Below are 57671 nucleotides of genomic sequence, written 5' to 3'. Positions count from 1 at the left end.
TCTCGACCCGGAGGACGACAGAAATGCCGCAAATAACCAGCTGAACACAAATACCCTCCGTTTCTGGAAGATTTATCCCGAATATATCCGCGACCTGTTTATCGAGTCCTTCGGAAAAAAATCGGTACAGCCGCCCTATGACCGTGTTATCGAAATGACATGGCTGGACGCTTTCGTTAAGCTTAGAAGCGAGACTGTTCCCTGCCCTCACTGCGGCAAGGAAACATTCATTACTCCGAAATATTCCGTTAGCTGTATGTATTGCGGCGGTCAGCTCACCTGTACGGAAAGTATCAAGTTCAAGCGTTTTGAACTGCCTTCATTCGGCGGTGCTAAGCTCTATGAGGGTATGACAGGAGAAACTGACGGAGATTTCCACAAGGTCATCGGCGAGGTAGTCCGCAATAAAAAGGACCCAAGCAAGCACGCTCTCCGCAATCTTACAAACGATACATGGAGCGTAAAGCTGCCCGATAATACTGTTAAAACTGTTGATCCTAACGGCATTATGCCTATAAATAAGGGCTTCGTCCTCACCATCGGAAGAAACGAAGGTACTGTGGAATAAATTCCGCCTTCTATAATAGGGCAAAAAAAGTGCAAAAATCAATGGGAAACCATTGATTATCAAAAAAATAATTTTCAGCTTTGTAGGAATACACAAATCAAGCTGCATTTAATTGTTAATATCGACTATAAAACAAGCCCGAAGCAATGCTTCGGGCTTTGTTGTTACTCTTTGTTATGTTTGTTGATAATGCATTTTATGATACCTATTATAATAAGTACAAGTGCAATAATTATCAGAAGAAGTCCTGCTTTTTCGATGATATTCATATCCCGAAAAATGCTTTCAATCAGAAAACGTGCGGTAGGTTCGTCCGCACCGCCTATAATGCCTATTTTATCGAGCTCGGGAGCTGTTATTGCTTTCAACAGCCGTAATATCACCCGTATATCGGTAAGAAGTCCCGCAAAAAGTAATATTAAACCCGAAAGTATGAATGTCTTTCCGCTTTTCTTTTTCATAGCTTCACCCCTGATAATCGCATGGGCGGATATTATCCGCCCATACAATGCTATTCATCGTCCTCGTCATCATCTTCATCATCATCGGTTGGGAGAACCTCGATTATGACCTTTTCTACGGTCTGCTCGTTCATCTCTGCAACAGTGATGCGGAATATGCCGCTTTCGGCTGTTTCGCCTGCTTCGGGGATATGCTCCATGACATCTGTGACCCAGCCGCCGACCGATGTATAATCCGTGGTTATCATATCATCGTCAAGGTCGAGCATTTCCAGCATATCACTTATGCTCATATCACCTGCCACCTCGTACTTATCGGGCGCTATCATCAATATATTGGTCTCTATCTCGTCGTCCTCGTCGTATATCTCGCCCACAAGTTCCTCGATGATATCCTCAAGGGTAACTATGCCCTTTGTTCCGCCGTACTGGTCGATAACTACTGCAAGATGCACCTTTGAACGCTGCATATCACGCATAGCCTCGCTTATCAGCTTAGAGTCGGCTATGTGCGGTACTTCCTGTATGATAGACTTTATGTCGTTTCCGCCCTCCACAAGCATCTTGAAGAACGCCTTATTTGTGATGATACCGATAACGTTATCAAGACTCTTCTCGTAAACAGGGAGTCGTGAGTACATTTCCCTGCTGAAAAGCTCCTTTATTTCGTCAATAGTCGCACCGAGTTCAACTCCCACTACCTTTACACGGGGAATGAGTATCTCGTTTACGTTGATCTCATCAAATTCAAGCGCACTCTTTACAAGCTCGCTCTCCTGCTCCTCAATAACGCCCTGTTCTTCGATCTCGTCGATCATGTACTTCAGCTCGTCCTCGGTAACGCTCGGAGCTTCATCACCCTTTGATACCATTGACGATAGCTTATTCAGCAGCAATACAAACGGCTTGAAAAGCATTACAAGGAACGAAAGCGCCGGTGCAAAGGCAAGTGCAAGCTTTTCCGCATTCTTCTTTGCGTAGGATTTAGGCAGTACCTCGCAGAATACCAGTACAAGCACAGTTATTACGATAGTTGATATAACTGCGCCCTTGCTTCCGAAAATTTTTATAAATATGATAGTACTTACCGATGAAGTGGCGATATTGACAATATTGTTGCCGATAAGCACCGCCGTAAGTACTTCATCAAAACGATTTGCCAGTCTCAGGGCTTTTTTTGCTTTTTTGCTGCCCTGCGCCTCGTAGTTTTTCAGCCTGAGCTTGTTTACACTCGAAAATGCAGTCTCAGTGCCGGAAAACAGCGCTGAAAAAATCATCATCGCTATGACAAGTACTATCTTCCATATATCTGAACTGTCCATAATTTTCCTTTCCTTATATATAATGTTTTTATTATATCATATATATTAAAATAATGCAAGGGCAATGTTTTAAAAATTTGAAGGGATCAGTAGGGCCGGCGTCCTCGACAGCCCGCAAAACGAATTTTAATTCGTAATTAACGTATCGCCTTGCGGCAATGGATCTGAAGAATATCATTTCATTTTATCGGCGAAGCCGATACCATTAATTCCGAATTCCTAATTACGCATTCCGAATTAATCTAAGTGCTGACCAAATGTCACACTGTTTTCACATAAGACAGATGAATGTGAAAAAAATTACACATAAACTTCTTAAAAAAAATACAATTACCGCATTTTTATTTCACATAGGCTGAATATAATATAATCACAGGCTGAGGGAGAACCTCAGAAAAATAAATGAAAAGGAACGTGAATAATATGAGTGAATACAACTATAATTATAATAACAACGGTACAGAGGAGAACGGAAACAATTACAACGGCTTCAGTACAGACGGCGGCAATAACAACAAGCCTCCGAAAAAGCGTACAGGTCTGAAAGCAGCTGCTTTCATAATGGCTATGGCGATCGTTTCAGGCGGTTCTATACAGGCTTACCGCTATTTCTCAGATGACAGCGTTTCAACAGTTTCTGTAGTTGAGGATAACGACAAAGATGAAAAGACTGACAGCAGCAACACTGCCAAGACAAAGCTTGCTGCACAGAATATCAGCATTATCGAGCCTGTTGAGTCAGACGGCAAGGCACTTTCAACTGAGGAGATCGTAAAGAAGGTACTTCCTTCGGTAGTTGGTATCGAGTCTTCATTTGAATTGGAAACACAGGTACAGTCCTCTATCCCTAATGAATTCTTCGATTTCGGATTTGGCGGTTTCGGCGGCTTCGACGGATTTGACTACGGCGGCGGTCAGTCTGAACCACAGACAAGAGAATACAAGGGAACAGGTACAGGCGTTGTTGTATCAGAAAACGGATATATCGTTACAAATGCTCATGTTATCTATGACAGCGAATACGGCGCAGGTTGTGCAAAGGGAATAAAAATTCTTCTCGACGACGACGAAACATACGATGCAGAGGTCATTGGCTACGATGTTGCCCTTGATCTCGCAGTTCTCAAGATCGACGCAACAGGTCTTACACCTGCTGAATTCGGCAACAGCGATGAGCTCCAGCTTGGCGAATCTGTAATTGCTATCGGTAATCCTCTTGGCTTCGAGCTTAAAAATACTGTTACAGGCGGTATGATCTCAGGTCTTGACCGTGATATCACTATCAATGATAAGGCAATGAACCTTATCCAGACTGATGCGGCTATAAACTCAGGAAACTCAGGCGGTCCTCTTATCAATAAGTATGGTCAGGTAATCGGTATCAACTCTTCAAAAATGTCATCTTCTTACTCTTCATCAGGTGCATCTATCGAGGGTATCGGATTTGCTATCCCTTCAAATGCAACTGCTTCTATCATTGACGATCTAATGAAGTTCGGCTATGTTACCGGTAAGCCACAGCTCGGTATAAGCTGTAGAGGTATTGATGAAACAGCAGCCGATATGTACAATCTTCCTGTAGGTGTACTCGTAAAGGAAGTAAACGAAGGCAGTGCCGCTGATAAGGCAGGCATCAAGGTCGGCGATATAATCATTAAGGCTGACGGCGAAAAGGTAACTACATCAGACGAACTCGTTGCAAAGAAGAACAAGCACTCAGCAGGCGATGAATTCGAGCTCACACTTCTCAGAAACGGCGTTGAAAAGACTATAGTCGTTACTCTCGACGAACAGGTACAGGAGACTCCTGCCGAAGAAAAGGATAATGACGAAAAAGAAGAAAAGAATTCAAAGAAGAACGATGAAGCTGAGGACGAGGACGAAGAGCCTGCAACAAAGAGCAAAAAGTCAGAAAGAACACATAAGGCTCCTGAAGATGAAGAAATCTTTGATTAAGAGTTTTTCATAATATTCTTCCTTCATTATACATTAAAAATAAGCTCCCCGAAACGTTCGGGGAGCTTATTGCGTTACTTATTACTTTTTGAAGGCTGCGATAGACTGCTCTATCTTTGCCATTTTTTCCTCTGCCTTTGCGAGCTTTGCCTTCTCGGCATCTATGAGCTGTGCAGGAGCCTTTGCGATAAAGCCCTGATTATTGAGCTTTCCGCTGAGGAAGTCGATATCCTTCTGTACCTTTGCCTTTTCCTTTTCAAGACGTGCTATTTCCTTCTCCTTGTCAACAAGCTCGTCCATAGGAATGAATATACGAGCGGAATCGGTAACAGCGTTTGCGGAATCGGGGATATCGAATTTGTCACCTGTCTCAACTGCGGAAGCAGATGCAAGCTTCTCGAAGAATACTGCACAGGATTTGAAGAGCTCCTTATCAGCTGTCTCGATGAAGAGCTTAGCCTTTACCGACGGAGGTACGTTCATTTCTGTACGTGTATTTCTTATAGCCTTGATAGCTGAGATTATCTTCTCAAATGCCTTCTCCTCGGCGCTGAAGTCGATAGAAGCATCGTAAGTCGGGTATGTTTCGAGGATTATCATGGACTTCTCATTTGTGAGTACCTGCCATATCTCCTCAGTGATGAACGGCATGAATGGGTGAAGGAGCTTCAGCATACCCTGCATTGCCCATACAAGTACTGCCTGAGCCTTTGCCATTGTCTCGCCGCCTGCCTGTATTCTTGGCTTTGTGAGCTCGATGTACCAGTCGCAGTAAACATCCCAGATAAAGTCGTATATCTTCTGTGAAGCAACACCAAGCTCGTATCTGTCAAGGTTCTCGCCGACCTCCTTAGCAAGCTGATTGAACTTGTTAACGAGCCACTTGTCCTCCAGCTCAAGCTCGGAAGGAAGTCCCTTGAACTCGAAGTCCTCGGGGAGGTTCATCATAATGAAACGTGAAGCGTTCCAGAGCTTGTTTGCGAAGTTACGTGCTGCCTTTACCTTATCGTCGATATAACGCATATCGTTTCCGGGTGAGTTACCTGTAGCAAGCATAAATCTGAGTGCATCGGCACCATACTCGTTGATAACTTCGAGCGGATCGATACCGTTGCCGAGAGACTTGGACATCTTGCGTCCCTGCGCATCACGTACAAGACCGTGGATAAGAACTGTATCAAATGGTACCTTGCCCATGTTCTCCAGACCGCTGAACATCATTCTGATTACCCAGAAGAAGATGATGTCATAGCCTGTTACGAGAGTATTTGTTGGGTAGAAGTACTTTAAGTCCTCTGTATTCTCAGGCCAGCCAAGTGTTGAGAACGGCCAGAGTGCAGAGCTGAACCATGTATCGAGAGTATCGGGATCCTGTCTCATTGGCTTGCCGCACTTAGGACAAACTGCGCTGCTCTCCTTTGTTACAACCATTTCACCGCAGGCATCGCAGTAGAATGCAGGTATCTGATGTCCCCACCATATCTGACGGGAGATACACCAGTCCTTGATATTTTCCAGCCAGTGGAAATATATCTTGTCAAAACGCTCTGGAACGAACTTTGTATCGCCGTTCTTTACAGCTGCTATAGCAGGCTCTGCAAGAGGCTTCATCTTTACGAACCACTGTGTTGAAACCTTTGGCTCAACTGTAGTTCCGCAGCGGTAGCAGGTACCTACGTTATGGCTGTATTCCTCTATCTTAACGAGTGCGCCTTCCTTTTCAAGGTCCTCTACTATCTTCTTTCTTGCCTCATATCTGTCCATACCTGCATACTCGGGGTAATCGTCAACGATAGTTGCATCGTCGTTCATTACGTTGATAACAGGAAGATTATGACGGAGACCTACCTCGAAGTCGTTAGGGTCGTGTGCAGGAGTTATCTTAACTACACCTGTACCGAAGTCCATTTCAACATAGTCATCGGCAACAATAGGTATCTCGCGGTGAACAAGAGGAAGTATAACTGTCTTGCCTACAAGGTCAGTGTAACGCTCGTCCTTTGGATTTACAGCAACAGCTGTATCACCGAGGAGAGTTTCGGGACGTGTTGTAGCAAGCTCTAAATATCCGTCGCTGTCTTTGATCTTGTAGCGGAGATGCCAGAAATGACCTGCCTGATCCTCATAAGTTACCTCAGCATCGGAAAGCGAAGTGCGGCACTTTGGGCACCAGTTGATTATACGCTCGCCTCTGTAAATGAGACCTTTTTCGTAGTACTTGATGAAAACTTCCTTTACAGCCTTTGAGCAGCCCTCGTCCATTGTGAAACGCTCTCTTGACCAGTCACAGGAAGAACCCAGCTTTTTGAGCTGTTCAACGATACGTCCGCCGTACTGCTTCTTCCATTCCCAAGCGCGTTTCATAAAGCCCTCGCGTCCGAGATCTTCCTTAGTAACGCCTTCCTTGCGCATAGCCTCAACGATCTTAGCCTCTGTAGCTATAGCAGCATGGTCTGTACCCGGGAGCCACAGTGCGCTGTAGCCGCTCATTCTCTTCCAGCGGATAAGGATATCCTGTAATGTCTCATCAAGGGCGTGTCCCATGTGGAGCTGTCCTGTGATGTTCGGAGGTGGGATAACTATAGTATAGGGCGTTTTCTTCGGATCAGCCTCTGCACGGAAGCAGCCCTTGTCATTCCATGCCGCATAGATACGATCCTCAAAGTCCTTGGGGTTATAAGCCTTTGCAAGTTCCTTTGCCATTCAAATCTTCCTTTCAGTCAGTTAAATCAGGAATTCGGAGTGCAGAATCCGGAATTATGTATTCCGAATTAAAAAAGCCCTGAACCGTTAAGGTTCAGGGCGAACTAAGTCCGTGTTACCACCTGAATTCGGGAGTTTTCTCCCGCACTCTGCGAGGTCGCAAAACCTCTTCCCCTGTAACGTGAGGACCACGCCGCATACTACTGAGCATAAGCCGTTGGCACGCGAAGCTCCGAAGCTACTTCCACAAGCCCCTCATACTGCCTTTCACCTCACGGCAGCTCTCTGAAAATCGGGTATCTTACGTACTCCTCTTCATCATCGCCTTTGAATACTTTTTTATTATACACGATAAAATCCCGTTTGTCAAGACCAATTTAGCCGTTAGCCATTAGCCTTTAGCCCTTAGCCGTAAGAAAAGTCAGGCGCGGGCGGATAATATCCGCCCCTACATTCTCAATTCAGCTAACGGCTCGGGACATCGAGGACTTCCAACAGAAGCCGCGACCCTCTGTCAGCTTTGCTGACATCTCCCTACACTGTAGGGAGTCACCGTCCCCTACAAAAAAAACGCGAAATTTTCTCATTTCCTACTTGCAGTCTGCGCAAATCTGTGCTATAATATATGTATCTATGTTTGAAAGGAATTACAGCTATGATAATACTTGATGAACTCAGAGTCGAAATGACGGGCTACCGCGATGAAATGAAGGAGCTTGCAGACGTTCTGAATATAGAAAAAGCCAAAAAAAGAGTAGCAGAACTCGGAGAAGAAACTGCCAAAGAAGGCTTCTGGGACGACCTCGAAAATTCTCAGAAGGTCCTTAAAGAACAGAAGTCTCTCGAAAGAAAGATCGAGCATTACAATCAACTCAACGAAAATCTTGAAGATATCATCGCTCTTATCGAGCTTTCTATCGAGGCTGACGACGAGAGCGATATCGAAGAAATAAAGAAGGAGTCCGAATCTTTCAAGACAAAGCTTGAGGACGAAAAGCTTGCAACTCTGCTCACAGGCGAGTACGACAACGCAAACGCTATCCTTACCTTCCATGCAGGTGCAGGCGGTACAGAGGCTCAGGACTGGGCAGAAATGCTCTACCGTATGTACAACCGCTGGGCTGAACGCCACGAATTCAAGGTTGAACTGCTGGATTATCTTGACGGTGATGAAGCAGGAATGAAGTCAGCTTCTATCCTTATCGAGGGCGAAAACGCATACGGCTATATGAAATCGGAGTCAGGCGTTCACAGACTTGTCCGTGTATCTCCTTTCGACGCACAGGGACGCAGACATACTTCATTTGCTGCACTTGAAGTTATGCCCGAGCTTGACGACTCTATCGAAGTTGATATCCGTCCTGAGGATATCGAAATGGAAGTTTACCGTTCAAGCGGCGCAGGCGGTCAGAAGGTAAACAAGACCAGCTCTGCTGTACGTCTTATCCACAAGCCTACAGGTATCGTTGTATCCTGTCAGACTCAGCGAAGCCAGTACCAGAACAAGGACTACGCTATGAAGATGCTCCGTTCAAAGCTCATTGAGATCAAGGAGCGTGAGCACCTCGAAAAGATCGAGGATATCAAGGGCGTTCAGAACCAGATCGCATGGGGCTCACAGATACGTTCCTATGTATTCATGCCGTACACTCTTGTAAAGGACACACGTACAGGCTTTGAAAACGGTAATATCCAGGCAGTTATGGACGGAGATATCGACGGTTTTATCAACGCATACCTGAAGTCTCTCTCTCACGGAACACTCGAAAAGTAATCAAGAAAATAAATTGATACCATTATTTTAAACTATAAAAGCTCCCCGAAGCGGTTCTGAACTGCCATTCGGGGAGCTTTTTATCAATAACAGGAGTTTTCACCGTAGCCCTGCCCATATGTACGAAAAAGGCGCACATTGTGCGCCTTTTTTCTTATAAACCGGGGTAGTCATACGGATTTTCTTCATACATCTCAGCTTTAATATTCTTATCAGCATATAATGTTTCAGCGTCCATCCATTCTCCCGGGAGATCACCAAGTTTTCCGCTTTTGTACACAGGATTTCCAACACCGATGTAATCATCGCCTTTTTTTATCAGCTCTCCGTTTACATAATATCCCGTATAATTGAACATTTCAACAAGGGCAAATGAATTATCGCTGTCGAATTTTATTTTACGTGTAAAGTTGTAACCTGACTTGTCCTCAAGATAAAGGCATTTATCCTCCTGATTGTAAGTCATCCACGCAGCGTCGATGTTAAGGAGCATTTCATAGTCATCTGTTTTGAATCCTTTCACTGTTGGAGCTATGAAATCATTACCGTCATAGATAAACATTATTGTTCTTTGTCCGCTTTCGCATCTCATATCATAAGAGATGAAAAGTTCGGGTACATTATCACCGTTTATGTCTCGCATATCAGCCTTTATGTCCCATGCAGGAACTAAAGATATATCAACTTCATATGGGTTGGTTGTTTTACCGTAACCATAGAAGTTTTTTCCGAACATGAACTTATCCATAGCTCTCTGAAAAGCTGCATCGAGCTTTTCCTGTGTAGCTTCGGCAGGGTCAATCGAGTCATATTTGGTTATCCATTTCGGGTCGATCTCTGTTTCGGAAACAGCATTATTATTTGTAACTGCTTCTGTTTCTATAGTAGTAATATCTGTTGTAACAGCAGAAGTATCGGCAGTAGTTTCAGTTTTTTCTGTCTTTGAAGCCGAAACTGTGGATTTAGTTGCTGACGCAGTGACCGTAGTATCAGATACTATGGGTGTACTTGCCTTTTCAAGGGGCTCAGGAGGAGTATCGACAACACCGTTTTTTCTGCTTAACATATATATGCTTCCGCAGACAAGTGCCAGTGCGGCAGCGGAGCAGAGAGTAGTATATATTATTCTCGAAATTCCTCTGCGTCTGTAGGTTTCAACGCCTGTAACAGCGTCCTCATTTTCTGATATATTTTCATTTCTTTGTTCTTTGTTCATAATTTCTTTCTCCACTTTATATTTTTGATTTGTTATCTTCAGCATACGGTCTCTTGCAGACTTATCTATCATCATACTATCAGCGCCTATTTCTTCAAGCTTGTTAATATCGGAGTTTTCAAGTATATCGAAGCTTATTTCCTTATTATCCTTCATATATTTCCCTCCTTCAGGTCATATCCTTCCTTTAAAAGCAGCTCTTTCAGCTTTTTCAGTGCTCTGCTGCATTTTACTCTTACTACAGCAGGCGACATACTGTGCTTCTGTGCGATCTCCGTGGAATTCATGTTGTAATAGTATTTTTGTATCACCATTGTGGACTCGGGTTCGCCGAGACTTTTGATAAGCTTTAACAGCAGACTGCGTATCTCCAAGCGTTCAGCGTTTTCCTCTATACGCTGGCTGTCTGCAAATTCTGTAGTCTCGTCCTCGATATAAACTGTGGAATTGCTTTTTGCCGAAAGCCTTCTGAACATCTGTACAGCCTTTCTGCTTGCAACAGTTCCTATAAATCCCTTGAGATCACCGTTGAATTTGCCTTCCCTGTCATAGCTTATAAATACCGCAGAAAATGTATCTCCCACACATTCCTCTATATCCTCGCGGTTTCCGCAGCTTCTGAGTTTATTGTAAACTATAGCATAAACATAGTTCAGATACTCGTCGAAAAGTGCTGTCTGTGCCTTCTGCGGTGATATTTCGTACATAGTACGGTACTCATTATCTGTCATATAACCACCTCTTTTGAGTTATTAATATTTATTAAAAGCTTTTGATCGATCTTGTTGTGTGCTTTCATAACACTTACTTGCAAAAAACATCTTAAGTGTAACACAAATTCAGAATTTTTTTTTCAAATCAAAAACAGTCCGCATTTTTGCAGACTGTAAAATCTATTATTCTTCCAGATATTTCAGGGCTTTTCTGTATTTTTCAAGCCTTGCAAAGTCCTTTTCCGAAGGACATGGGATACGTGATATGTCCATATTATGTCTTATATCAGCCATTTTCACATTTCTCGCACAGTCATCGGACTTTATTTTTTCAAGATATTCCTCATATGAGATATCCTCAGCTTTTGTAAGAAGCCTTATGGACTCTACTATCCTCGGAGCAAAACCCATTTCAAGCAGATCTTCAAAGGTAGTGGGAGTATCCTCGCATACATCATGGAGATATGCTGCTATTTTATATTCGGTATTTTCAAGCTGTGCTGCAACTGCCTGAGGGTGGTTAAAGTATGGATTGCCGCCTTTGTCAAGCTGTCCTGAGTGCTTTTCGGCAGCAGTTTTCTCTGCAAGCTTTAACATATCGTTCAGGCTTTGGCGCTGTTCATCAAGGACATTGTGTGCTTCTGTTTCTGTTATCTCATCACCGTTACAAATGACATCCTGCTTTTTCCATTTTTCTTCGCCGAAGCAGTAGAAAAAAGCTTCGTTATCGTCATTCACCATTATGACCTCATCTGCAAGCCTGAAATACTTCATATGCGCTCCCTCCACATTAAATATTACAGCTTAGTATAACATATTATTTGAAATTAATCAACGAATACAGTGAAAAAATGCTGTTGACACGATAAAGAGTTCATGTTATAATTGTAACCTATCCTATATCAAATGATAAGCATACTAATGAAGAAAAGGGAGGATAATTATGAAGATCGCAGTATTCTCAGATGTTCACGGAAACCTTAAAGCTTTAAAGACAGTGCTCGCACAGATAAGAGAAAAGAACGCAGACCTGACAGTGTTTTTAGGAGATATTTTTCAGCGCGGAAACGAAGAATTTGAATGTCTCGAACTGTTAAAAAACAGCGGCATAATATGTCTCAAGGGTAATTGTGAGCTTTACACCGAACACGGAGTTGACGTTGATCCTGATGTGGAACACCTCAGAGCTTATTATGACGGGATAAGAGATCGTATCACAGCCGAACAAATGGATTTCATAAAGCAGATGCCTCTTTTCCATGAAATAGAAGCTCATGGACATAAGCTGCATTTTTCTCATTTTCTGTTTTCGGATATTAATAAGCCCTATCCCTTTTTACAGCTTTCAAGCCTAAAAGACGGCGTGTTCGACAAGACCTGCGAAAGCGAATATGTAAAGAAATATGATCTTGCAGTAGTCGGTCATTGCCATCAGAATTTCGTAAAGGGGAATGTAGTTTCTGTTTCGGTTTCGGGTCTGGAAGGAGCCGCATACCTTATGATCGAAGTTAACGACGACTCTGTTGACTTTGAGCATATAAGCCTTGATTGATATAGATTTACTGCCCCGAAGTGATTTTTGCTTCGGGTCAGGGCTTTTTACTGCGTTTATTGTTCATTTTATGTGCTTGACTGGGAAAAAGCTATGCTGTATAATAGTATAAAATCAACTGATCAGGAGAATCAATAAATGGAAAAAGTCAGAAAGCATCTTATTTTTTACGGCTATGTTCAGGGAGTGGGCTTCCGCTGGAAGGCAAGCCATACAGCCCGCAGATTAGGCATTTCGGGCTGGGTGAGAAACCTCTCCGACGGCTCTGTGGAAATGGAGGCAGAGGGCACCGAGCGCGATATTGCAGAGCTTATCGAGGCTCTCGAAAATCATTCATGGGGCAGTATCGAAAGCATAGATGAAAAAAATATCCCCTTGCACGGGGATTACAGCTTTGATGTCGTATAGGAGTTGATAACTATGGATAAGGCAAAAGCCAAAAGAACACTTGGAATTATCGTTGATATAGCTATGTACGGACTGCTTTTGGCACAAATGCTGTATGTTTTTACGGGAAATACAGTCCATGAAGTCCTTGGAACAGGCTTTTTCGTCTGTCTTGTGATACATATAATAATAAAGCGCAAATGGTACGCAGTTCTGTTCAACGGCTCGAAAAAGCCTGTATCACGCAGAGTATTCAATATATCCACTGTGCTGCTGATGCTTGGTTGCATTACTCTCGCTGTCAGCAGTATGGGCGTTTCAAGGCTTATTTTTCCGTGGTTCAGAGCTCTTGGCAGCAGTGACCTGCACAAATATCTTGCAACTGCTGTTCTGGCTCTTTCCGTATTTCACGGCGGTATGCGCGGCTATATCAGGACGAAAAAGAAGAAAAAAGCTGGCATTTTCACAGCTTTGGGCTGTATAGCTGCAATAGCAGTGGGACTCGCTCTTGTCCCCTATCTCAACCGCCACTTCAAATTGGTGGATATAAGCCTTAGCAGTGCCGTAGACGGCGAAAAGGTACAGCTCAGTGACAAGCCGTTAGTGGTATACTTCACAAGAGTGGGAAATACCGACTTCGAGGACGACGTGGACGCTGTCTCGGGTGCTTCTCTCCTGCTTGCGGACGGTCAGCTCATGGGAAACGATCAGCTGCTTGCGGAAATGATAAAAAATGCAGCAGACTGCGAAACAAAAGCAATAACTCTAACGGGCAAAAAGTATCCTTCAAGCTACGGCAGTACTGTAACTGTTGCAGGAAAGGAGCTTCACAGCGACGCTCGTCCCGAAATAGAGCCTATCGACGTAAGCGGCTATAATTCGGTGATACTGATCTATCCGCTGTGGTGGGGAACTGTTCCTATGCCTGTTGCCACATTCCTCGAAAATAACGATCTCAGCGGAAAGAAGCTTTATCTTATCGCTACTCAGGGCAGCAGCGGCTTTGGCAGCAGTACAAAGGATATCCGCAAAATGGCTAAGGGTGCAGATGTGGAAGAAGTCATGAGCATCTACTGCGATGATATACCATATTCAAGAGATAAGCTTGTAAAATGGCTTGAAAGCCTCAACAAAATAAGTTATGATAAATCAAACGACAGTTACATTACAAATGATATAGGCAATGATTGGCATGAATGAGGTGGTAATGTGAAAAAAAAAAGTTTTCTTTATCTTATCTATAATATTGGTGATTATTATTGGAGTATATATTTATAATTCATATTTTAGATCATATGAAGGACGAAATTCAAAAGAAAATCTTAAAGCTTCAAAAATTAATCATTTATATAGTTCGGCTTTATTAGCAATTGATGCAACGCAAATAAATAATGACATGATTATTTCAAGTAATTCGAAAATAGAATATAACAACAATTTAAAATCAGATTTTTACAATGCTTTGAAACAATATGCTTATGATAATAATATTAACATTGATGATGGAGTCTATTACATAGAAATACGGAATAAAAAAGTGTATAAGGTATTATATTCTAATTGGAAGTATTCTGGATATGTAGGTTCTAGCCCAACTCCTAATGGTAAATGTATTGTATATCAAAAAGAGGTTGATAAATCCATAAATGATTTTAATAATTATATGCTGTCAAAATCATAGAAATTTCAATACTCTTTTCTTTATGCTTCTATATTTATAAGAATAGTGTGATTAATAAAGCCGATACATTGTGTATCGGCTTTATTACTATTCGGTTTGGTTTGTGTTTTTTCCCGCTAAGGGGATAAGGCTTATGTGCGCCCTTATTTATTATTAATGTATCAGTTTCTGACCTTTATAATCAGCTTCAACGACGTTATCTGCAATGGCTTTTTCCTTTGTAATGTGGCTTTCAAGGCTACTCAGTACATCTTCATAATCTAAATAATCAAAATAGCCGATAAAGCTGATGATATCACCTGCTTTCAGCTCTCTTTTCTCATCTTCCGTGAGACCGTCAGCATTAGCTATAAAGAACCACTTTTGTCCGTCTTCTGTAGTGATATAAGGATATTCTACAGCCTTTATTCTTATATTATTACCCTTTATCTTATAGAACTGTCGATTAACAAACTTGAAATCCGGGCTGTCAAGTATATCCGAATAATCCATTGCAGGCGCACCGTCCTCAATATATACAAATCTGTATTCATCTTCGACAGTATTATACTCTTCAAGATCCTCCGGCTCTGTATAATCATCGTAATAGGGATCTGTATAATCATCATAATCGGGTTCCGTATATTCCTCAGCGTCGCTATCGGGTTCAAGCTTTGGCGGTGCAAGGCTCCATGGGTCTATTTCAAGCCAGCCCTTTATGAAGTAATAAATATTTTTCTTTTTGTCATATGCAAATGTACCTTCATATTTTATACTGTCCCCTGCCTTGAATTCTCCTCTTAAATCTTTTTCACTGTATGCCAAACCTATACGAAGTCCATTATCAAGGACAAGCATATCATCATTGGCAGAAACAGAAACTACATCTGCCCATGTTCCCGTATAGACTCTCGGCAGATCAGCTATAGGCGATACGGTTTCTGTAACAGGCTGTTCTGTTGTAACAGGCTCTGTAGTGGTCGTAGTAGTTGTTGTTGTCGAAGTTGCTTCCGTATCTGTAGTAGAAGCCTCTGTAGTCTCTGTTGTAGTCACCTCAGCAGTAGTTGTAACTGTTGTCTGTGTGGTGAGCTGAGTAGTTGTAGTCTCCTCTCCCGACCATACATTGCTTACAAACTTAGGGAATGACTTTATAGCGTTGCTTATGCTTTCATTCTGCATAAGCACCACAAAAAGCACAGCTGCCGCACTTGTTGCTGCTAAAGTATTGCGCTTTACTTTCATTGAATGGCGTTTCTTCTCCGCCATACGCTCCTCGGCTTTGCGAAAGACACTTTCACTTACCTGAATATAATCCTTCATACACAAAGCCCTCCTTCTCAAGCTGAACTCTCATAGCCTTTTTACCGCGACAGACAAGGTTTTCTACCTGCTTCTTGGTCTTTTTCATTACCTGAGCCGCTTCCTTTATGCTCAGTCCTTCGATATACACAAGATGCAACGCCTGTCCATAATCGGTATTTACATTGCCCAGCGCTCTGTATAAAGCTATATTCTGCTCCTGCTGTATGTATGATTTTTCAAGGTTTTCCTCGTCGGATACGTCATAAAGCTCGTCTATGGGAAGATCATAATTCTTTGAACGCTTTCTCAGATAATCGTATGTAATGTTCCTGCCGATAGCGTAAAGCCATGTCTTGAATGAGCTTTTTCCCGAGTACTTGGGCTTTTTCATTATCAGTTCAACAAAGACCTCCTCCATAAGCTCCTCGGCTTCGCAGATATTGCGTACCATACTGTTGATATAAAGTGAAAGTCCGTCCTTGTATTCACGGATAAGTTCTGTCATTCCGTCATTGTCGCCGTTTAAAAATCTGCCGTAATTATTAGAGCCCTTTTCGCTCTTTATCCTGTCGGCTGATGTTGCTTCAAATAGCTTTTCAAAGATAGTAAGACAGCCTGTCTGCAAAAATATATCCTGTACTGCGGCAAAAATATTACGATACACATCAGCACTGCCGCCGTATGATACAAAGCTGTTGTTATACGGTGTAGACTTGCTATCAAGTAATAGTTCCATGCCTCTGCCTCCTATACATTATTATACCATTTATATATTAGTCTCTGTTTCAGCCAAAAACACTCACTGAAAAATTATATTTTTTATTTTTGACTAATAAAACATGGCACCATTTCAAGTTCTGAAAAAAATTTTGGCTTCAAAAAAATTTTTTTTGAAAAAAGGTGAGTGTTTTTTTATTTTTTCGGGACTAATAAGTGTAAAGGTTTTAAAACCGCTTTTTCTATTACACATTTGAGAGGACGCTCTCAATAACCCATCCCCCCAGTAATGCAGGTGTGACAGCCCCGTAGGTCATGCCTGCAAATACTACTAAATCCACAAGGAGGTATTACAATGAACATCAAAAAAAGCTTAGCTGCCATACTTTCATGCGCAATGGCAATTGGTTCACAGACCCCTGTTTTCGCAAATGCTGCTGTAAAAGAGCCTTCTATCATAGTTGCGATCGGTATTGATCCTCCTGGACCAAATGCTGAACCCCAGCCTTCAAGCGGTATCATACTCCCGAGAGTCCAGCTTGAATACGAGTGTGCAGAAGTCGTTGACGCTTCATACGAAGTCCTCACACTTGATGACGGCAAGAAACTCTATATTGACAGCGGCGAGAAGAAAAGATATACAGGTATGTTCCAGAAGGGCAACAAGATAAGCATTAAAGGTGAATTCGCTTATAGCGAGTCACAGGATCTTTACCTTAACTGCACTGCCGATATAAAGCTTGTACAGAGCGAGACCAAGGAAAACAAAGAGCTGGACGAAAAGCTCGCAGAGCTCCCGCACATTGAGATAGGTCATTTCGGCACTTATGTTATGGAAGCCGACAAGGATACTATCATCGTCGATAACGGTATGAAGTTCTTTGTAAGCAGCGGCTTGCAGAATTACACAGATATGTTCAAGAAGAACAACTGCATCAGTATCGAAGGCGAATTCGCTTACGACAAGGATACCGATATGTTCTACAATGTTGACAGCTATATGGGTATCTGCGATTACGTTGTAGGCTATAACGTATACGGCGGTTATGAAGATGAAAACGGCAACTGGGTCGAAGAGGAAGAAATAGTTACTACAACTACTAATGTTAACGACATCACTACCTGCGCTACTACTACCACAACAACTGCCGCCGAATACAGATATTCTCTTGGAGGTTCACAGCCTGAGGGCAAATATCCAATACATTTTTATGACTATGCACTTTACAAGTTTGAGAGGGAAGTAACTGTAAAGGAAATAGATTCATTTATTATCGTTGCCGATGACGGTACAAGATGGAGCTTTAGCACGGCTGACCATGATACCTATGAGCTCGGCAGAGGCGATGTTATAAAGGTTTCGGGCTATTTCCATTATTTCTCGGGCATAGATGCATTCGGTGCATTTACAGGAGATTATGAAATAGTTTCCGAGAGCAATGACTATGAGAAATATGCTGAGATAGAGATACAGAAGGACTTCAGCAAGAGAAAGATTATAGATAAAAGACTGTCTGCTGATTTTAATATTCAGTATGCACCTGAGTTAGAAGACGTTCAGATAATAGGCATTGAATACGATGATATTTTCACTGTTGAGGGCGGTTACAAGTTTGCTTTCCGCACTGACAATCCCGGCTATAAGGACCTCAAGATCGGTACTCATATCAAGATCTCGGGCTGGTATGAATATGATTCATACTTCGGCTGGTACAGCGCAACAGACTATCACAACACTGAAGAAGAAGCAGGAAAATTTACTATCCTGAGCCAGCCTTCTAAGGGTGAGGCAGTTGATACTTCAGAATTCAAGCCATTAAAGAATACTCCAAACGATATAGCACTTGATATCCCACAGGAAGTTTCAACATTAAAGGGCGATGCAAATATTGACGGCGGAAAAGATCTTTCCGACACAGTTATTATCATGCAGTCGCTTGCTAATCCAAATAAATACCAGCTTTCAGAGCAGGGTCAGATAAATGCCGATGTTTACGGCGATAACGACGGCGTTACTATGAACGACGCCCTCGCAATACAGATCTCACTTCTGTATAATGAATAAAGACATCATCATATCCCACATTCCTTGATACATTCCCCTTCAGACAGTTTTATTTCTCCAACTGCCTGAGGGGGAAGTTGTTTTTACGAGAAATTATCAGCTGTCAGAGAGTATGCGGTAATGTCATATCAAACGAAAGTACACTTTGTCTCCCTACATATTATAATCGTATAAAATCGGCAGAATTGGACATTGCGGGCATAAATTCGGGTATTTTCGGCTGCATTATAAACAAATAAGCAGAACACTCCTCTACAATTTATAATCGCGCCGACAGCCGAAAAAGTCACTATTATATAAATCAAAAACTCTCCCTCGGCTTAAACCGAAGGAGAGTATTCAATTAATGTGTTATCTTTTTTCCGAAAATAGTACCGTTTTCGTCCAAGAAAAGTATAAGAATGCCGCCTCCATTGAGATTTTCAGAGCAAGTACAGATCATCCAGTTTTTGTTGTTTACATAGTTTTCCTCAATGATCTCTACACCATCGTAAAGTTCATCACAGAAGCCCCATGAAAGTTTTCCTGTATAATTATACTCAGACTTTAAATATGCCTTGACGGTATCATATACAGTATCATAATCGGTATTTGTTCTTTCTGAGACCTCTTTTTCTATTGAACCCATCGGGAAATCCGAATTAAAGTCATAGCTGTCCTTTTCTGTAGAAGACGGCTGACACGATGCTATTTTCCATACTCCGTCATCGTCTTTCAGGATCTCCATATCCATAATGCATACATAGCTTTCGTCACCGTAAAGATAATCATCATCAGCCTGATGAGGTGTTACTCTCTGCCATTCAAAGGAGTTTTCCCTTACCTGACTGGGCTTTTCTGCAATAGGCTCTACAGCCGCATAATCAGGCACAGTAGCAGTAAGATTCTCATGTACGTATAATTCGCCGTTGTATTCGATCATAGCATGAATATTCTCATCATTTTCCAGTACCGAAAGATCATTTCCTACGTTAAAGCAATAGAAGCTTCTTTCGGGATCAATGAAATACTGACCGTAATAATTTTTAAGCTCGTCGTATGAACTGAAGTTAGGATTATTGAGCTTATAATATATCATATCCACTTTGAAATACGATGAATTTACTTTAAGCTGCTCGCCTCTCATATCAATGTATTCTTCAGAATATAGATTTCTCGCTTCGATATAATGAGGTAAAAGGCTGTCGGCAATACCCTTCAGTTCTTCAAATGTATGACCATTAAGGTTTACTGACGCATCTCCCGTTATATCTGTTGTATTTTCTGTTATTGCCTCTGTTGTCTCTGCTGCTGTTGTTGTCTCAGCCTCTGTTGTAGCTGCTGCCTTATCGGGATCTCCCTCGGCAAACTGCCTTCCACTTGTTCTGCCCATAAATTTGAACATACCAAATCCGCCTGCCATTATAACAAGGGCTGCTGCTGCGCACAGCGGCTTATACCATACGGGACGGCGGTACTGCTCAACGCCGCGGACACTTATTTCGTCTTTTTCCGATTCTGAACCTCTCTGTAATTCTGCAAACTTCTTCTCACTCATTGCAAGTATCCTCTTTTTTGTCTTTTTGTCATCTGACGAAAATGGAACGAGACTATCAATGATATCATCATCGGCTCTGTTAAGTATATCAAGCTTTAGATCTTTCATATCATTTCCTCCTTTATACCTCTTTTAACAAGTATACTGCGAAGTTTTTCGACCGCTCTTTTACAGCGCATACGTACTGTTGACGGCTTCATTGATAGTAATTCTCCGATCTGCTGCGATGGTTTGTCGTAATAGTATTTCTGTATTATAATTGTTGAATCAGGTTCTCCCAATGAATTGATACTGTCGATCAGTATACGTCTGAGCTCAACCTTCTCGCTGTCGCTGACAAGATCCTCGTCTGAACCCAGCTCACGGCTCGTATCTTCATCTATTGAAAATGTTTTATCAGTATGGCGCATAAGGCTCCTGTAATGGTCAATGCTTATCCGCTTAGCCACTACTCCTATAAATGGCTTCATGTCGCCGTTGTTATACTTTTCACCGAATGTAAAGAATATACGTGCAAATATATCACTTATACACTCCTCTACATCTTCATTCGTACCAACGGTCCTGAGCCTGTTAAATGCTATTGCACGGACATAGCTGTAATATTCCTCAAACAGTTGCTCATGTGCCTTCTTCTGAGACTTTTCCAGAAGTTTAAGATATTCGCCGCCTGTCATGCGGTACCCTCCTTTTTGAATCCTTTGGCTGTGGAACTTAGCGTTCTCACTGCCTTTGAAAGCTTCCATGGCAGCTTTCACTATATACAAACGGATACTTAATGTTTTGTGTCACAAAAATTTTTCAGATTTTAAAATATAAAGAGCCGACCACTGTGATCGGCTCTGTAATCTGCGATTTACAGGCATAAAAGCTTATTCTGCTCCTGATACCTCATCTATATAAAAATCGGTAAGGCTGTCGGGAGACTCCACATAAAGCTGTAAGGACTCCGCACCCTCGGGGATAACATATGCGTCATTTGAAAGTGTCACCCACTCGCCGCTCTTTGCTGTTACCAGTGCGACCTCGTCATACTTTTCTGTACCGTCGTTGTATTGCATGGTAAGCTTCATCTGCACTTCCTCACCGCTTTTCTGCATCGCCTTAGCTGAGAATTTATAAGCCTTGCCTGCCTTGTAGGTATCACTGCTTAGCATAATAGCCGCACCGTTCCAGTTATCTGTTCTGCCGCTTACAAACAGTGACTGACTGCCGTCAGACGAGTTTTCCTTATCTACAGTTACCAGCGAGCCGCCGCGTGGTATCCAGCCCTCTGCGCCGTCTTCAAAGCTGATATCGAAAAAGCCTGCTTCTGTGGGGTCTTCACCTGTTACTGATTCTTCAAGCTGTGCGATAGCGTCGTAGTCAACTGTTACCTCTGTATCAGTCGCCTCGGAATAAGTACCGCCCACTTTAAGGTCATTCTTATATATAGTAGCCTTGCCCTGTGACTGATAGCCCTCTATGGTAAGTGCAACCTCGTACATTTTTCCAAGCTCAAGTCCGCATTTCTTCCACGCATCGAAGTGCTTTGATATAGATATAGTACCCTCTATCTTGTTGCCGTCACCCTCAGGCTTTCTGCGTCTTACGCTCCAGTACTGGTCAAAGGTCTGTGTGCCGTCTATGGAAGGCTGTTCGTATCTTGTGGTCTTATATATATCATAAGTACCGCCGTCAACTGTTACCGTACCAAGTGCAGCAGGTGCTCCGGGCGGTCTCCAGCTACCCCATGATTCTACTATGTAGTACTCTATAAGCGGCTCTCTTGTCCAGCCGTAGACGCACATATAGGAATTGCCCACAGGCTGGTAATCAACACCGTAATCAATGGACATATTTCCGAGTTCCTCATAGGTCTTTGTGCAGTCGTACTTCTTTCCGCGGCGGAAAAGAGCATTATTTATATTCTCCCATTCGCACGAAAAGGTACCGCCCTTAGAGTCAACGGTAAATGTGGTATCTCCCTCGTCCTTCCACAGTTCATAATCATATCCGTCAATTGTGCCTGTTGTATTTTCATGGAACACCTTTTTATTGCCGCTGTCGTCCTTGTTATTCTGACCGCAGCCTGTAAATGTACTCATTATACAAGCAAATGCTGCAACTAAAGACAGCTTTTTAAGAGCGTTTCTTATCATTGGGCAAATCCCCTCTCTTTCTGCCCGTTCACCGAGCCTTATACTAATTTGATTTTATCATATGGCAGTATTTTTACAAGTCGTTTTTTGCGGCAGGCAAACCGTTTTTTGCGGTACACTCAGCTTTCCGCATATCCGATACTGCATCGCACTTATACTATTATAATAATATTCCGCACATATAAAGCTGAATTTATACTCGTTTCCCATAACATATGAGGAATTTTGTTGTATAAAACGCTGAAATTGCGAATAATATGACACATTTTCTTATGTTGTGTCGTTTGTTTCTTATGAAAAGCAATTGTGCAATACAAAAACGCACAATCGGAACAATTTATTTCAAACAGGAGAGGATATTATGAAAAAAAGATTTGTTTTCGCCCTTATTATGACAATGGCACTTTGCAGCTGCGGCGAGGAAGAGGTACACCAGAAACCAAACCGCCCTTCATCTGCCGTAACAACTACCGCAGCTTCTGCTGAGGCAACAACTGCTGCTTCACAGGAGGAGGCTGCTGCAACAACAACTGCCGCTGCCGATACAGCTGCCGAAACTACAACAACTGCCGCTGAAGCTGCAACCGAAACAGCTGTTACAGAGGCTGTTTCTGCTGCAAATGATGCTGCTGCCGATGCAGCAGGCTCACACGCTTCATTAGTTACCGATGATCCTTTCGCAGGCTTATACGTTGATGAGAATAACGGATTATTCAGCATGACTATTGATAATGTCAATGGTACTGATTATAATGTAAAGATCTCACGCAAGACCGCCGAAAATCAATCCACACAGTGGTACATCACAGGCGCATTTGACGGCAGAGCTGTGCTCCACTATAACAACTGCTCAAAAAGCATACTGACTTATTCTGTTGACGGCTCTGTTGCAAGCGAAACAGTATATACAGGCGGAACAGGCTATATCAGCATCTCCGAAAGAGGCGACGCTACAGGCATGGTATGGTCCGACGACGTTGACAACGCAGGCAGTGGTGCCTTCTTTATCAAGTAAGCTCCTGAATAAAATATAGTAAAGGTAAAAGGCAGAGCCAATATCGGTTCTGCCTTTTATCTTTTCATATCATCAGATACCCTTGAAGGTTATCTTTTTGTACTTTTCAAGCTTCTGAGCCACCTCTGCGCGTGCATCGGGGTTCATAAAGAAGCCTCCCTGTACCTCGGCTATCTCGTCGCAATGAACTCCGCGTCCTTCCTCGGTAGTTCTGTCACGCTCAAGTCCGTTTGGAGCGATAACGAATTTCCACTTTCCGTCCTCGGTCTTGACAAGGTCTCCGCCTGCTCCGCAGACAGTACACTCGATAGGATACTGAAGTCCCTTCCACTGACGGTCGCCTAAGCAGAGACTGTTGCTGTGACAATTCGGACACCAGCCTGTATCGGGATCGCCCAGCCACTTTCTTTCAGCAGGAGGTGTATTCAGTGCCTTCATAACGTTCTGTCCTATTTCTCTTGCACGGGCTAATTTCTCCTCATAAAGGAGTACCTGTGCAGGTGCAGGCACCTCGGTAGCCATATACATATCGACTACCTTGAAGCTGTTTGTAACTGTTGTTATCTGCATACATTCAAGTGCAAGTGACTGCCATGAACGTGTTGAACCGCCTACAGCGATAAGTGCGCCTACTCGGTCACGGGGCTCTATAGCTCCTATCTGTGTAAGGAAAGCCGACTCATAGGCTAAGTTTCTGTGCATGAATTTAAGGAACAGTGATGAAGGCATAAGAGCATATGTAGGTGCAGCAAAAATTACTGCGTCCTGATTGAGCATTACCTGCATTATCTTATCCTTATCGTCCTTATCCTTCAATGAACAGCCTGTATTCTTTCCCATTGACATACCCATGGTACATGATGTACAGCCTGTACAGTCAAGAAGATTGTAGTCCTTTAAATTTATCATGGTTATCTCAGCCCCTAATTCCTGACAGACCATTAGAGCTTCCTTGAGAAGTATTTCGCAATTGCTGTTTTTACGTCCTGCAGTTACGCCCATTACTGTAAATCCCATATTAAAAACTCCTTTTCTAAAAAAAAATAAAATGCCGTGCTTCTGATGTAGAAGGTTAACTTACGGTAATCCCCTTTCCCCATTCTACATTTTTATTTATATTCTTTCTTTTAATTATTATACTTTATTTTTTATAAAAAATCAATAGTTTTATGCTGTTAAATATCACAATATTTCGCCAAAAAATTCGTTATTGTTGCGGATTGAAAACCATAAGCCATTATGTTATAATATTGAATGTAGGGGCATAGCTGCTCTGCAAAAAAGCACATTTTTTATACCGAATGTAAATAGCGCTCTGTGAGGATATCCCACAGAGCGTATTTTTCAACATATGATCCTTCCTTTAAAGTGAGCGACTTTACAACTGATATCCTCCTCGCCGTCAATCAGCTTTCTGAAATCATACTTTGCAGGAACTCCTGATTTATTTTCGCCGAATGATATACACCAAATGAATATGGGAACGTGTCCCATTTCTCCGCTTTTGTGTACAGCAATAACATGACCGAATTTCCACCTGTCGCGCGGCACATTTATGAAGCGGAATTCCGCCGCAAATTCAAGGAAATTCTCCCAAAGTCCTTCATTCTCAATGTAAAACCATATCTTTTCATCTGTTCCCAATAGTTCTCTGATAGTACGCATATCTGTACTCTCCTTAAATATATTCCATAAGAACACAAAAGCGACCCCATAGTTACAATGGGATCGCTGACTTGCTGTATTATCCCATCGTTCAAGCTTTAGCACCTTGCATTTGCAGGTTGCTGTGCGGTCTTTGGGCTTGTCCCTAACGCACTCTTTATGGTATGTTAATTATAGCATATTCCCTTTAAAATGTCAATAAGCACGATAAAATACATTTTTTTCCGCAACTGTTGCTATTTTCATAGTTTTATGATATAATTTCTTTGCATTTTCCATACAACTGATATATTCACTTTAAGGAGAGAGCCGAAATGAAATTCAAGATACACCATAGAACAAAAGCCTTATATCTTGGAGTCGTTATCCCTTGGATCGTTTCTATATGCGCGTTTTTGTTATTCATATTTCTGGGCTTTAATATACATGATACGCTGCCCACAAAAATATTGATCGGTATACTTGCCCTCTGCGCCGCAGTCGAAATAATTTTTCTTATCTTATATACAGCAGAAAGAATATCAGGCGCAACGATAATCATTGAAAACGACCATATAGATATACGCACGATAATGCGGTTCAGGCGTTTTTACTTTGATATGATAGCTGATACAAAGTATACCCATTATGATGAAGGTACGGACAGTTCATCAAGGCGTTCGCACAGAAAATACCGTTATTCACAACAATGGTACAACAATAATCATTCGCATACAACAATACGTGCTAAGCTCATATTCTATCTTACTACAGATAAAGTTTTCATTATAAACGACGATGCAACAGGATATGTCAAGAAGCAAAAGAAATGGATAACCGATCCTCATCTTGATCCCGACGAAGATGTAAAGCTTTATCAGGCATATAAATGCTTATGCTCTGCCTTCCGCCATTATTACAATTCACAACAACAGCTTTAAAGCGAGTTTGCGCATATCTCAGCGTAAACTCGCTGTTTTTTCACAGAGTTATCAACTGCCGACACAAGAATGATAATTTTCTCGAAAAATAGCGAGAGTTTCTGAGATTTCAAACGTCTAATAAATGAACAGCCACAAAAAGGCATATCGTTGCCCGAAAGGAAGCGAAATGATATATGGATTATACTATAAGCATCACAAACAAATGCAATCTGAAATGCAGCTATTGCTATGAAAGGCATCTGAACACTGAATACGGCTGCATAAATAATGATATAAAAGGTAAGATCGCAGAATTCATAAATCTTCAGGATAATGCAGACATTATATATCTTTTCGGCGGTGAACCACTACTTTATAAAGATATCGTAAAATACTACTGCGAAAGCATCAAAGCAAATCAGTTCATCATCACAACAAACGGAACTCTGCTTGATGAAGAATTCATAAAATGGTGCGCCAAGAGAAAAAACGTTATTATCAATATGTCCCACGACGGTATTGAATGTACCGAGCGAGGAGCTGATACGACAGTTCTCGATGCAAACCTGAAATTATTACTGAAATATCAGCCCGAAACTCTTGTACAGCTCGTCTATACGGAGGAGACTCTCCCGAAATTGTATGACAATATTATGTATCTGAAAGGTCTGGGAGTAAAAAAAGTCTCCGCAACAATGGATGCTTTTCTCACCCCTGCCGATCCTGACAGCTTCGGCGATATCATGCGGGAACAGTGGCGAAAAATAGCTGATATACCCAAATTATTCGTACATGAGCTCGCTACAAAAAAGAACACCATCAAAAACAATAATCCAGGCTTATGCGAGATATGTAAAAAGAAACTCTTCATCAACTGGGACGGCAGCTTTTATCCCTGCGTTCAGTTTCAGAATATCCCCGAATATCGCTGCGGTGATATTTTCGTTGGTATTCAGGCTGAAACAGCAAGAAAAGCTCACCCTGATTACTCAATGATATCGGAAAGATGCAAAGGCTGCGAGATAGCTAAGTATTGCCGTAATTCCTGCGCTTGCAGGAAAATGGCTACAACAGGCACTGTAAGAGATATCTCGGAAGCCGCTTGTATGGAAGAACAGGTGCAGATACTTACTGCACTTGAAATATTATCCAAAGAAAACGGAGGTATGAAACAATGAGGAAATTTACAAAAGAGATAGCATCACTTTTAGCCACAGTTACTATGACGCTTTCCGTGAACACTGGTTATGCTTCTTCGGAGGAAGCAGTAAAAATGTCAGGTGAAGTTTCAGGTCCTGATATTATTACCGATACTCCGCCTGAGGAACTCGTTCACACCGCAGGTGTAGCTATCAACCAGGACATCACTGAAGGAACAACTACTACTGCAATGATAGGTACTACTACCGCAACAAGAACCACAACCACTACCTATGGCTGCATCGGTACTACTGTCACAACAACAGAGGCAACAGAAACAACAACAACGACCACTACTACAGGTCTTATAGGTACTTCTATAGTATCACCTGAGAAAATAGTCACAACTACAACTGAGGAGATACCTCCTCTTGCCGGATTGCTTGCTCCTCCTGACGGCGATGCAAACTGCGACGGAGATACAGATATGTCTGACGCTGTACTTGTAATGCAGTCTCTTGCAAATCCTAATAAGTACGGTATAGACGGTACGGCTGAAAATCATCTTACCGTAAACGGTCAATACAATGCTGATATGAACGGTGACGGTCTTACTGTCGGCGATGCTCAGGCTATACAGAAAAAACTGCTTGGTCTGGACGAGGAGTAAATCAACAGAAAGTTCCATTTCATTGATAGGGGTATAGAACCATATATTTATTTTGGGAGACCTTTTTGACTAAGGGTCTCCCAAAATTCGTATACAACAGTTATATTGACTTTTCAAGATGAAAAATGCTTACGTTTCACTTCGATTAAGCTTTTTCATGTTTGCCTTGATAAAATGTAAATATTATGATATAATTATATGTAACCTGAACTCATTCGCTGAAATATATGAATGTCTTCGTGTGAAAAACGTATGGAAGACAAGCATCTGTTTTTAGGAGGTTATTATGAAAACGCTTAAAAAGGTTTTTATCGGAATAATTGCCGTACCTGTGTTCCTAATAATTTTTGAGATCTTCGGTATGATCGTCAATCACGCCTCGACCGGTATACAGACAAAACATCTTCGCCGTGACATTGTTGATGCAATTCCCAATACCGAGATCATCTCTGTCGAATCCCAGACCGGCAATACATCAGGTTCAGGAAATCATGTGGACTGTCTGACACGCATCACTTTTTCCTCTGATCTATCTCTCTCTGAAGTGCAGGATAAATTAAGCAAGACCTTTGAAGCAAATACAAGGGAATGTTCTGTGAAAGAGACAGACAAAGCAGGAGAATACCTCTTTATTCTATGTAAATCCGCTCCATTTTCAAATAATATCGAGGGACATTAAAAATCCGCAGTTATAATTGCTTTTTAATGTAAAAAATGCTTACGGCTCACTTCGGTGAGCCGTTATTTTTTTGCCCGTTTGTCTTGATGAAATGAAAGGATTATGGTATAATGATTAAGTACGAAAAATGCATCTGAGAGGTGAAGCGAAATGATTGAAACAGAGAGATTAAAAATATACGCCGCATCTCAGGATATAATGGAAGCTTTCATCAAAGCGCAGACTGATGATGTCCTGAAAGCTGCTTACATAGAAATGCTGAACGGCTGTCTGGATCATCCGGATCAATGGGATTGGTATGCAATCTGGATGATCGAACTGAAAGACGGCACACATATCGGGGAACTCTGCTTCAAAGGGCTTTCTGTGAACGGTATTGCAGAGATCGGATACGGAATCTCCGAAGAATATCAGAACAACGGTTATGCTACCGAAGTGGTCAAAGCGGTATTGGAGTGGGCGTTTTCGCATCAGGAGGTCATTGCCATAGAAGCGGAAACAGAATCTGAAAATGCTGCTTCAATCAGCGTGCTTAAGAAATGCGGATTTGCGCTCAATGGGATCATCGGAGAAGAAGGACCGAGATGGGCAATATCCAAGTGCTGAATCCTTAGTAGTAAAACACTCCAATTTCTACTACTATTTTACTACTAACGACATCCGCAGTTTGCAAAAACTTGCCGCGTTTTGTAGTTTTCGCCCCGTTCTGCCAAATTGGTAGTAGAAAAAATATGCCGCGATATACTGCGCAAAATACGGCAATACAGAGCAAATCAGAGAGGAAAAAACGTATGATAAAAATTATGTTTGTTTGCCACGGCAATATATGCCGCTCTCCTATGGCGGAATTTATAATGAAAAAGCTGGTCGCTGACAGCGGTCTTTCAGACAGAGTATCAATTGATTCAAGTGCCACAAGCACCGAGGAGCTTGGCAACCCTGTATATCCGCCTGCAAGGTCTGAGCTTGCAAAGCATGGTATCGGCTGCGGCGGAAAATTTGCCGTACAGCTGAGAAAGTCTGACTATGATAAATACGACCTTTTCATCGGCATGGACACCGCCAATATCCTCAATATGAACCGCATTTTCGGCAGCGACAGTGACGGAAAGATATACAAGCTCCTCACCTTCGCAGGCAGGGGCGATGATGTTTCGGACCCGTGGTACAGCCGCGATTTCGGCAAGGCTTACAGCGATATCGACGAGGGCTGCCGCGGACTGCTTAATTATATCATGGAGGAAAGGCTTTGAGATACACTATACTCGATATAATCGAATGGGACTACGGCTGCGAGGGAGTCCCCGACGGCGAAGAGCCCATGTGCAGCGTTGTAGTCAGAGATGAAAGCAATAACGAAAAGGTTATAAAGCTCTCAGACAGCTATCTTACCGAAAACCACCTTAAAACAGGTGATACAATAGAATTATAATGCTTTACTATATGTTCAACAAGCCTCAGGGCTGCGTGACTGCGCGTTCAGACGCTATACACAGGACAGTTATGGACTATTTCCCTGCCGAGCTTGCGAAAAGACTTCACCCCGTCGGCAGGCTTGACAAGGATACCTGCGGACTGCTTATACTCACTGATGACGGCGATCTTGATTTCAAAATAATGCAGCCCGACAGACATATCAGCAAGACCTATTTCTTCTATGCTGTGGGAACTATTGACAATGAGAAAAAGCTGCTCATCGAAAAGGGCATAACCATGAGAGGCTTTACATCACGACCTGCCGGGTTACGACTCTGCCAAACATTCAGGATATGCGAGCTTGAGGAGCTTATCCCTGCGGAACGCCGTGAAAAATACATGAAAAATCCCGATGGTTCCGCTTTTTCTGCCACACTGACTATCCACGAAGGAAAAAAGCATGAGGTCAAGCGCATAATGGAGGCTGTTGGCTGTAGGATATTCTACCTCCGCCGCGACTCCATAGGCTCTCTAAAGCTTGATCCTTCACTGAAGCAAGGCGATTTCCGTCCCCTAAGTGATGATGAAGTCAACGCACTTAAACAAAACCAATGATCTTTCTTTCGTGAAAAGCTATCAGAATACACTATTAAGAAGCGGCGTTTCGCCGCTTTTCAGCATTTCAAGCATATCGCGGAGCTCAGCCAGTTCCGCATTCATTTCTTCCCCCTCATTCTCGGTAAGCTGAACTATCCGCGAGCACAGACGGTCTATCTCAATAAGCCTGTCATATTTCAGCAGCACAGAAGCCTTTTCACGGAAGCTTTCCCAGTCTGCGTTTATCTTTCGAGCATAGTTTTGTGCCGATTTCTTATCGCCTTTTTCAGCAAGCTCATATATAGTATTGATCTCCTTCAGCATATTATCGCATCTATGATTCACCCATATGCTGGAAAAAGCGCTTATCCCCACAAGGAGAAACAGTATTGCCGCACTTATTTTAACTCTCGTCATTTTCCTCACCTATCCTCAGTTTTTTTGGCGGACTCCCCTGTTTGTCCGCAACAAAACAGTTTCCTGAGCTGTCAGCAGTCATAATAAAGACATTCTCAACTGATATATCATGTTTTTTCAGTACCGTCTCCACTGTACATCTGCTCAGCTTCATAGACTCCATAGCCTTCGGGATAAAGCTTCCGTCGGATATGATAAGCACAGGCGGGTCGGAACAGTCAGCGGCTATTTTCATATCCCTTCGCGTGGGAGTATCTTCACTTGCCTTTTTCATTACAGATATGCTGCCCGTAGTTTCAACGATCGCGTACTGCACCTCACTGAGGTCAAAAATGTCCTTGCTGCGCAGTGCCATAAGCAGGTCATCCACGGAAAATCTCAGCTCGCGGAGTATATCACGCTCTATACAGCCGCCTCTTACTACTATTTTCGGACTTCCAGAAATAAGCCTTCTTACCTTTGGGAATTTCAGATTTATGCAGGATACGATAACTTCAAAGCACACAAGTGCAAGAATAGGCGTTACCCCGACTATCACAGGGATATTCACATCTTCGATAGGCAGAGTAGCTATATTTGAAACCAAAATAGTGATGACCAGCTCAGAGGGCTGAAGCTCCCCAAGCTGACGCTTGCCCATAAGTCTTACGGCAAAAATTACGAGAATATAGAGTAAAAGCGAACGAATAAGTACTACACACATGAAAACAGCTCCTTTCGGGATATTATCCCACAAAAGGAGCTGTTTATTCTTTATAATTTATTCTTCTTCAAAACGCGCGTTGTACTCTTTATAAGCCTTTACTATTATTTCCGCGCAGAGATCGTCGCCCAGCACCGCGCTGTTCAGACAAAGCTCATACTGATCCTTGTCCTGCCATGTTCTTCCCGTATTAACATTATAGAAGGTCTCACGGCGTTTATCAGCCTTTTTCATAATATTCTCGGCTTTGCTTTCCTTTACGCCGTAATCCTCGATAGCACGCTTTATACGCGCTTCATTGTCAGCATAGATATAAACGCTGAAACAGCCTCTTTCTTCAAGGATATAATTTCCGCATCTTCCAACAAGGACGAAGCTTTTTTCATTTTCGGCTATCTCATTTATGATACGGCTCTCCATAAGGAACACCTTATCCGAAAGGGGAAGATTTTCCTCCATAGTTCTTGCGGGATTAGCTGATAAAAGCAGCGAATAGAGGAAGCTTGTAGGCACATTTTCCTCAGCATTTTCAAGATATTCTGGTGCAATACCACATCTCTCAGCGGTCATTTCGAGTATCTGTCGGTTATAGCATTTGATACCAAGTTTTTCAGCAGCAAGCTTACCGATGACACTGCCTCCGCTTCCGTATTGTCGTTCAATTGTAATGATAGATTTTTTCATCGGATACTCCCCCTCATGTTCATTAATTATAAGATCGATAAAATAACCACAGATATATTATATCACATTTTGCACATATTTCAAGATTGGTTCAAACAATTATTGTATATTTCGCAAAGTTCTATGTTTTGAACAATTCAAGTACCTGTTAATTGTGCAATTTATTAAAATTAAAAACCTCCCGTCGGTTAGCACAACGGGAGGTCATTATTCTTTACTGCTCTACTGATGAGTCACTATCAGTTATTTTTTATCAAACGCAGCCCTGAGCCTTCATTGCCTCAGCAACCTTGAGGAAGCCTGCAATGTTAGCACCAGCCATGTAGTTGCCAGCCATGCCGTACTCCTTAGCAGCCTCATCGCAAGCCTTGAAGATAGACTTCATGATGCCGTGGAGCTTCTCGTCAACCTCTTCAAATGTCCAGCTGAGTCTCTCGCTGTTCTGGCTCATTTCGAGACCTGATGTAGCAACACCGCCAGCGTTAGCAGCCTTAGCAGGACCATAGAGAATGCCGTTTGAAAGGTATGTCTCGATAGCCTCTGGAGTTGAAGGCATATTAGCACCCTCAGCTACAGCGTAACCGCCGTTAGCAACGATTGCCTTAGCACCGTCACCGTTGATCTCGTTCTGTGTAGCGCAAGGAAGAGCGATGTCAAGCTTGATATCGCCAGCGTTGCACTTGAGTGTCCAAACGCTGCCCTCGTGGTACTCAGCATTCTTGTGTGAAGTTCTGCCGATGTACTCCTTGATTCTGCCGCGCTCAACCTCCTTGATCTGCTTAACGAGATCAAGCTCGATTCCGTCTGGATCGTAGATATAACCGTTAGAGTCAGAAACTGTAACTACCTTAGCACCGTACTGTGTAGCCTTCTCTGTAGCATAGATAGCAACGTTACCTGAACCTGAGATAACAACTGTCTGACCCTTGAAGCTCTTGCCGTTAGCCTGGAGCATTTCGTTTGTGAAGTAGCAGAGACCGTAACCTGTAGCCTCTGTTCTTGCGAGTGAACCGCCGTATGTAAGGCCCTTACCTGTGAGAACGCCAACGAACTCGTTGCGGATTCTCTTGTACTGACCGAACATGAAGCCGATCTCTCTTGCGCCTGTTCCGATATCACCTGCAGGAACGTCGCAGTCAGCACCGATGTGCTTGCAGAGCTCTGTCATGAAGCTCTGGCAGAAACGCATGATCTCTCCGTCGCTCTTGCCCTTAGGGTCGAAATCGGAACCGCCCTTACCGCCGCCCATAGGGAGTGTTGTAAGGCTGTTCTTGAATACCTGCTCGAAACCAAGGAACTTGATGATTCCGAGATATACTGATGGGTGAAGTCTGATACCACCCTTGTAAGGTCCGATAGCAGAGTTGAACTGGATTCTGAAACCTCTGTTAACCTGTACCTTGCCGTTGTCATCAACCCAAGGAACACGGAACATGATCTGTCTCTCAGGCTCTACGATTCTATCGAAAACGCCTGCATCAATAAGGTCCTGTCTCTTTTCAGCAACTGGCTGGAGAGTCTCAAGAACCTCTGTAACAGCCTGGATAAACTCAGGCTCACCAGGATTTCTCTTCTTAACTGTTTCTAATAAATCGATAAGATACTGATTTTTTAACGCCATTGTTAAAAAACCTCCTTTACAAAATTCTGCGTATACCGCAGTTCATTTTAAATTATAGCACTATGATACAGATTTTGCAATACTTTATTGCAGTGAATTTATAAATTCGGCTGTTTTTAGATTTATCGTAAAACTTTTCGCCCTTCCTTTGTCTATTTTATACAATACATATTCATTTCATCGGTGTTAACCCATGATAATTGGTTTATCCAATTATTATTTTAAACGTTTAATCAACTTTTCTTATTGATTTTTCATCTATTTTATTGTATAATATTCATATTGGGGCTTTGGGCTCTGATCAAAATGCACTAAGGAGGACCTTTTTATGCTAAAAGCTATATGTTCCTCTAAAGATCTTACCACCAACAGCTACTACAGCTGTGTCAGCGATCTTATCGACTGTAACCAGCTCAATAAGCTGAAAAGCATCACTCACCATGTCTCGACCACCCGTTTTCAGCATTGTGTCAACGTATCCTATTACAGCTACATAGTTTGCAGGAAATTCGGGCTCAATGCACGGTCAGCCGCAAGAGCGGGCCTGCTCCACGATCTTTTTTATTACGACCGCAAGGAGTACAACGCATCAAGGCAGAAATGGCAGGTTTCCCACAGCAAACACCATTCAATGCAGGCGGTCAGCAACGCCTGTGAACTGACTTCTGTCACTGCACTTGAAAAAGATATGATAGAAAAGCATATGTGGCCGCTGACAAGGTCAAAGCCAAGCTATAAAGAGACATACATTATAACTATCATCGACAAATATTGTGCTGTACTTGAATTCTGTGTTCCAAATGTACAGAAGCTAATGCGCAGGAAAGCACGATAACTATATTTCAGGAGGTATCCCACAATGAAGATCGAAACAAAATGCCTGCACGCAGGCTACACCCCCAAGAATACTGAGCCAAGAGTTGTTCCTATAGTTCAGAGCACAACTTATGTTTATGACTCTACAGACGATGTTGCAGCGGTATTCGATGACCCGACCAAGAGCCTTATCTACTCGCGTTTTGAAAACCCTACAGTTATGGCTGTTGAGGAAAAGATCAACGCTCTTGAAGGCGGTGTAGGTGCAATGTGTACCTCCAGCGGTCAGGCTGCTTCTCTGCTCTCACTGCTCAATATCTTAAAGGCAGGCGACAGCTTCATTTCAGCAGCTACTATCTACGGCGGAACAGTTAACCTCTTTGCGTATACGCTCAAAAAGCTTGGCATCGAGTGCATCTTCGTTGACGCAGACGCTCCCGAGGACGAGATAAGAGCCGCTTTCAAGCCAAATACAAAGGCTGTATTCGGCGAAACTCTTGCAAATCCTGCTCTTGCTGTATTTGACATTGAAAAGTTCGCTAAGATAGCTCACGAAAACAATGTACCGCTCATCATCGACAATACCTTCCCTACTCCCGTACTTTGCAGACCTTTTGAGCACGGTGCCGATATCATCGTTCACTCTACTACAAAATACATGGACGGTCATGCTGTACAGGGCGGCGGCGTTATCGTAGATTCAGGCAACTTTGACTGGACAAACGGCAAGTTCCCTGAGTTCACAGAGCCCGATGAGAGCTACCACGGAACTATCTATACAAAGACTTACGGCAAGGCTGCATACATCATCAAGGCAAGAATGCAGCTTATGAGAGACTTCGGCTGCTATCCGTCAGCACAGTCCGCATTCTACCTTAACCTCGGTCTGGAAACACTTCCTATCCGTATGAAGCAGTATTGCGAGAACGCTCTTACAGTTGCTCAGTTCCTCGAAAGCAACGACAAGGTAGAATCCGTAAACTACCCTGCACTCAAGAGCAATAAGTATCACGAGCTGGCTAAGAAGTACCTCCCTGACGGTACAAGCGGCGTTATCTCCTTCGTTATCAAGGGCGGCAGAAATACAGCGGTCAAGTTCATGGACTCACTGAAGCTTGCTTCAAATGAAGTACACGTAGCTGATATCCGCACCTGCGTGCTTCACCCTGCAAGTGCTACACACCGTCAGCTCACCGACGAACAGCTTGTTGCCTGCGGAATAAACGGCGGTCTTATCAGACTTTCCGTCGGACTTGAAAATGTCGAGGATATCCTCGATGACCTCAAGCAGGCATTCGCTGCTATCTGAAACTCTTTCTGAGTTTTCTTAAAAGGAGTCTATATGAAAACACTGATTATTTATTCATCACAGACAGGATTTACACAAAGATATGCAGAATGGATAGCTGACGAACTGAGGGCAGAGGTAATGTCCATAAAAAAAGCAATAAAAAAAGAAGACTCTTATTTCAACGACTATGATGCTATCATATACGGCGGCTGGGTATCTGTCGAAAAGATAAACCGCGCCGAATGGTTCACAAGCAGGATAGAAGGCTGGAAGGAAAAAAAGCTGGCTATATTTGCCGTAGGAGCAAGTCCCGCAAGCTATTCGGGTGTTGATAAGCTCCTGGACAGATCACTTACCGACGAACAGAAAAAATACGCTAAGGCTTTTTACTGTCAGGGCGGTCTGGACTATGAAAAGATGTCACTTGGTTCAAAAATGCTTATGAAAACCTTTTCGGCTATGCTGAAAAGCAAGAAAACAAAAGATGAAGATGAAAAAGCTATGATAGAAGCTATCTCAGAGTCCCACGATTTTTCAAATCCAAGATACATTGAACCTATTGTTGCTTATATGAAAAAATAAATCCAGCTCCTCCGAGATCTCGGAGGAGCTTTTTTTATCTTCCTTTAATCTACTGATATATTTAAAACTCACATAAAACCATACGCAATATTGTTGTATTTCACGATTTTCTCTCAAAACTGTCAACTTCTGCGAGTTGAAACGATTTATATATATGAAAGCTGTTGTGAGTTACCTACACTCGTTATCAGAGCAGGATAACTCCCCAAGCCGTATACAATTAAATTTCGATGCTTTTTTCATTTTTCTCTTTATATATGTGTGTTCATATAAGAAAGCAGGCGTTTCCTCGTACTGAAGAAACGCCTGTTTTCTTTTTATCCAAGTGGAGCATAGGGGATTCGAACCCCTGACCCCCACACTGCCAGAATAGAATGATTTAATTTCATTATGTTGCTCACAGTTCACAAGTCCCGATATTTAGCCATTTTCAAATAGTAGTCATTCCATGATTTGTTTCAAATACATATCAAATTTTAATGCAATAACGGAAAAATAACGGAAACGTTTTACTCAAACAAAACACCTAAATTCACATATTCTTTCAATACTATAGCACATATCAAAAACTATTTCAAGACATTAATCTTAACCGCCCGTGAAGGGCGATCATCATATTAGGGCATTTTCTTAATTCTTTTTCATATATTCTACCATTGACAGGATATCTTCTTTTGTAGTAGATATATACGCATAGTACGCAAGAATATTTGATGCATCAACGGCATTAATCATTCCGTCATGATTTACATCTGCTGCAAGTTTCTGCTCCTCATCATATCCGCCATCCTGGTTTGTTGAGATCATAGCATAATATGCAAGAACTGATGAAGCGTCAACAGCATTAATATACTCATCAGAGTTAACGTCTCCAAGCTGAGCTAATGTTTTGAATGTATAGTTATACTTCTGAGCATATTTCTCAGCCGTAGAACCTTTATATCCCTTAATTACTCCACTGAACTTATCGTTTTCATTGGTAAAGGTATTGGCTCTGTCATATATTTTTGCGTCAGGATTCAGGATAAACACCTCAGAAAGAGCAGTACACTTGATAAAAGCCTGCATACCGATACTCTCCACGGAGCTTGGTATAGTTACAGATTTCAATTGCTCACACCCATTGAATGCATTATGACCTATCTCGGTCACGGTTTCGGGAATGGTCAGCGAGGTTATCTCTGAACAGCCCCATGCTGCCTGATCGCATATTTTATTCACGGTCGATGGGATAACAACGTCTCCCGAAAGCTTATAGAACACATTAATGAGCAAACCGTTTATTATTACGAACGGAGTATCAATGCTTCTCTGAGCTTCAAACCATGGCGTCCCAGAAAACGCTAGTGCACTTATATTCGTCACGGATGCGGGTATAGTAACATTGCTAAGCTTTTTACAGCTCGAAAAAGCACTCGTACCAATATTGGTTACTCCGTTCGGAATGACTACTGATTCAAGAGATTTGCAGCTCGAAAACGAATATGCGCTAATAGTCTTCAGCGTATCCGAAAGCGATAATGAGGTAAGGTTATTGCAGTTATCAAACATACCCATACCTATACTTGTAACTCCAGTACCGATAATAACATTCTTTATCTCGTCACTGTATTCCTTCCATGGACACGGATTTGAATCTAAATCTTCATTCATATCTCCTGTACCGCTTACGGTCAGAGTACCGCTGCTGTCAAGCTTCCATGTTAAATTCTTTCCGCAAGTTCCGCTGTTAACTTCTGATGCTGCCTCTGCTGATAAGACAGTAGATGTACCAACCGGACTAATGGCTATTCCCAACGGTATTACAGCACACATCAACGCTACTACTATTCTTTTAGAATTCATAATATACCCCCTATTCTACATCCAAGAATTTCTCTATAACGACCATTATCTCTTCAAGGCGCTTACCACCGATACCCTTGATCTTGCTCAGCTCTGCTTCAAGAGCCGGAAGATCAATGGTTTTGCCTTGTTCACCAAGGAGCTCATCACCATACTGGAGAATGACTTTGTCAGCTCCTCTCGGTTCATTTTCTTGATTTTTTTGTAGGTATCTCTATCGATGATCTCTTTCTGTCCCATATGTAGCTCCTTTATCATTTCTCTTATCACCTATTATAGCATAATACCAATATAATGTAAATACATAAAACAGAACCGCCTCGAAGTGCGGTTCGCATAGCTATAACAATGATTTTGAATGCTCCGTGGTCTTCGAGATCACAAACCTAATCTACTAACTGAGAAGACAGAAACAGGCGGCATAAAGCCGCCTATAATTTTCATGTACTAATTCATGTTGATTATGGGCAGATCTATGGAGCCATCATCGTTTACCTTTGCGCTTTTACTGCTTGTGGTGATAACGTCCTCGGTATCAAACTCCACGATTTCTATTCTTGGCGTAGTATATTCTTCTTTCATTCGGGATTCTCCTTATGTCACTATCTCAGGGGTACTAACGGCAGCTCTATTGGTTTATCGCTGTCGGTTGTATCGGACGGCGTATCCTGCACCGCCTGTGTGGTTGTCTGCTGAATAGGCTTTGATGTGGCTGCCGCGGACTCAGAGCCGTCCTGCTGTGCCTTTGTAGTTGTTGCAGGCTCGGCAGAGCTGCTTGCTTTGGTTGTGACGGTATCATTGCCTTGCTTGTTCACAGATTTTGTGGTGGCTTTTTCTGCTTTGGCAGATAAATCCGCCGTTGTTTCGGTGGTTTTCGCAGTTGTAGTAGTCTGTGCCGTAGGGGATTCGTTATTTTCTGTATTCTTTTCAGTCTGCTCTGAGGAGAAATCACTTACCGCCGCAGTAGTTGTTGTACTCTCTATGGAAGTATCTTCCGCTGATGAACTGTCTCCATTGTGGCAGCCTGTCAGCAGGAGCGCCGACAAAAGAAGAATGGGTAATAATCTTTTCATAAATGCTCCTTGTATAGCAACAGGCAGTCGCATGGACTGCCTGTTGTGTTCCAATTACTGCTGTTCAAGCTCATTGCTTGTGGTAATTACGTCCTCGTTATCGAACTCCACGATCTCCATTTCGGGAGCGATGTACTTTTCCTTTTCCATTTTTAACACCTCCGTTTTAGGTTACACCCCCCACCGAGCCGCACACCGCAGCTCGGTAGGAACAATACATATATAGACTATTTCGTATGAACTGCAAATACAAACTTATCTGAATTTGTACCTGTTCCACTTACTATATAAAGTCCGTCGGTAGCATCTGTTACCTTAAAACTTGTCCAGTTTGGTATAGCGCCATTACTACCACGCTTCATTTTATAGTATGTAGTGCTACCTGTTTTGTCTTCAACCAAAGTTATTACTCCATGAGCAGTTATAAAACTCGTATTAGGTGAAATATTAACTTGCCATTTATCGCCAGTATAAATTGTTTCTCCTACACGAATTACGTCTCCAACTTGCAATGATGTATGGTGAACCTTTCCTGTTATGGTGCAAGTAGCTGAAACATCATCAGATGTATCTTCTGTACCATTGGTAGCTGTTGCAGTGATCGTGGCAGAGCCATAGCCCTTTGTACCCATGATCGTGTATTCTCCTGTTTCAGCATTGATAGATACATAGTCCGGATCACTGCTTGACCATACGACGGTCTTGTCTGTTGCGTTATCAGGCGAAACAGTTGCTGTGAGAGTTCCTGTGCTGTTGACGAACAATGCTTCTGTCGGAGCATTTTTGATAGTAACGCTTGAAACATCAACGGATGAATAATTCTTTGCTGCTGTGTAATAAGCCATGATAGCCTTCGCCATGTTGACATTCTTCTGGCTTGCACTGCCGTTCGTCAGTACACGGTTGCACCATGAGAGTGCGGAGAACTTGTAATCCGTACCGCCGACATTGATAGTCTGCTCGTCAGCAAGGTTCTGGGGGAGCAGTCCTGCAACCTCATGATAGGACGGATAATCCGCCTTTGTAGCGTTTATCGTGCTTTCTGTTCCTGTATCATCACCCTTGACATACAGACGAGCCGCCGTCTTTGAATCAAGCACAAGGGAGAGCTTAGCAGCATCGCTGCCAAAGGTCGGTGCATAAGCGGAAACATCGGGATTATAGTCCTCAAATGTCGCTGTCACGCCGTAATTATCGTCGTAGAAATACTCAGCGGACGCATATCCGAAATTCTGTGTCGCAGTGATAAGGGCAGTTGTTTTTTCATCTGCTCCGCTGAATGCAGGTGACGACAGATACTGTGTAATAGAATAATCCTCAATGGTATCGACTGTATCGCTGCCCTTGCAAAGTGTCGCAGTAATATCCTTGTCGATGTCCTTTGCGTAAACGTGCGTTGTCGCATAGTATTTGCCCTCAGTTGCGTTGTACGCAAGTGCCGAGGATTCATCTACGCAAGCACCTGTGAAGTTCACTGTGTATTCAGCCGCAGCCGTATCATCTGCGATACCATCAACGTAGAAATTCAGGGCGAGATCGTCACCGAGAGTAACGCTTGCGCTTGAGATTTTTGGCAACTTTTGCAGTACCTGATAAACAGTAGTATCGTTCTCTGTCACAGTCTTAACGTAGTAGCCCTCAGGTATTTCAACATTGTTGATAGTTGACGGATCGTTTGCAAACGTACCATAGCTAATTATAACAGTTGAACCAATGTTGCTTCTTATTACGCCGTTAAATGTGGGTGCCCCGTTATTGACGTCCGCATTTTTTACTGCTCTAAGTATACCAGTTCCACTTATATCTATATCACCCGAAATAGTACCGCCAAAAACATGAATCTGATCCGAACATGTTATATTGCCCGAAACAGTACCGCCGAACATGTTAATGTTGCCGTTATTCGTTATTGCATCTGAAATAGTAGCATTATCAATCAAAAAAACATTATTGTTTGTTATAGCGCCATTAACTGTGCCGCCTAAAACAACAGCCAAGCCGTTGTTCGTTATCGGAGCGTTGATGATACCATCGTAGACAGCTACTTCAACATCGTTATTAACAGTGAATGAACCTGAAGTAAAGGTATGACCGTTAAGCATGATATGAGAGGACTTTGTTACCAAAAAATCACCGTCACACACAAGATCAGCTGTAAGCTGGATATACGATCCTGCTGCATATTCGTCGACATTTGCATATGTAGCAAGCTCAACTAAGCTGTTTATAAGATAAGGGTCCTCTTGTGTGCCTGAACCTGTGAGTGAGACGATTTCAAATGAATCGCTCTTAGCCGTGCCTGTGTAAGATGTGTTTGTGTCCTTTGCGGTAACATATGCATAGTATGTGCCTGCCGCGGAAGGAACAGATGTTGCGGTATGGTCTGTATCCGATACGCCGTATGTGATATCGAAGCCCGACAGGTCGGTTATGGTATCATCGCCGACAGTGATAGATGCAACGCTGTTGTCAGCCCCAAGATTTACGGTTGCGGTGGAGATGTCAACCGTTTCAACCATAGGCACAAATGATGAGCCATTAAGCACATATTTTTTTCCGTTACCGTCAGTAAAGTACGAAGTGCCGTCTGTCACTCTTGTAAAACTGATATTTTGTAAAGATGTCGTGAACGTCTCATTATTGTAACAAGTGCCGTTACCCGAAATGCTTCCCGTCACAAAAAAATGCGGCTTCCTGCAACCGTTTAAACATGAATGACTTCCAAGATTAAGATTTCCGTTGATAATCAGCAGTGGGGAGTTGCCAGTAAAAACATCAATATCTGTAGAAACCCAATCACCATCAAAATCATCCTGTTCCCAAAAACCAGGTTGTAACGTTAAATCACCGTTGATTATAACAACAGCATTGCCAGCGATTACAACCTCAGCACCACTGGAGACACTTACATTTCCGTTAATCACCGTGTCGGTATTGATTATTGTGCCGTTGCTCCATATTACATCTTCTGCATGAGCAACTATTCCAACCTTGCCGAACAGTCCGCCCTTGACTCCTGTCTGCGAAAGCGGTACTGCCGCCAGTGTGAACGCCAGCAGGAATGCCGCTGTCTTTTTCCATGTGTTTCTCATAAAATACATACCTCCTTATTTTTAGATAACACAAAAAGCGCACCACAAAAGAACCTATCTCATGTGATACGCTTGTATTACCATGTTTAATTTTGAAAGGGCGCAGTTATAGCCTGTACTAAGCTGTCGCATTGTAATACATCCATGCATAACCGTCAGTCCTTCACCCCTAATTTTTATAAAGAATTTATATAATATGAATATGATCAAATTCTTTATATGTGATATTATACCATAATAATTTCACAATTGAATGAATAATTTGTAAACAAAATATATTATATGTTAACATCTGGAAATAATATACTCCACGTTTTTACACTTTTGAAATATATAAGAACAGGCGGCATGAAGCCGCCTTCAAAGATACTTTTTTTACATTGTAATGAGTTCATTTGGGGATCTATGATATTCCACAGCCTTCTCGAATACCATATTGGTCAGTGCTTTCTCTACTATATCGCTGGAATCTCCGTCAGTACGTATCCAGTCAAGTATATTCTCCTTATCCAGTATAAGCGGCATACGGTCGTGTATATCTCGTACAGTCCCCGCTGCTTCTCGCGTAAGGATAGAAAACATAGGCACCTGCATATCACAATGTTCCTCATAACGGTAAAGCCCTGCAATATAAGTGATATCTGAACCTTCTGTCTGAATAGCGAACTTAATCTTTTTTGTATTCCTATGCTCAATCATACTTCGACTGTCTTCATCATATAAAGGGTATCCCAATTCATAATACCAAGAGGATGGAATGACGCATCTTCGTCTGTACCATGAATCCCGCCACAAAGGCTTCCTATCAGCAGTCTCAATGCGGCAGTTAGCAAGAGGCTTGGGAGTAGCCTGATGTGTAAATCCACATGCCATAGGAAATATAGCCTTTTTTCCATATTTGTTCGGTGCAAGAACCGGAGCTATATCTGACGGGTATAAGTCTCCTGACATGATGAGACTTTTACCAAGCTTTATCGACATTTCCTGAGCAAAGGACATTTTTCTGATCTTTATTAGAACCTCCGCCATTTCCTTTGGTTCTATACGCAAAGACATACACATGCAACTCACCTCCAAGCATTACCAGAATATACGTTCTGTTTTGATTATATCATATGAAGATACATTTGTCAAGATAAAAGAAGGACCGCCCGTGAAGGGCGGTTACAATAATCATCATTGAATTTTGTTTAATAGATCCTGGTAACTCTTTACCACATCATATTTGACGGTATTTGTGTTCATCTTGTTAAAAAGAACTCTAGCACAGTCAATCTTCGCCTTTTCAATTGGTCTAAGGTCAATGCTTGACATAGAACCCTTTGTTTCGGCAATAAAATAGATATGCTTTACTGTTCCTTCATTAAATGCTATCGCCCAGTCCGGAGAATAATGACCTAAAGGAGTGGGTATATTGAATCCCTTCGGAAGTTTAGCATATACACAAACTTCTGCTGCTGAATCAAGATCCTCAGCAAATCTGCGTTCAACACTCTTCTCAGCCATTCCGTCTGTAAAAACATAGTCCTGAACGTGCTTTTGTGCCTTAAATGCCTTATCAAAACTCTGGCTGCTCTTATCAGCTGTAAAGATATTTGAATCATATTCTCCATCTATCTGATTATAACTTATAATGAATTGAGGCTCTCCGTCACGGAGAGCCTTATTTTTTATTATGTGATTGCTTCAGCATTTGCCGTTACAATATGCGTTTCTTGATACACGTAACGGAAATCTTAACGGAAATATTGTGTTTTCTGCCGCTTGCAGCATAATGATCTAAAAATAATGCCTATGTTTTTAGCTAAACATAGGCTTTTCCGTTGGTGGAGCATAGGGGATTCGAACCCCTGACCCCCACACTGCCAGTGTGATGCGCTCCCAGCTGCGCTAATGCCCCGAATACTGCTAAATTATACCACACCAATGACATTTTGTCAATAGATAAAGCAGTATTTCAAAGCATAATTATCACTTAATAATAAAGTGCATAACCGTCGGCTGAGGATTTCTTGACTTCCATGATCTGCTTGCTGATAATATCTGGATCATTTATCCACTCAAGCTCTGCTGCTTCACCTGCCCACTTATCCTCTCTGCCAAGCTTATAGGCAGCAAGTCCGATAATAAGTGATACTTTGCTTTCATCGACCAGTTCTTCCCACTGATTCAGAGTCGGCAGAAAGGGACTGTTCTCATTCTCAAACCCGAAGTATATCTGCGGAACTATATAATCGCAGAAGCCCTCCTCGCTGCTCCAACGCATTACATCGGCATACTGCGAATTATAGTCCGCATCAATGTTCCCCTGGGGACTTATGCCGAAAACAAGCCTTTTGTCCTTAGCCTTGACCGTATCGTACATTGCCTTCACAAAGCGGTTCACATTTTCAATACGCCACTGTGCAAGGTCACCGCTCCCACTTGTTTCAAAGGCAATACGGTCGAACTCAGGGTCGGTGGTGGGATAGAAATAATCGTCGATATGTATGCCGTCAACGTCATAATTATCCAGCACCTCTCTTACAGAATTGCGCAGGAGTTCCTCTGTTTCGGGATAAGCAGGGTCGAGGTACCAGCGTCCGCCCACATTTTTCACATATGGCTCACCTGCATTTATCCACTTTTTCACTATAAAACTGTCAGGAACGTTATTCATCTGCTCTGCTGTCTGAAGTCTCAGGGGATTTATCCACCCATGCACGGATATTCCTCGTTTATGAGCTTCTTCAAGAACTATCTCCAGCGGGTCGTAATCTCCGTCAAGGTATGTCCCTTTTGGAAAAAGTTCCGAAGCATAGTAAGCATCGCCATTTGGTCGCACATGAAAGTAAACGGTATTAACGCTGTCTGCCGCCGCATCTTCCATTATCTGCGCTACAGCTTTTCGGAATTCCGCTTCACTTTTCCCCTGCATATAGTCAGGGAAACGCACATAAGGCAGCCATAGTCCCACCTGCTCCCTGTAATTCAGCGGCTCATAAGCCGCTTTTTCATTTACGGGAGCTTTCGACTCTCCACACTCGGTATTCGCAGTATTATCAGCTGTCCTGACAATAGAAGAACAGCCCACTGACATAAGAAAAGCAGCTGCACAGGCAGCTGCGAAGAATTTCTTCATACATCTCACCTCACTGCATTATATGCAGCAGGCGGACATGATATGCTTTTTCAAATTATATCAACGATGTGGGTGACTACCTACAGGCTAACGGCTAAGGGCTAAGGGCTATTTAGCGTAATTTACGATAGTCATTCTCTCGTTAATGACCTCAGTCTCACCTGTCTGACGATAGCCCATTTTTTCGTAGAGGCAGCAATTCCCGTCCTCCTGCAAAATAGTACCAAGAGCCCAGTTTTCCCTGCCGTGAAGCGCCTCAACAGCCCTGATAGCCTGCTGAGCATAGCCCTTTCCGCGGAACTGTTTCATTATAAATATTGGAGAGATACGCTTACGGCTGCCGTCCTTCATATCGACCACACGGATAGCTCCCACGGCTGTCTCGCCGTCCATTATAAAGTAATAATATGTAAAGGACTGCCGAAGTCTCTCCTCAACACGGCTCATAGGCTCATTTGCAGGGCTTATATCGTAGTCCTGATACTTTTCAAGGAGCTCCGAAAAGGCTTCAACCTGCATTTTCCAGAGCTTTTCGCACTCCTCCGCGCCGATTCTTTTCAATTCCATAGCAAACCTCCTATGTACTTATCCTACAAACTGAGCTGTATCAATTTATGCAAAACGCAGATTTACAGAAAAATTTTTTCAATAATCAATGGTTTCCCATTGATTTTTCCCTTTTTTCAGCCCTATTATAGAAAGCAGCGTGGCGCTGCACCCTTGCCACGTTGTCGCTCGTAAACTCGCTCACTCTTTCCAAAATCGTTAATTGTACTTCGCTTACGGCACACTTAATTCCGAATTCCGCATTAAAAATAAGTCTCCCGAAGCCTTGAGACCTCGGGAGAATAAATGTTATATCTGATTAGCCATAGGAGCAGCAGTATTGTGCTCGCCGTAGCCTTCGTTCTTAACGACCTCAACGTTTCTGTAGCACTCCATACCTGTACCGGCAGGGATGAGCTTACCGATGATAACGTTCTCCTTGAGTCCGAGGAGTCGGTCGCTCTTACCTCTGATAGCAGCATCAGTGAGAGCCTTTGTAGTCTCCTGGAATGAAGCTGCTGACATGAAGCTGTCTGAATTTGAAGATGCCTTAGTGATACCCTGAAGAACAGGACTTGTCTTAACAAGCTGTACGTCGTACTCGCCTGCGTCGATACGAGCCTGAAGCTCTTCATTGATAATGTCGATCTCCTTGCTGTCAACAAGAGTACCCGGAAGCAGATAGCTGCTGCCAGTCTCCTCTACCTTGATCTTGCGGAGCATCTGACGAACGATAACTTCGATATGCTTATCGTTGATATCAACACCCTGTAAACGGTAAACCTTCTGAACTTCATTGATGATGTAGTTCTGAACAGCCTGTGTACCGAGGATATTAAGGATATCAGCAGGGTAGATATTACCTTCGGTAAGTCTTGTACCCTTTTCTATAGTCTCGCCTTCCTGAACTCTGATCTTGAGGTTATATGGGATCATGTAGCTCTCAGACTCGCCTGTCTCGTCATTTGAAACGATGATATTTCTTGTAGTCTTGATCTCTTCGATGTGTATCTTACCTGAAATTCTGGAAAGGATAGCAGCACCCTTAGGACGTCTGCTCTCGAAAAGTTCTTCAACTCGTGGAAGACCCTGTGTGATATCTTCAGCATCGGCAGAAGCAACACCACCGGTATGGAAGGTTCTCATGGTAAGCTGTGTACCAGGCTCACCGATAGACTGAGCAGCGATAACGCCGACAGCTTCACCGACTGAAACGATATTATTGAATGCAAGGTTAGCACCGTAGCACTTAGCACAAACGCCGGTTCTTGACTTACAGGTGAGTACAGAGCGGATCTTGATCCTCTCAACGCCTGAGTCAATGATCTTCTTAGCGTCTGCATCATTGATGAGCTTGTTGCGTGAAACGATAAGCTCACCTGACTCGTCGCGGAGATCCTCAGCAAGGAATCTGCCGACAAGACGCTCATCGAACGGCTCAACGACTTCGTTGCCGTTCTTGATCTCGAATACCTCGATACCTTCTGTAGTACCGCAGTCCTCCTCACGAATGATAACGTCCTGAGAAACGTCAACAAGACGACGTGTAAGGTAACCTGAGTCAGCGGTACGGAGAGCGGTATCAGCAAGACCCTTTCTCGCACCACGAGAAGCGATAAAGTACTCCAAGATGTTAAGACCTTCACGGTAGTTAGCTCTGATCGGGATCTCGATAACGGTACCTGAGGTATTGGCGATAAGTCCACGCATACCTGCAAGCTGACGGATCTGTGAGATAGAACCACGGGCACCGGAGTCAGCCATCATCCAGATAGGATTGTATCTGTCGAAGTTCTCTTTAAGCTTCTTAGTAACCTCGTCTGTAGTATTTGTCCACAGAGCGATGATCTTCTTTGTTTTCTCCTGCTCGGAGATATAACCGTACTCATACTCGGAAGTGATCTGAGCGACCTCTTCATCAGCCTGAGCAAGTATCTCCTTCTTCTGAGGAGGAATTGTAGCGTCACAAACAGCAACAGTAAGAGCTGCTCTTGTTGAATACTTATAACCGAGAGCCTTGATACGGTCAAGAACTTCGGAAGTAGTTGTTGTGCCGTGTATCTTTATACAACGCTCGATGATATCTGAAAGCTGCTTCTTGCCAACAAGGAAAGCAACCTCGAGATCGAACTGCTTATCAGAATTTGTTCTGTCAACATAGCCAAGGTTCTGAGGGATATTCTCATTGAAGATAAGTCTTCCCACAGTAGCGTCAATGATCTTTGAAACCTTCTTGTCGCCGATATCCTTGGTGATCTTTACCTTGATATTAGCGTGGAGGGATACATCGTGCTCATTGTAAGCCATGAGAGCCTCGTTCACATCGCGGAATACCTTGCCCTCACCGGGTTCACCCGGCTTATCCATTGTCAGGTAGTAAGAACCGAGTACCATATCCTGTGAAGGAACGGCAACAGGCTTACCGTCTGACGGTTTGAGCAGGTTATTAGCAGCAAGCATAAGGAATCTTGCTTCTGCCTGAGCCTCAGCTGAAAGAGGAAGATGTACAGCCATCTGGTCGCCGTCGAAGTCAGCGTTGAACGCAGAGCATACCAGTGGGTGGAGCTTGATAGCACGACCCTCAACGAGGATAGGCTCGAATGCCTGGATACCAAGTCTATGGAGCGTGGGGGCACGGTTGAGCATTACAGGGTGATCCTTGATAACGTCCTCAAGTGCGTCCCAAACCTTATTGTCAGCGCGCTCGATGAGCTTTCTTGCGCTCTTTATATTAGCGATAGCCTTTTTGTCAACCAGTCTCTTCAGTACGAAAGGCTTGAAGAGTTCGAGAGCCATTTCCTTAGGAAGACCGCACTGATACATTTTCAGCTCAGGTCCTACGACGATAACCGAACGTCCTGAGTAGTCAACACGCTTACCGAGGAGGTTCTGACGGAAACGTCCCTGCTTACCTTTAAGCATATCTGAAAGTGACTTGAGAGCACGATTGCTTGGACCTGTAACAGGTCTGCCGTGTCTGCCGTTGTCGATAAGAGCGTCAACAGCTTCCTGAAGCATACGCTTCTCGTTTCTTACGATGATGTCAGGAGCGTCAAGCTCTAACATTCTCTTCAGACGGTTGTTTCTGTTGATAACTCTTCTGTAGAGGTCGTTAAGGTCTGATGTAGCGTAACGACCGCCGTCCAGCATTATCATAGGACGGATATCAGGCGGGATAACAGGAACAACGCTGAGTATCATCCACTCAGGCTTGTTTCCTGAGAGGCGGAATGCCTCGATTATCTGTAATCTCTTGAGGAGCTTGACCTTCTTCTGTCCGCTTGGAAGTCCTACCAGTTCAGCCTTGAGGTCGTCTGCAACGATCTCGAGATTGTTTCTCCAGTCGATGTCCTCCAGCTCTCTGAACTTCTGGCACTCCTCGCACTCACACTCTGTAGGCTTGTTGAAGCACTCGATCTTCTTGCCGCCGAGAGAAACCTTACCCATTTCGATAAGTCTCTGCTTGTGAGTGTCGTATCTTGCAGGGTCGTACTCATTGAGGAGCTTTCTGATAGCCTCTGCACCCATTTCAGCCTTGAAGTCATCTCCGTACTTTTCGAGGTATGAGAGATACTCCTTCTCTGAGAGGAGCTGCTTCTTGATAAGCTCTGTGTTACCCGGATCGGTAACGATATATTTTGTGAAGTAGAGAACTTCCTCCAGTCTCTTCTGAGAAACCTCAAGCACCTGACCTATTCTTGAAGGTGTGCCCTTGAAGTACCAGATATGAGAAACAGGAGCAGCCAGCTCTATGTGACCCATTCTCTCTCTTCTTACTCTTGCTCTTGTGACCTCAACACCGCAGCGGTCACAGATCTTGCCCTTAAAGCGTATCTTCTTGAACTTTCCGCAGTGACACTCCCAGTCCTTTGTAGGTCCGAATATCCTTTCACAGAAAAGGCCGTCACGCTCAGGCTTCTGAGTTCTGTAATTTATAGTTTCAGGTCTTTCAACCGCACCGTAAGACCAGCTTCTGATCTGTTCAGGCGAAGCAAGACCGATCTTTATTGATTCAAAAGTTGTAAATTCCATGCTACCTCCTGCAAATTTACATCGTTACGCGGACTGCGGCATTATAAGCCGCGCCGCGGATCATATTTTCGGATTTATATTAGTCCTCGTCGGAGGGATCGTCGATATCGAAGCTGTCGAAGAGATCTCCTTCCTCTTCATCATCGCCGAAGCCGAAGTCATCGTCGTCCTCGCCCTCATCGAAGCTGAACTCATCGTCCTTGTCAACGCCGTCGAAGTCATCATCAAGATCGCCGTTCTCGTCGTCCTCAAAGCCGAAGCCTGCGTCTTCCATATCGCTGTCTGAGTAGCTTGTGCTGTCAGCAGTATCCTCATCAGAGAATGACTCGCGTGAAGGCATCGGATCTTCGTCGTCGAAGTTCTGCTTGAGGTCGATCTCTTCCTGATTGATATCAAGAACCTTGACATCGAGACAGAGCGACTGCATTTCCTTGATAAGTACCTTGAATGACTCAGGGATACCAGGTGTAGGAACGTTCTGACCCTTTACGATAGCCTCATATGTGTTTACACGTCCGATAGTATCGTCAGACTTGACAGTAAGGATCTCCTGGAGAGTATAAGCAGCACCGTAAGCTTCGAGTGCCCAAACTTCCATTTCTCCGAAACGCTGTCCGCCGAACTGAGCTTTACCGCCCAGAGGCTGCTGTGTAACGAGAGCATACGGACCGACTGAACGTGCGTGGATCTTATCATCAACGAGGTGGTGGAGCTTGAGGTAGTACATATAGCCCACAGTTACGCGGTTATCGAACTTTTCACCTGTACGTCCGTCATAGAGTGTGAATTTACAATCCTCAGTGAATTCGAGAGCATTAGGATTGATTACCTTATCCATAGCCTTGAGCTCGAACATATCGTCCTTGTGCTCCTGAGCGTGCTCATTAGCCATCTTGAAGCATTCACGGATATCGCCTTCGTGTGCGCCGTCGAATACAGGAGTCATGATGTGCCAGCCAAGAGCCTTACAAGCCATACCGAGGTGTACTTCAAGTACCTGTCCGATGTTCATTCGTGAAGGAACGCCGAGAGGATTGAGCACGATGTCGAGAGGTGTACCGTCCGGAAGGAATGGCATATCCTCCTCAGGGAGTATACGTGAAACGACACCCTTGTTACCGTGACGACCGGCCATCTTATCGCCGACAGTGATCTTACGCTTCTGAGCGATATAGCATACAACACGCATATTTACGCCTGCTGAAAGCTCGTCACAGTTATCGCGTGTGAATACCTTGACATCAACGATGACACCTGATTCACCGTGAGGTACTTTAAGTGAATTATCGCGGACTTCTCTTGCCTTCTCACCGAAGATAGCACGGAGGAGTCTTTCCTCGGCTGTAAGTTCTGTTTCACCCTTAGGTGTAACCTTACCAACGAGGATATCGCCTGAATTAACTTCCGAACCGATGCGTATGATACCGTTCTCGTCAAGATTTGCAAGAGCATCATCGCCCACATTCGGGATATCTCTTGTGATCTCTTCGGGTCCGAGCTTTGTATCACGGCACTCGATCTCGTATTCTTCTATATGAACTGATGTGAATACATCTTCTCTTACAAGGCGCTCGTTAAGGAGAACAGCGTCCTCGTAGTTGTAACCTTCCCATGTCATGAAGCCGATGAGAGCATTCTTACCGAGTGAGATCTCTCCGTCAGCGGTAGCAGGACCGTCTGCAAGCACCTGTCCCTTCTTTACCTGCTCGCCTGCAAGTACGATAGGTCTCTGGTTTACACAGGTACCCTGGTTTGAACGCTTGAACTTGATAAGCTCATACTTGTGCTCAACACCGTCTGTATCAACCATAGTGATCTTGTCTGCATCAACATAGGTGATCTTTCCGTCATAGTCTGATACTACGCATACACCGGAGTCAACAGCAGCCTTGTACTCCATACCTGTACCAACGAAAGGACGCTCTGTCTTGAGGAGCGGAACAGCCTGACGCTGCATGTTTGAACCCATGAGGGCACGGTTAGCGTCATCGTTTTCGAGGAACGGGATCATTGAGGTAGCGACTGAAACGACCATCTTAGGAGAAACGTCCATGTAGTCAACGTTTTCTCTCGGGCACTCGAGGATCTGCTCACGGTAACGTGCATTAACACGGGGTCTTGCAAGCTTTCCGTCGTCTGTGAGAGGCTCGTTAGCCTGAGCAACTACGAAGTTATCCTCCATATCGGCAGTCATGTAAACTACTTCGTTTGTAACAACTCCTGTAGTCTTGTCTACCTTTCTGTAAGGAGCCTCGATAAAGCCGTATTCATTTATTCTTGCAAATGTAGCCAGATAGGAGATAAGTCCGATGTTAGGACCTTCAGGGGTCTCAATAGGACACATTCTTCCGTAATGGCTGTAGTGAACGTCACGAACCTCAAATCCTGCACGGTCTCTTGAAAGACCACCGGGTCCGAGAGCTGAAAGACGTCTCTTATGAGTAAGCTCAGCAAGAGGGTTGTTCTGATCCATGAACTGTGAAAGTGGTGAGGAGCAGAAGAACTCCTTCATAGCTGAAGAAATAGGTCTGATATTGATAAGAGTCTGTGGAGTAAGGGTATTAACGTCCTGAGTCTGGAGGTTCATTCTCTCACGGATACCGCGCTCCATTCTTGTATAACCGATGCGGAACTGGTTCTGGAGAAGCTCACCTACGGAACGGATACGTCTGTTGCCCAGGTGGTCGATATCGTCAACAGTACCAACACCCTCGCAGAGGTTGAGGAAGTAGCTGATAGAAGCCTTGATATCGTCAAGAGTGATGTACTTTGGAGAAAGCTCGTCTGCCTTCTTCTTTACAGTCTCTTCAAGCTCGTCTGCATCAGCGGCATTGTCGATGATGTCCTTGAGGACATTGAAGGATACCTTCTCGTTGATGCCGTACTTCTCGGCATCAAAGTCAACATAGCCCTTGATGTCTACCATACCGTTACCGATTACCTTTACGGTCTTTTCAACCATGCGGATAGAAGTCTCTCCGCGGTCGTCGGTGTAGTATTCCTTGGCTTCAACAGTTACGAATGCGCTGTAAACACCTGCCTGCTCGATCTCGCAAGCCTTGTCGTAGGTAAGAGTCTCACCTGCGTCTGCGAGGATCTCGCCTGTCATCTCGTTGATGATAGGCTCTGCAAGAGTTCTGCCCGAAAGTCTTGAAGCAATACCCAGCTTCTTGTTGTACTTGTAGCGTCCGAAACGGCAGAGATCGTATCTCTTAGCCTCAAAGAAGAGGTTATTGAGATGGCTAACTGCACTTTCTACCGTAGGAGGCTCGCCCGGACGGAGCTTCTTGTATACGTCGATAAGGGCATCTGAGCGGTTCTTTGTCTGATCCTTCTGGAGGATAGTCTGTCTCAGGCGCTCGTCATCGCCGAATATCTCGAATATCTCCTCATCTGTACCCTCCTCGCCGAGAGCTCTGATGAAGGTAGTGAGCGGTATTTTTCTGTTTTTATCTATACGAACGTAAACTACGTCGTTTGAATCCTGTTCATACTCCAGCCAAGCACCGCGGTTAGGGATTATCTGTGAGCTGAAGAGGTCTTTACCTGTCTTATCCTTTGTGAAGGAGTAGTAAACACCGGGTGAACGAACGAGCTGTGATACGATAACACGCTCGGCACCGTTGATAACGAAGGTACCGCTGTCGGTCATGAGCGGGAAGTCACCCATATAGATCTCACTCTCGCTGACAGCACCCGTTTCCTTGTTTGCAAGTGTAGCGGTTGCTCTCATAGCGACCTGATAGGTAGCTCCTCTTGATTTACATTCTGCGAGAGAATACTTGGGAGTGTCGTCAAATCGGTAATCCTTGAAGTTGAGGACAAGATTGCCGTTATAGTCTGTGATAGCGGTCATCTCGCGGAATACCTCGCGCAGACCCTCTTCCTTGAACCACTTATACGAGTTCTTCTGTACCTCGATAAGGTTCGGCATCTCCAGAGGCTCGGTAATCTTACCGAAGCTCATTCTGACATTCTTTCCCAGCTGCTTAGGTGTAACATTCACCATAGGCGGAACCTCCTTGTATTTTTTTACCTCCGCCGACTGCGTCCAGCGCGTGAGCGGAAGATATTTTTGTTTGTTATCGTATCCTATGAAAAAATTTTTCGCCAAAACTATTGACAAGGCTGTGCATTATGTGCTATAATATCTTGCAAAATAGCGAGACTATTCCATATTGATACATTATTACATTATAATACAGTTCCTGTCCAATGTCAAGGGACTATGAAAAGATTTATCGAAAGCACCTGATTTCACAAAAAACAGGTGCTTTTTTTGTGCATTTTTGTCTTTTGAGCGACTTATTTTTATCCGAAAAAAAATAAAGACTGAGAAGCTTCGGAAAGTTCTCAGTCTTTTCTTTTATCATGCAGCTACTCTTTCAACTGTGTAGCCCTTGTCCTTGAGGATATCATCAACACCCTTATCGCCTGCGAAGTGGGCACTTCCTACCATGAAGAAGTACTTATCGCCGTTTTTGAGGTATTCCTCAGCCTTTTCAGCCATGCCCTTGTTGCGCTTGTAAAGGATAACGTCCATATAGTCCGCATAATCGTCCTCAAGATCCTCGGGGAGATTCTCTTCATCGTCCTCCTCGTCAAGCTTGTCAATATCGCCCGAAGCCCATGCGTTATAGAGCTCGGCAAATTCCTTTGTATAGCCTGTCGGATCATCTGCTTTGTCGATAGTCTCGGTTATCATGTAATCCGAAAGATCGTCTGAAAGAGAGGTTATAACGCTTGCCTGGATATCAATATTTTCGATATCAACTACCTTTTTGCCGTCCTCGGTAGCCATAGCTATGAACTTTGAGTCAACGCCGTTTTCGTCGATATTTCCAATGCTCAAAATACTTAAAGACTCGATCTGCGTAGCCCAGAAGCCTGCGGTATACGTCTCAAACATGGGATTATACATACCCTTTGCCGAAAGGAAGTTCTTCATCTTTTCATAGGTCTCCTCAGAAATGTGATCCTTTACGGTAGTTCCATCGGTATAGACCATTTTGCTGTAGAACTCCTGAAGCTGGCTCATATCCGACATGAGGCTGTTAATGTTTATTTCAACAGCTACGCCGTCGCATTTGTTATAAACGTCCATTACATAGTCGGGAAGCGGGAAGGTATTTTCTGTGACCACATGAACAGTTCCCATCATATAGAGCTCATTGCCCGTTGCAGGGTCAGTTACCTTCCACATGGCAGGAGTAACATCTGTTACGGATATATAATCGTTGATGTCTGTCTCTTCATCGTTATCGTCAGCTGTTGCCTGCTCCGATGTTATTTCAGCAGCTTCTGTAGTCTGCTCCTCAGTCTGTGCAGCTGTGGTAACTTCCTGCTCCTTTGAGCCTTCATCTTTTTTCTTTCCGCATGAAAATGCGCCGACAGCGCAAATTAAAGCCGCTGCGGCTGCTATAATACGTTTAGTTTTCATAAATATAATAAAATCCTTTCGCTTTTTCTCAAAAGCCATTCTCTATAATATCATAGTGTGAATCTATAGCCTTCAGGCAGAATTCTGTATCGCCCGTGATAATTCCCTGGACCATTTTCTCATGGCTCTCCTGAAGCAGCATCTGTATACTATGATCGGCAGTTATCAGGAAATTGTCTATCCACCTCATATACACCTCGGATACAGCGTTCATAAAGGTTATCCAGAAGCTGTTTTCGGTAGCATAAATAAGCGAATAGTGAAAATCCCTGTCCGCAATGGAGTTCTCGCTTGTGCCCTCTGATTCCTTCAGTCTGTTGAGAGCCGCAACTATATTGAGCTTGTTCTCATTGCTGCAGCCTCTGCCTATAAGATAGCTGCACACAGTTTTCTCCATGCTTCTTCTGAAAGAACATATCTCTTCTTTTGATGTCCTGTTCATAAGCAGCATTACGTCCATAGCCTTAGCGATAGACTCTGATATATTGTCGGTCAGATAATTTCCCGAGCCCTGTTTTCCGTTGACAATCCCAAGTATTTCAAGACCTCTGAGTGCCTCTCTGACAGTGTTTCTGCTGATACCGAGTTTTTCCGAGATACTTCGTTCAGTAGGCAGCTTGTCCCCTACCTGGAGCATTCCGCCTCTGATAAGGTCAAGTATATAGTCAATTGTCTTGCGGTATTCACTGTTCCCCATAGCTCCTCCTCATATAATAAAATAATAATGGTATATAAAAATTATACCATATCTTTTTCTGCAAGTCAACAGCATATCGTAAAATATTTCACGATCCCCTTGATATCAACCTATCCGCATAAAAGTATATATGTATTGCACCAAAGGAATTTTTCACGGATAAGCATATGCTATACCGAGACATATATACTTTTAATATGAGCAGTTTATCAAATACTCCCATTCGTCGAACGGATACCCATATAACAGCTTTGCACCATCTAAAGCCCCATTTAAAAAAAGAGGTTCGGGGAAAGCCTTTATTCAGAAAGGTTTCCCCCGATAAACAGTATAAACTTCTATATTGGCATCATAGTCAGTGCAGGAGCACAAATATTATTTTTTACTCTTTTTCTTTGTCTTTTTTTCGGATTTTGCGGACTTTTTATCTTCCTTTTCCGACTTTTTATCTGTTTTTCCGTCTTCGTACTCTGCCATAGCCTCGGTGAGTATCTTCCTGCAATCGTCAAGCTTTGCCTTTTCCTCAGCAGGAAGCTCGGGATATTCAGGCTTGCAAGCCTTCAGTGCGTCAAGAAGTATCTCTGTAACAAGATATCTCGTATACCACCTCTGGTCGCCCGGAAGTACGTACCACGGCGACTCCTTCGTGGAAGTCTTATTTATAACATCGTTGAAGCATTTAAGGTAAGCGTCGTATTTATCCCTTACTTTAAGGTCATCGGCGCGGAATTTCCAGTTTTTCTCGGGCAGTTCGATACGCTCCAGAAGCTGACCTGTCTGCTCCTCCTTTGATACATGGAGGAATATCTTGACAACACGGTAGCTGTTTTCATAGAGATACTTCTCGAAATTGTTCACCTGCTCGTAGCGCTTCTCGAAAAAGTCCTTCTTTGTATCATCGAGGACTCTGTCCGACATATGATAGCCCTTCCATATATCCTCAGCCTGTACGGTAACAAGGTCCTCGTAATGGCTTCGGTTGAATATGGCTATCTCGCCTCTGCGGGGAATATTCTGATGTATCCTCCAGAGATAATCGTGAGCGAGCTCCTCGGAAGTAGGAGCCTTGTAATAATGCACCTTTACTCCCTGCGGATTGATACCGCTGAAAACATTCTTTATAGTCGAGTCCTTGCCCGAAGCGTCCAGCGCCTGTATAACAACGATAAGGCCTTCTCTTGCATCAGCATAGAACTTGTCCTGAAGAGCCGCCAGCTCCAGCTTGTTTTCCTCGTATTTTCTGATTATCTCTTCCTTATCAACACCGTCATCTTTGCTGTTGGTAGGAAGCTTGCGTATATCCGTTTTTTTACTGCCGATAATGTACTTATCCGCCTTCATTTTTTATGACCTCCGTTCATTTATAGGATAATCGCGTTTTATACTGCATATATTATAATTCAGGCACAACAGGTGCAACGGTCATCATACTGTACACCATAAATGAGTACAGAGCCGCCTGACCTGCCGCCATAAGCACACGTTTTTTCAGTTCATCATTTATATTGATATCTCTTGCATAAGCAGTTGTCAGAAGCATAAAGGCGTGGCAC

General features: G+C 43.3%; 52 protein-coding genes, 1 tRNA gene, 1 riboswitch and 1 other annotated feature (2 of these 55 cut by a window edge). Of the genes, 20 read left to right on the top strand and 33 right to left on the bottom strand.

Features of this window, described 5'->3' with window-relative positions; all coding sequences use genetic code 11:
* On the top strand, nt 1-568 hold the end of the coding sequence (locus BUB28_RS06975) for a protein kinase domain-containing protein (protein WP_072950139.1). It extends 749 nt beyond the left edge of the window; only the last 568 of its 1317 coding nucleotides appear in the window; the start codon falls outside the window, past its left edge; the stop codon is at nt 566-568.
* A gap of 164 nt (nt 569-732) precedes the next feature.
* Here the strand turns inward: BUB28_RS06975 and BUB28_RS06970 are convergent, their stop codons facing one another.
* Together BUB28_RS06970 and BUB28_RS06965 are read right to left on the bottom strand one after the other, a co-directional pair.
* Nucleotides 733-1029 (bottom strand): hypothetical protein, encoded by a 297-nt coding sequence (locus BUB28_RS06970; protein WP_072950137.1) that lies wholly within the window; start codon nt 1027-1029, stop codon nt 733-735.
* A 50-nt stretch (nt 1030-1079) separates the two neighbouring features.
* Nucleotides 1080-2351: a hemolysin family protein gene (locus BUB28_RS06965; protein WP_072950135.1), complete on the bottom strand. Its 1272-nt coding sequence runs from the start codon at nt 2349-2351 to the stop codon at nt 1080-1082.
* A 423-nt stretch (nt 2352-2774) separates the two neighbouring features.
* On the opposite strand from BUB28_RS06965, the gene BUB28_RS06960 reads away from it, so the two are divergent.
* On the top strand, nt 2775-4307 hold the full coding sequence (locus BUB28_RS06960) for a S1C family serine protease (protein ID WP_072950134.1): 1533 nt from the start codon (nt 2775-2777) through the stop codon (nt 4305-4307).
* Nucleotides 4308-4388: 81 nt separating this feature from the next.
* Here the strand turns inward: BUB28_RS06960 and BUB28_RS06955 are convergent, their stop codons facing one another.
* The gene (locus BUB28_RS06955) at nt 4389-7010 is read right to left on the bottom strand and encodes a valine--tRNA ligase (protein WP_072950132.1); all 2622 of its coding nucleotides are present in this window, start codon (nt 7008-7010) and stop codon (nt 4389-4391) included.
* 92 nt (nt 7011-7102) lie between these two features.
* Nucleotides 7103-7341, bottom strand: a binding site (T-box leader).
* A gap of 324 nt (nt 7342-7665) precedes the next feature.
* Here BUB28_RS06955 and prfB point away from each other — a divergent pair.
* Nucleotides 7666-8784 carry a peptide chain release factor 2 gene (gene prfB, locus BUB28_RS06950; RefSeq protein WP_072950131.1) on the top strand — a complete coding sequence of 373 codons (1119 nt, stop codon included), beginning with the start codon at nt 7666-7668 and terminating at the stop codon, nt 8782-8784.
* 154 nt (nt 8785-8938) lie between these two features.
* Here the strand turns inward: prfB and BUB28_RS06945 are convergent, their stop codons facing one another.
* From BUB28_RS06945 to BUB28_RS06935, 3 genes are all read right to left on the bottom strand, one after another.
* On the bottom strand, nt 8939-10156 hold the full coding sequence (locus BUB28_RS06945) for a hypothetical protein (protein ID WP_072950129.1): 1218 nt from the start codon (nt 10154-10156) through the stop codon (nt 8939-8941).
* On the bottom strand, nt 10153-10731 hold the full coding sequence (locus tag BUB28_RS06940; RefSeq protein WP_072950127.1) for an RNA polymerase sigma factor: 579 nt from the start codon (nt 10729-10731) through the stop codon (nt 10153-10155). The genes BUB28_RS06945 and BUB28_RS06940 overlap by 4 nt, the downstream gene beginning before the upstream one ends.
* A 165-nt stretch (nt 10732-10896) precedes the next feature.
* The gene (locus tag BUB28_RS06935) at nt 10897-11487 is read right to left on the bottom strand and encodes an HD domain-containing protein (protein ID WP_242939955.1); all 591 of its coding nucleotides are present in this window, start codon (nt 11485-11487) and stop codon (nt 10897-10899) included.
* Between the two features lie 169 nt (nt 11488-11656).
* On the opposite strand from BUB28_RS06935, the gene BUB28_RS06930 reads away from it, so the two are divergent.
* From BUB28_RS06930 to BUB28_RS17240, 4 genes are all read left to right on the top strand, one after another.
* Nucleotides 11657-12265 (top strand): metallophosphoesterase family protein, encoded by a 609-nt coding sequence (locus BUB28_RS06930; protein ID WP_072950126.1) that lies wholly within the window; start codon nt 11657-11659, stop codon nt 12263-12265.
* A gap of 138 nt (nt 12266-12403) precedes the next feature.
* Nucleotides 12404-12673: an acylphosphatase gene (locus tag BUB28_RS06925; protein WP_072950124.1), complete on the top strand. Its 270-nt coding sequence runs from the start codon at nt 12404-12406 to the stop codon at nt 12671-12673.
* 12 nt (nt 12674-12685) lie between these two features.
* Nucleotides 12686-13852, top strand: a complete 1167-nt coding sequence (locus BUB28_RS06920) for a flavodoxin (protein ID WP_072950122.1) — start codon at nt 12686-12688, stop codon at nt 13850-13852.
* Nucleotides 13853-13898: 46 nt separating this feature from the next.
* Nucleotides 13899-14333: a hypothetical protein gene (locus BUB28_RS17240; RefSeq protein WP_207647087.1), complete on the top strand. Its 435-nt coding sequence runs from the start codon at nt 13899-13901 to the stop codon at nt 14331-14333.
* 153 nt (nt 14334-14486) lie between these two features.
* Here BUB28_RS17240 and BUB28_RS06915 read toward each other — a convergent pair whose 3' ends face one another.
* Both BUB28_RS06915 and BUB28_RS06910 read right to left on the bottom strand, forming a co-directional pair.
* A complete protein-coding gene (locus BUB28_RS06915) occupies nt 14487-15632 on the bottom strand; it encodes a hypothetical protein (protein ID WP_072950121.1) in 1146 nt (381 codons plus the stop codon).
* Nucleotides 15607-16350: an RNA polymerase sigma factor gene (locus BUB28_RS06910; protein ID WP_242939954.1), complete on the bottom strand. Its 744-nt coding sequence runs from the start codon at nt 16348-16350 to the stop codon at nt 15607-15609. The genes BUB28_RS06915 and BUB28_RS06910 overlap by 26 nt, the downstream gene beginning before the upstream one ends.
* Nucleotides 16351-16686: 336 nt before the next feature.
* On the opposite strand from BUB28_RS06910, the gene BUB28_RS17565 reads away from it, so the two are divergent.
* Nucleotides 16687-18396, top strand: a complete 1710-nt coding sequence (locus BUB28_RS17565) for a hypothetical protein (protein ID WP_072950119.1) — start codon at nt 16687-16689, stop codon at nt 18394-18396.
* 343 nt (nt 18397-18739) lie between these two features.
* On the opposite strand, the gene BUB28_RS06900 is transcribed toward BUB28_RS17565, so the two are convergent.
* The 3 genes from BUB28_RS06900 to BUB28_RS06890 form a co-directional block, all read right to left on the bottom strand.
* Complete coding sequence (locus BUB28_RS06900; RefSeq protein WP_072950118.1) at nt 18740-20041, bottom strand: hypothetical protein; 1302 nt, start codon at nt 20039-20041, stop codon at nt 18740-18742.
* Complete coding sequence (locus tag BUB28_RS06895) at nt 20038-20610, bottom strand: RNA polymerase sigma factor (protein ID WP_072950116.1); 573 nt, start codon at nt 20608-20610, stop codon at nt 20038-20040. The genes BUB28_RS06900 and BUB28_RS06895 overlap by 4 nt, the downstream gene beginning before the upstream one ends.
* Before the next feature lie 195 nt (nt 20611-20805).
* Entirely contained in the window at nt 20806-22074 is a 1269-nt protein-coding gene (locus tag BUB28_RS06890) for a glycoside hydrolase family 11 protein (protein WP_072950114.1), read from the bottom strand.
* Nucleotides 22075-22435: 361 nt separating this feature from the next.
* Here BUB28_RS06890 and BUB28_RS06885 point away from each other — a divergent pair, with 361 nt between their 5' ends.
* A complete protein-coding gene (locus tag BUB28_RS06885; protein ID WP_072950113.1) occupies nt 22436-23089 on the top strand; it encodes a hypothetical protein in 654 nt (217 codons plus the stop codon).
* A gap of 72 nt (nt 23090-23161) precedes the next feature.
* On the opposite strand, the gene BUB28_RS06880 is transcribed toward BUB28_RS06885, so the two are convergent.
* Together BUB28_RS06880 and BUB28_RS06875 are read right to left on the bottom strand one after the other, a co-directional pair.
* Nucleotides 23162-24106 carry a flavodoxin family protein gene (locus tag BUB28_RS06880; RefSeq protein WP_072950111.1) on the bottom strand — a complete coding sequence of 315 codons (945 nt, stop codon included), beginning with the start codon at nt 24104-24106 and terminating at the stop codon, nt 23162-23164.
* 327 nt (nt 24107-24433) lie between these two features.
* Entirely contained in the window at nt 24434-24754 is a 321-nt protein-coding gene (locus BUB28_RS06875) for a hypothetical protein (protein ID WP_072950110.1), read from the bottom strand.
* 81 nt (nt 24755-24835) lie between these two features.
* A riboswitch (SAM riboswitch) is annotated at nt 24836-24920 on the bottom strand.
* Between the two features lie 148 nt (nt 24921-25068).
* Between BUB28_RS06875 and BUB28_RS06870 the strand changes: the two genes are divergently transcribed.
* From BUB28_RS06870 to BUB28_RS06835, 8 genes are all read left to right on the top strand, one after another.
* Nucleotides 25069-25674 (top strand): hypothetical protein, encoded by a 606-nt coding sequence (locus tag BUB28_RS06870; protein WP_072950108.1) that lies wholly within the window; start codon nt 25069-25071, stop codon nt 25672-25674.
* 176 nt (nt 25675-25850) lie between these two features.
* Nucleotides 25851-26834 (top strand): radical SAM/SPASM domain-containing protein, encoded by a 984-nt coding sequence (locus tag BUB28_RS06865; RefSeq protein ID WP_072950107.1) that lies wholly within the window; start codon nt 25851-25853, stop codon nt 26832-26834.
* Complete coding sequence (locus tag BUB28_RS06860; RefSeq protein ID WP_072950105.1) at nt 26831-27466, top strand: dockerin type I repeat-containing protein; 636 nt, start codon at nt 26831-26833, stop codon at nt 27464-27466. The genes BUB28_RS06865 and BUB28_RS06860 overlap by 4 nt, the downstream gene beginning before the upstream one ends.
* A 286-nt stretch (nt 27467-27752) precedes the next feature.
* Entirely contained in the window at nt 27753-28145 is a 393-nt protein-coding gene (locus BUB28_RS06855; RefSeq protein WP_072950103.1) for a hypothetical protein, read from the top strand.
* Between the two features lie 150 nt (nt 28146-28295).
* Nucleotides 28296-28751, top strand: a complete 456-nt coding sequence (locus tag BUB28_RS06850) for a GNAT family N-acetyltransferase (protein WP_072950101.1) — start codon at nt 28296-28298, stop codon at nt 28749-28751.
* Between the two features lie 185 nt (nt 28752-28936).
* Complete coding sequence (locus BUB28_RS06845; protein WP_072950099.1) at nt 28937-29398, top strand: low molecular weight protein-tyrosine-phosphatase; 462 nt, start codon at nt 28937-28939, stop codon at nt 29396-29398.
* Complete coding sequence (locus BUB28_RS06840) at nt 29395-29577, top strand: hypothetical protein (RefSeq protein ID WP_072950098.1); 183 nt, start codon at nt 29395-29397, stop codon at nt 29575-29577. Before BUB28_RS06845 ends, BUB28_RS06840 begins: the two co-directional genes overlap by 4 nt.
* Nucleotides 29577-30176: a pseudouridine synthase gene (locus BUB28_RS06835; RefSeq protein WP_072950096.1), complete on the top strand. Its 600-nt coding sequence runs from the start codon at nt 29577-29579 to the stop codon at nt 30174-30176. The genes BUB28_RS06840 and BUB28_RS06835 overlap by 1 nt, the downstream gene beginning before the upstream one ends.
* 21 nt (nt 30177-30197) lie before the next feature.
* Here the strand turns inward: BUB28_RS06835 and BUB28_RS06830 are convergent, their stop codons facing one another.
* The 4 genes from BUB28_RS06830 to gdhA form a co-directional block, all read right to left on the bottom strand.
* Nucleotides 30198-30575: a DUF4363 family protein gene (locus BUB28_RS06830; RefSeq protein WP_072950094.1), complete on the bottom strand. Its 378-nt coding sequence runs from the start codon at nt 30573-30575 to the stop codon at nt 30198-30200.
* Nucleotides 30562-31278, bottom strand: a complete 717-nt coding sequence (locus tag BUB28_RS06825; RefSeq protein ID WP_072950092.1) for a DUF421 domain-containing protein — start codon at nt 31276-31278, stop codon at nt 30562-30564. The genes BUB28_RS06830 and BUB28_RS06825 overlap by 14 nt, the downstream gene beginning before the upstream one ends.
* A 57-nt stretch (nt 31279-31335) precedes the next feature.
* Nucleotides 31336-31962, bottom strand: coding sequence for a cytidylate kinase-like family protein (locus BUB28_RS06820; RefSeq protein WP_072950090.1), 627 nt, complete (start codon nt 31960-31962; stop codon nt 31336-31338).
* Between the two features lie 253 nt (nt 31963-32215).
* Nucleotides 32216-33583, bottom strand: a complete 1368-nt coding sequence (gdhA, locus tag BUB28_RS06815; protein WP_072950089.1) for an NADP-specific glutamate dehydrogenase — start codon at nt 33581-33583, stop codon at nt 32216-32218.
* 328 nt (nt 33584-33911) lie between these two features.
* Between gdhA and BUB28_RS06810 the strand changes: the two genes are divergently transcribed.
* From BUB28_RS06810 to BUB28_RS06800, 3 genes are read left to right on the top strand one after another with little or no spacing between them, the layout of a single operon-like run.
* A complete protein-coding gene (locus BUB28_RS06810; RefSeq protein WP_072950087.1) occupies nt 33912-34418 on the top strand; it encodes an HD domain-containing protein in 507 nt (168 codons plus the stop codon).
* Between the two features lie 24 nt (nt 34419-34442).
* Nucleotides 34443-35708 (top strand): O-acetylhomoserine aminocarboxypropyltransferase/cysteine synthase family protein, encoded by a 1266-nt coding sequence (locus tag BUB28_RS06805; protein ID WP_072950086.1) that lies wholly within the window; start codon nt 34443-34445, stop codon nt 35706-35708.
* Nucleotides 35709-35741: 33 nt separating this feature from the next.
* The gene (locus BUB28_RS06800) at nt 35742-36272 is read left to right on the top strand and encodes a flavodoxin domain-containing protein (protein ID WP_072950084.1); all 531 of its coding nucleotides are present in this window, start codon (nt 35742-35744) and stop codon (nt 36270-36272) included.
* A gap of 630 nt (nt 36273-36902) precedes the next feature.
* On the opposite strand, the gene BUB28_RS06795 is transcribed toward BUB28_RS06800, so the two are convergent.
* The 16 genes from BUB28_RS06795 to BUB28_RS06725 all read right to left on the bottom strand — a co-directional run.
* Nucleotides 36903-38117 carry a leucine-rich repeat protein gene (locus tag BUB28_RS06795; RefSeq protein ID WP_072950083.1) on the bottom strand — a complete coding sequence of 405 codons (1215 nt, stop codon included), beginning with the start codon at nt 38115-38117 and terminating at the stop codon, nt 36903-36905.
* Between the two features lie 87 nt (nt 38118-38204).
* Nucleotides 38205-38357: a hypothetical protein gene (locus BUB28_RS06790; RefSeq protein WP_242939953.1), complete on the bottom strand. Its 153-nt coding sequence runs from the start codon at nt 38355-38357 to the stop codon at nt 38205-38207.
* A 207-nt stretch (nt 38358-38564) separates the two neighbouring features.
* Nucleotides 38565-38699 carry a hypothetical protein gene (locus BUB28_RS17495; RefSeq protein ID WP_278290721.1) on the bottom strand — a complete coding sequence of 45 codons (135 nt, stop codon included), beginning with the start codon at nt 38697-38699 and terminating at the stop codon, nt 38565-38567.
* Nucleotides 38700-38719: 20 nt separating this feature from the next.
* A complete protein-coding gene (locus BUB28_RS06785) occupies nt 38720-39190 on the bottom strand; it encodes a hypothetical protein (RefSeq protein WP_072950081.1) in 471 nt (156 codons plus the stop codon).
* Nucleotides 39191-39417: 227 nt separating this feature from the next.
* A complete protein-coding gene (locus BUB28_RS06780; protein WP_072950080.1) occupies nt 39418-42282 on the bottom strand; it encodes an Ig-like domain-containing protein in 2865 nt (954 codons plus the stop codon).
* A gap of 375 nt (nt 42283-42657) precedes the next feature.
* Nucleotides 42658-43344: an SOS response-associated peptidase family protein gene (locus BUB28_RS06775; RefSeq protein WP_072950078.1), complete on the bottom strand. Its 687-nt coding sequence runs from the start codon at nt 43342-43344 to the stop codon at nt 42658-42660.
* 114 nt (nt 43345-43458) lie between these two features.
* Nucleotides 43459-43875, bottom strand: a complete 417-nt coding sequence (locus BUB28_RS06770) for a restriction endonuclease (RefSeq protein ID WP_278290792.1) — start codon at nt 43873-43875, stop codon at nt 43459-43461.
* A gap of 231 nt (nt 43876-44106) precedes the next feature.
* Nucleotides 44107-44182, bottom strand: a tRNA-Ala gene (locus BUB28_RS06765).
* A gap of 75 nt (nt 44183-44257) precedes the next feature.
* Nucleotides 44258-45403, bottom strand: coding sequence for a glycoside hydrolase family 10-like protein (locus BUB28_RS06760; protein ID WP_072950076.1), 1146 nt, complete (start codon nt 45401-45403; stop codon nt 44258-44260).
* Nucleotides 45404-45511: 108 nt separating this feature from the next.
* On the bottom strand, nt 45512-45970 hold the full coding sequence (locus tag BUB28_RS06755; protein WP_072950074.1) for a GNAT family N-acetyltransferase: 459 nt from the start codon (nt 45968-45970) through the stop codon (nt 45512-45514).
* Nucleotides 45971-46258: 288 nt separating this feature from the next.
* Nucleotides 46259-49981, bottom strand: a complete 3723-nt coding sequence (gene rpoC / locus BUB28_RS06750) for a DNA-directed RNA polymerase subunit beta' (protein ID WP_072950073.1) — start codon at nt 49979-49981, stop codon at nt 46259-46261.
* A gap of 79 nt (nt 49982-50060) precedes the next feature.
* Nucleotides 50061-53990, bottom strand: coding sequence for a DNA-directed RNA polymerase subunit beta (gene rpoB / locus BUB28_RS06745; RefSeq protein ID WP_072950071.1), 3930 nt, complete (start codon nt 53988-53990; stop codon nt 50061-50063).
* Between the two features lie 360 nt (nt 53991-54350).
* Nucleotides 54351-55421, bottom strand: a complete 1071-nt coding sequence (locus BUB28_RS06740; RefSeq protein WP_072950352.1) for a TraB/GumN family protein — start codon at nt 55419-55421, stop codon at nt 54351-54353.
* A 28-nt stretch (nt 55422-55449) separates the two neighbouring features.
* Nucleotides 55450-56118 carry a FadR/GntR family transcriptional regulator gene (locus tag BUB28_RS06735; RefSeq protein ID WP_072950069.1) on the bottom strand — a complete coding sequence of 223 codons (669 nt, stop codon included), beginning with the start codon at nt 56116-56118 and terminating at the stop codon, nt 55450-55452.
* A gap of 375 nt (nt 56119-56493) precedes the next feature.
* Nucleotides 56494-57459, bottom strand: coding sequence for a PPK2 family polyphosphate kinase (locus BUB28_RS06730; RefSeq protein WP_072950068.1), 966 nt, complete (start codon nt 57457-57459; stop codon nt 56494-56496).
* Between the two features lie 52 nt (nt 57460-57511).
* Nucleotides 57512-57671: the end of a DUF4003 family protein gene (locus tag BUB28_RS06725; protein ID WP_072950067.1), read on the bottom strand. It continues 821 nt past the right edge of the window; only the last 160 of its 981 coding nucleotides appear in the window; its start codon lies off the right edge, out of view; the stop codon is at nt 57512-57514.

Origin of the sequence: Ruminococcus flavefaciens, assembly GCF_900143025.1 — a bacterium.
Taxonomy (GTDB): domain Bacteria; phylum Bacillota; class Clostridia; order Oscillospirales; family Ruminococcaceae; genus Ruminococcus; species Ruminococcus flavefaciens_I.
Note: the sequence above shows the minus strand (reverse complement) of the source record. Positions and strands in the feature narration are given on the sequence as shown.

What these genes read in the sequence shown, in the direction of transcription:
- BUB28_RS06970 (WP_072950137.1), bottom strand. Translation starts at nt 1,029, where the DNA reads ATGAAAAAGAAAAGCGGAAAGACATTCATACTTTCGGGTTTAATATTA.
- BUB28_RS06965 (WP_072950135.1), bottom strand. Translation starts at nt 2,351, where the DNA reads ATGGACAGTTCAGATATATGGAAGATAGTACTTGTCATAGCGATGATG.
- BUB28_RS06960 (WP_072950134.1), top strand. Translation starts at nt 2,775, where the DNA reads ATGAGTGAATACAACTATAATTATAATAACAACGGTACAGAGGAGAAC.
- BUB28_RS06955 (WP_072950132.1), bottom strand. Translation starts at nt 7,010, where the DNA reads ATGGCAAAGGAACTTGCAAAGGCTTATAACCCCAAGGACTTTGAGGAT.
- prfB (WP_072950131.1), top strand. Translation starts at nt 7,666, where the DNA reads ATGATAATACTTGATGAACTCAGAGTCGAAATGACGGGCTACCGCGAT.
- BUB28_RS06945 (WP_072950129.1), bottom strand. Translation starts at nt 10,156, where the DNA reads ATGAAGGATAATAAGGAAATAAGCTTCGATATACTTGAAAACTCCGAT.
- BUB28_RS06940 (WP_072950127.1), bottom strand. Translation starts at nt 10,731, where the DNA reads ATGACAGATAATGAGTACCGTACTATGTACGAAATATCACCGCAGAAG.
- BUB28_RS06935 (WP_242939955.1), bottom strand. Translation starts at nt 11,487, where the DNA reads ATGAAGTATTTCAGGCTTGCAGATGAGGTCATAATGGTGAATGACGAT.
- BUB28_RS06930 (WP_072950126.1), top strand. Translation starts at nt 11,657, where the DNA reads ATGAAGATCGCAGTATTCTCAGATGTTCACGGAAACCTTAAAGCTTTA.
- BUB28_RS06925 (WP_072950124.1), top strand. Translation starts at nt 12,404, where the DNA reads ATGGAAAAAGTCAGAAAGCATCTTATTTTTTACGGCTATGTTCAGGGA.
- BUB28_RS06920 (WP_072950122.1), top strand. Translation starts at nt 12,686, where the DNA reads ATGGATAAGGCAAAAGCCAAAAGAACACTTGGAATTATCGTTGATATA.
- BUB28_RS06915 (WP_072950121.1), bottom strand. Translation starts at nt 15,632, where the DNA reads ATGAAGGATTATATTCAGGTAAGTGAAAGTGTCTTTCGCAAAGCCGAG.
- BUB28_RS06910 (WP_242939954.1), bottom strand. Translation starts at nt 16,350, where the DNA reads ATGGAACTATTACTTGATAGCAAGTCTACACCGTATAACAACAGCTTT.
- BUB28_RS17565 (WP_072950119.1), top strand. Translation starts at nt 16,687, where the DNA reads ATGAACATCAAAAAAAGCTTAGCTGCCATACTTTCATGCGCAATGGCA.
- BUB28_RS06900 (WP_072950118.1), bottom strand. Translation starts at nt 20,041, where the DNA reads ATGAAAGATCTAAAGCTTGATATACTTAACAGAGCCGATGATGATATC.
- BUB28_RS06895 (WP_072950116.1), bottom strand. Translation starts at nt 20,610, where the DNA reads ATGACAGGCGGCGAATATCTTAAACTTCTGGAAAAGTCTCAGAAGAAG.
- BUB28_RS06890 (WP_072950114.1), bottom strand. Translation starts at nt 22,074, where the DNA reads ATGATAAGAAACGCTCTTAAAAAGCTGTCTTTAGTTGCAGCATTTGCT.
- BUB28_RS06885 (WP_072950113.1), top strand. Translation starts at nt 22,436, where the DNA reads ATGAAAAAAAGATTTGTTTTCGCCCTTATTATGACAATGGCACTTTGC.
- BUB28_RS06880 (WP_072950111.1), bottom strand. Translation starts at nt 24,106, where the DNA reads ATGGGATTTACAGTAATGGGCGTAACTGCAGGACGTAAAAACAGCAAT.
- BUB28_RS06875 (WP_072950110.1), bottom strand. Translation starts at nt 24,754, where the DNA reads ATGCGTACTATCAGAGAACTATTGGGAACAGATGAAAAGATATGGTTT.
- BUB28_RS06870 (WP_072950108.1), top strand. Translation starts at nt 25,069, where the DNA reads ATGAAATTCAAGATACACCATAGAACAAAAGCCTTATATCTTGGAGTC.
- BUB28_RS06865 (WP_072950107.1), top strand. Translation starts at nt 25,851, where the DNA reads ATGGATTATACTATAAGCATCACAAACAAATGCAATCTGAAATGCAGC.
- BUB28_RS06860 (WP_072950105.1), top strand. Translation starts at nt 26,831, where the DNA reads ATGAGGAAATTTACAAAAGAGATAGCATCACTTTTAGCCACAGTTACT.
- BUB28_RS06855 (WP_072950103.1), top strand. Translation starts at nt 27,753, where the DNA reads ATGAAAACGCTTAAAAAGGTTTTTATCGGAATAATTGCCGTACCTGTG.
- BUB28_RS06850 (WP_072950101.1), top strand. Translation starts at nt 28,296, where the DNA reads ATGATTGAAACAGAGAGATTAAAAATATACGCCGCATCTCAGGATATA.
- BUB28_RS06845 (WP_072950099.1), top strand. Translation starts at nt 28,937, where the DNA reads ATGATAAAAATTATGTTTGTTTGCCACGGCAATATATGCCGCTCTCCT.
- BUB28_RS06835 (WP_072950096.1), top strand. Translation starts at nt 29,577, where the DNA reads ATGCTTTACTATATGTTCAACAAGCCTCAGGGCTGCGTGACTGCGCGT.
- BUB28_RS06830 (WP_072950094.1), bottom strand. Translation starts at nt 30,575, where the DNA reads ATGACGAGAGTTAAAATAAGTGCGGCAATACTGTTTCTCCTTGTGGGG.
- BUB28_RS06825 (WP_072950092.1), bottom strand. Translation starts at nt 31,278, where the DNA reads ATGTGTGTAGTACTTATTCGTTCGCTTTTACTCTATATTCTCGTAATT.
- BUB28_RS06820 (WP_072950090.1), bottom strand. Translation starts at nt 31,962, where the DNA reads ATGAAAAAATCTATCATTACAATTGAACGACAATACGGAAGCGGAGGC.
- gdhA (WP_072950089.1), bottom strand. Translation starts at nt 33,583, where the DNA reads ATGGCGTTAAAAAATCAGTATCTTATCGATTTATTAGAAACAGTTAAG.
- BUB28_RS06810 (WP_072950087.1), top strand. Translation starts at nt 33,912, where the DNA reads ATGCTAAAAGCTATATGTTCCTCTAAAGATCTTACCACCAACAGCTAC.
- BUB28_RS06805 (WP_072950086.1), top strand. Translation starts at nt 34,443, where the DNA reads ATGAAGATCGAAACAAAATGCCTGCACGCAGGCTACACCCCCAAGAAT.
- BUB28_RS06800 (WP_072950084.1), top strand. Translation starts at nt 35,742, where the DNA reads ATGAAAACACTGATTATTTATTCATCACAGACAGGATTTACACAAAGA.
- BUB28_RS06795 (WP_072950083.1), bottom strand. Translation starts at nt 38,117, where the DNA reads ATGAATTCTAAAAGAATAGTAGTAGCGTTGATGTGTGCTGTAATACCG.
- BUB28_RS06790 (WP_242939953.1), bottom strand. Translation starts at nt 38,357, where the DNA reads ATGGGACAGAAAGAGATCATCGATAGAGATACCTACAAAAAAATCAAG.
- BUB28_RS17495 (WP_278290721.1), bottom strand. Translation starts at nt 38,699, where the DNA reads ATGAAAGAAGAATATACTACGCCAAGAATAGAAATCGTGGAGTTTGAT.
- BUB28_RS06785 (WP_072950081.1), bottom strand. Translation starts at nt 39,190, where the DNA reads ATGAAAAGATTATTACCCATTCTTCTTTTGTCGGCGCTCCTGCTGACA.
- BUB28_RS06780 (WP_072950080.1), bottom strand. Translation starts at nt 42,282, where the DNA reads ATGAGAAACACATGGAAAAAGACAGCGGCATTCCTGCTGGCGTTCACA.
- BUB28_RS06775 (WP_072950078.1), bottom strand. Translation starts at nt 43,344, where the DNA reads ATGTGTATGTCTTTGCGTATAGAACCAAAGGAAATGGCGGAGGTTCTA.
- BUB28_RS06760 (WP_072950076.1), bottom strand. Translation starts at nt 45,403, where the DNA reads ATGAAGAAATTCTTCGCAGCTGCCTGTGCAGCTGCTTTTCTTATGTCA.
- BUB28_RS06755 (WP_072950074.1), bottom strand. Translation starts at nt 45,970, where the DNA reads ATGGAATTGAAAAGAATCGGCGCGGAGGAGTGCGAAAAGCTCTGGAAA.
- rpoC (WP_072950073.1), bottom strand. Translation starts at nt 49,981, where the DNA reads ATGGAATTTACAACTTTTGAATCAATAAAGATCGGTCTTGCTTCGCCT.
- rpoB (WP_072950071.1), bottom strand. Translation starts at nt 53,990, where the DNA reads ATGGTGAATGTTACACCTAAGCAGCTGGGAAAGAATGTCAGAATGAGC.
- BUB28_RS06740 (WP_072950352.1), bottom strand. Translation starts at nt 55,421, where the DNA reads ATGAAAACTAAACGTATTATAGCAGCCGCAGCGGCTTTAATTTGCGCT.
- BUB28_RS06735 (WP_072950069.1), bottom strand. Translation starts at nt 56,118, where the DNA reads ATGGGGAACAGTGAATACCGCAAGACAATTGACTATATACTTGACCTT.
- BUB28_RS06730 (WP_072950068.1), bottom strand. Translation starts at nt 57,459, where the DNA reads ATGAAGGCGGATAAGTACATTATCGGCAGTAAAAAAACGGATATACGC.